Here is a 57,671-nt window from a genome sequence, read left to right on the forward strand (position 1 = left end):
AGATCGAGGCTGCTGCCCTGGCAGATCTGCGCTGGTTTGTCCAGGCGGCAGGCAGGGATGTGTACGAGGCGTTCCGCGCGATTGTTGGCCATGGCGGCTGAGCCGGAAAGCGAGCTTCTCTCTCTGCTTCTCACCTGTTCTAGACAAAAGTTTCATCGGCAATTGCTGTCTTTGGGTCAATGAGCTGGGAGAAAAAACAAAGGAGCAGGTGAAACTTTTTCGTGCTGTTCGGAGTACTAACCCTGATGCTGAGAACAATTCTGAGCATTCGTCATTCCACCTGATGGGGAAAGGAGCATCTACAGGTCTTCTGTCTTGCAACCCACTCATTGAACAAGTGCCTCGTTTCCTCAAACGGCTTGTTCCTCTGAGACCTGACTGCTTTCATTTTAGACCACAGAACCCATGCGGCAAGACAAAGCGGTCAGGAACAGAGTGTCCCTCGTTCGTGCGACCTCTTCATGCTTGTTCTACCACGCGGCACACCTTTTCCCCTCCCTGGTTCCTTGAGCATTGTTCTCGCAGCGGAATCAGAAAGGAAATGGCATGTCTCTTCTCTTCCACAGAGCTGTTTTGGTACAGAACCAGAAAGAGATTTCTTATGACCCAAATACCTCTCACTCCCACCGTAGAGCCAGTCAGGGAGACGACGACAGCCCAATTCTCCAGCAACGTAGCGGCTCGCTACCTGTGGGCGTTGACCCGACTGTGTCTGGGCTGGACCTTCCTGTGGCCTTTTCTGGATAAGACCTTCGGACTTGGCCACGAGACTACTCCCGCGCACGCGTGGATCAACGGTGGTTCTCCCAGTATGGGCTTCCTCAGCGGTGCCACCGGTCCCTTCGCGGGCCTGTATCAAGCTATCGCAGGTGCCGGCTGGGTAAACTGGACCTTCATGCTCGGTCTGCTTGGGATCGCCCTGGCACTGCTGCTCGGCATCGGGACGCGCATTGCCGCTGTCGCCGGAGCAATCCTGCTCGTCCTGATGTGGAGCGCATCGTTGCCGCCCCAGGATAACATTTTCATGGACAATCATATCATCTACGCCATCGTCCTCCTCGGACTCGCCGTGGTCGGCGCGGGCAATACCCTTGGGCTGGGCCGTTGGTGGACCCAGACCAGTCTTGTTCGTCGCTTCCCCTGGCTCGCCTGAGTGAGGCGGCACAGGCTCTTTGAAGCGTGGCTGACCTGGGCATTCCCCCCAGGCGGGAGAAGCGCCCAGGTCAGCCACTGAGGGGTTCACGAGCGTTTGTGAGAACGCTTCATCGTTCCCTGAAGAGAGCAGAAGGTATTTTCGCGAAGAGAAGAGAGGCTGGGACCTATGAACATACTCGTCTATGGAGTAGGAGTAATTGGCAGTGTCTATGCGGCTCTCCTTCAAGAGTCAGGCTGCAATGTCGTTCTTCTCGCACGAGGTCCGCGCGCAGATGCGCTTCGTCTGCATAGTCTTCTGCTTGAAGATGCCGCTTTCTCTGGATGCCCAGGTGGTTTGCCGTTCTGTATTGGCAATATGCTCTGCGGACGACGATAGGCACGCTCACCCTGGCTCCCCGCCAATGTAGCCCGCGAGGAGATGCACCTGGTCGCACTGGCAATGATGGAGCAGCTTCAGGCCGCCTCTGCTCCAACACCAACCTTGCGTCACCTGTTGACGTTTCTCGCATCTCCTGTGTCGAGTCCGTCTCTGGCTGACCGTGAAGATGAACAGGTGGGAATGAAACAGGTGGAATGATGAACATGTTCTGGGTAGCCTGCCTTTTTGGAAGGGAACAGCCACCCGCAGAATGAGACAAGTTTCGTCCATTGCATCCCCAAAATGGACGCGAGAAACAAGAAAAAGAAGGAGAACAACCGTGACACAAAGAGATCCAAACACACCAGTCGCAGGCCAGCGACAAGACGATCGCGAAGAATTCCAGGTGATGGGTGAGCAGTTAGTTGCCACCGTGAAAAGACTGTTCCACGAAGGCAATGTCCGTCGCATCATCATCAAGCACGAGGGGCAACCAACCATGGAGATCCCGCTCACCATCGGCGTTGTCGGCACACTGCTTGCTCCGTGGCTGGCTGCCATAGGAGCTATGGGGGCGCTGCTGACCCATTGTACCGTTGAGGTCGTACGCACAGAAAAACCCGGCGAACCTTCCTTAAAGTAAAACCAAGGCTCTTCGCGAAACACGTGGACTGATTTTGCCCTTTTCCGCTACGTGTGGGAGACAAAACCGTCAACGTCTTTCGGCGGAGAGCTTGAGGAGAGATACTTCATGGCTACTGATATCACGCCATCTGGCAAAGAAGAGGTCGTACCAGCGACTCCCACTCCGCTATCTGGCAAAGAGGAGGTCGTGCCAGCGACTCCCACTCCAACACCACCGCGCAAAAAATCAGTCGGAGGAAGGCGTTCGCTCTGGCAGGCAGCGGGGCACTCGTGCTGGTCGTCGGCGGGGGCGTCTGGCGCGCTGCCGATCAAGGGGTGTTCAGCACAGGCGAGGGACCCGCCTACGAGCCCTGGGATGATTGGCGCACGCCAACCAGCGGACCTCTCAACCTCGTGCGTGCGGCTATCCTGGCGGCCAATCCGCATAACAGCCAACCCTGGCTCTTTCATGTCACCCCGACGCAGATCGACCTCTTCTCGGATCTCCGTCGCAATCTCGGAACCGTTGATCCCTTTCTCATTGAGATGCATATCGGTCTGGGTTGCGCTCTGGAAAACCTGGTATTGGCGGCGGCAGCCAATGGGTATACCACCCGGGTCAGCCTGTCACCGGATGCGTCGGATGAGACCCTGGTCGCACGGATTGGCCTGACACCCGGCAGCGTTCCTGTCTCTACGCTCTACCACATGATCCCGCTCCGTCACACCAATCGCTATCCCTATGACACCGGACACCCGGTGTCACTCGTGACCCTGGATGCCCTCAGTGCGCTGGGCGACGATCCAGATGTGCGCGTCTTCTGGTTTGCCAGTGCTCTGGAACGAACGCCTGTCGGCAATATGCTTGTGGAAGCGGCGCACGCGTTTGTGGCGGATAAAGCGCAGGATGGGGTAGATACCGGCACCTGGTGGCGCGCGACCTGGCAAGACATCCAGCAGCACCGTGATGGCATCACCCTGGACGCGGCAGGGCTGCCAGATCTGACCCGAGTCCTGGGGAAGATGCTGCCCTCGGTCTCGGTAGAGCAGCAAGATTCCTCGTTCTTGCAGAACACCGCTGAGCAAGCCAAAACCGCTGGAGCGTTCGGCTTGCTCGCGATCCGCAACAGACAAGACCGCACACAACAAGTACGTGCGGGTCAGTTCTGGGAGCATATGCACCTGTGGGCCACCAAAGAAGGACTCGCCATGCAGCCGCTCAACCAGGCGACAGAGCGCGCATCCAGAGAAATCGTCCTGGGGATGTCCCCTCACTTTGGCGATGCCTTGCGCTTGTTGGTCCAGGATGCTGCCTGGCAGGCCATCCTGACCTTTCGCGTTGGGTACTCGACGCACGAAGGATTGCGTAGCCCACGCCGGGCGGTGAACGATGTGGTGAAACCATGAGTGCTGGAGCGCATCGCTCTGTTGAGACAGAAGAGGTGATGGTTATCTGCGGCACGCTCAGGTGCTCTCCAGACTCCTTTTCCATGAAAAGGGGTCCAGGGATTGAGGGGTTTTTGTAAGCAGAGAGGTCAGTTCCGCATCAACAAGCAAGCAGTGTTTCTCCTGAAGCATCACACGAGCAACAGACCCTGGATTGCACGAACACATGTTCTTCCATCCAGGGGAAAAGGAAGCAAGATCATGAAACAGAAACGGATCGGCATCGCGCTGGTCGTCTTAGAGGTCTTTGTCGCACTGGGTGCCGTCGCAGGAGGCATCGGTCTGCTGACAGGAGCGATTCCTGCCTCACTTGACAGTCTCCAAGGCTCGCCGTTCGTTGATTACACCATCCCCGCCTGGTTGTTGATGGTCATTGTGGGTGGCAGCATGCTCCTGGCCACAGCAACCCTCTTCACCGGACGCGAAAGGGGTGTGCTGGCATCGGTTTTCGCCGGGCTCACCATGATGATCTTCGAGATTGCGGAGGCAGCAATCGTTGACCGGAGCGGTGGAAGCTGGCTCGTGATGACCGTGGTCCTGCAGTCCTTCTACTTCGTGCTCGGCCTGGCGATCGTTATGCTCAGTTCTTCCCTCTGGATGACCAAGTATCGGAGTCACCACTTCCCTATCAAACATGCCTCATGAAGCATGAAAAAGGAACATATGAACATCTCGAAGAGTGCGCTTTGGTTATCCGTGATCGATGCCCTCCTGGTGCTTACCGCGAGTGCTTCAGGCATCTTTCTCAAGAGTATCTACGCCCGAGAAACGCCCTCCTGGGCGCTCCAGGGAATTGGCCAGGATATCGTCAATCTCGTCGCTGTCGTTGTGCTGTGCATTGCAACCTATTTTGTCAACAGAGGATCAGTCAAGGCGTTCCTGGTCTGGAGCGGGGTGCTCCTGTATCTGCTGTACGCGTACATTATATACGCGTTTGCTCTCCACTTTAATAGCCTGTTTCTGGTCTATGTCGCTATTCTGGGCTTGTCTTTTTATGCCCTTGTTGGCAGCGTGATACACCTCCATATGGACGATCTCCAAGCTGCTTTTTCTCCTACCCCGGCAAGACTGGTGAGTGTGTTTTTTCTCGTCCTCGGTAGCGCATTTTTCTTGCTATGGTTACGTGAGGATGTTTCAGCCCTGGTGACAGGGACGATTCCGCCAAGTGTCACTCAGGCCAATGTGCTGACCAATCCCGTGCATATCTTAGATTTAGGACTCTTCCTCCCCGCCATGCTTTTGACCGCGCGGTTGCTGTGGAAAAGAAAGCTCCTGGGCTACCTCCTTGCCGGTTCTTTGCTGGTGTTTAGCAGCCTCATGGGAACCGCGATCCTCGCCATCTTTCTTGTCATGAACTGGAATGGAATAGCGACAAGTGTTGGCGTCGAGGCATTCTTTGCGCTCATTATCGTCATGAGTCTTTTTCTCAGTGTCCTCTCCCTTCGAGAAGTGAAATAACAGAAGAAAGCAGTGACAAAGATGACGATACTTATCGCTTACGCAAGCAAGCACGGATCGACCCAGGAAATCGCAGAGCGCATCGCGGAGAAACTCCAGCAGATGGGGAAGAAAGCCGAGACCAGATCGGTGGATGCTCGCGAGAATCCTGAGAACTACGAGGCTCTAGTGGTTGGGAGTGCGATCTACTATGGGTCCTGGTTGAAGGAGGCCACAGAGTGGGTGCGCCAAAACCAGGCTGTCTTAGCTGCGCGCCCGGTGTGGCTGTTCAGCAGCGGTCCACTCGGCACCGAGGTCCAGGACGCCGAGCCGCAACCCAAGGAGATCGCGAAGTTCCGGGAGATACTTGGACCTCGCGATCAGCGGATCTTCTTCGGAGTCCTTGACCACAGCCGCTTGTCTTTTGCTGAACGTGACCATCACCAAGATTTGTGGAGACCCTGACGTCGAACTGGCCGAGATGCATTTCCAGTTTGTCATCGTGACGCTCGACGGCCATAGCAGTTTCACGGCGGAAGGAACAGCCTTGCTGCACAGCCTTGGCGACGCAGTCCGCACATCCGAGGCAATGGTCATCATGCTCTCTTGCGAAATACCTTGGAGAAATAATTAGCATCGTAAAATCCCACATTGGCCTCCTCAATTCTCACCTGTTTGAGATAATCTGTGAGCATCATCCCCAGCGCTTTTTTGCTGGTGCGAGTCTGAAAACCCTGGGTCTCTCACACCTGACGTTGCTGCTCACAAAAGTGCTCATACCGTTTCACCGAGACACGATCTGCGATCCCAAGCTGCTGCTGCAAGGCTGCCAACGTGCCCCCCGCCTGCAAAAAGCGGATGGCATAGGTATCACGCAGCATGGATGGGCAGATGGGCATCCTGGTGAACCCTGCACGTCGGCTCATCCGTTGAAACAGGCCCGTCAGACTACTCTTGATCAAAGGACGCCGCCGTTCCGTGAGCAAGAGCCGGTCCTGCGCCTCTGGCACCGCAGGCTCCCAGGCTGGCGTGAGACGGGCTTGATCCAGATAGGCACCCAAGGCACGCTTCCCGTCTGGCGATAAGGAAAAGGTACGAAGTGGCCCTCGTTTTCCCTGGACGGTCACGGTTCCGCCGGCTCGGTCCACATCCGCCAAGCGTAAGTGGCACAGTTCAGACACCTGCATTCCCGTCTCCCACAAGAGCCAGAGGATAGCACGGTTGCGTGCTGTCAGACCCGCGTGGTGCCCTCCAGGCGACCCTGGGAGCTGACAGACCCGTAGCAGGTGGACAAACATCTCTGGTTCCACCAGGTGGAGCGGGCCCTGGGGGACAGCAGGAATCACCTCATGCGGAAAAAGCGGTTCGGACACATATCCCTGCTGAACCAATCAGTTACAGAATGCCCGCGCCGAACGGGCGTAAGCCGACACCGTACTCACTGTTCGCGTCGCCCCGGTCCGAACTGACGGCACGAGGTGCAGGTCAGCCACCCAGGTCTGCAAGCAGTCCCTGGAAAGGTGGCGCACGTCCGTGAGATGGTACTGCCTCCACAGATAGCGCCGCAAGGCTCGAAGCGAGGTGTGATGCCACTCCAACGTTTTGGGGCTGCGAGAGGTACACATCTCCTGCATGTAGGCCGCCATAGCCTGCTCGACCGTCATTGAGAGACCATCACACCCTCGTGCTCCCCTACGGTCCTGCTTGATGTCCCAAAGGCAAGTGCGGGAAGAGGGGACGCCTGCACGGCACACTGGTCAGCATCTGAGATCACTTCTTCAGAGGAGGACGGCTCCTCTGGGAGTGGCTCCGCCTGCCCTCCCTGGAGGCGCTCCAGGAGCCAGGAGTCTTCCCAAGTGGAGCATCCGGGCGGACAGATGACAGAAATGTGCGTCTCCAGAGGGGCGAAGACAGCGCGATCAGGAACCTGATGCTCGATTCCCTGCACGATCTGGGTGCTAGTCCACTCCGGATGGGCCTGGAGCAGCGCCAGGATCTCCTCGCGGCCAGGCACCTCCAGGGAGCCTGTCTGTTCAGGTTCTCTTTCGGGCGCCGGCAGTGGCTCGGACATACAAGCCGCCAGACAGAAGCGGAGCGGTGGCCAGGCACGCCCAGAGGCTCCCACCGCAGGGGGCAAATGAGCCTCACACAGGAGGGCATACCGCAAGGCATCGAGATGCTCGCTCAGCGCGAGCGGATCGATCCGCTGGACCCACTTGCTCAGATCATGCTGCTGCTCTTCCGGCAGGACACCAGAAGCCAGCGCCCGTTGCAGTGGCGTCTGGGCCACGTCATACACACGGTGCACTCGGTCCCTCTGGAGCACTTTGGCCTGAAGCTTGAAGGAGGGCTGAAAACAATTAACCACTAGGCGCAGCACCCGGTAGACTTCTCCGAGTTGCCGATACGCCCGCACTCCCACCAGCCGGACACAGCCCACCACCTCGCGGACTACCGCTCTATTCTTCTGCTCGACATGGGCTTGATCATTTTTCACTCCTGGGCGCCCGCGCGTAAAGGTCAGGTGCTCCTGCTCGCAATACATCATCACCTGCTCATTGAGGAACTCCGAGCCGCTATCGGCGTCGATGCCCAGGAGAGGAAACGGAAAAAGCGTGCGCGCCTGCGAAAGCACAGCCTGCACGGCGTCAGCTCTTTTCTCCAACAAGGGAATGCATTCGGTCCAGCCAGTAGCAAGATCCGTCAGCGTCATGGTGTAGAGAAAACTGCCATCAAGGTGCTCCCCGCAATGAGCCACCAAATCCACCTCCACAAAGCCGGGGCGATCCTCCTCTCATGGAGCGAAGACACACACCGGGATCTGAGACTTGCGTAGGAGACCAGGAGTGGTCGTAGACAAACCATGTACACGAGGTTTGCGTTGGGTGCGTAGGTACCGCTCCGCCGTAGACACACTCATGGCGAGCAACTGGCGACGCTCTTCTTCTGTGAGGTGCAGATGCCCGTGCCGTTCCAGCAACGTCACCAGCGTGGGCAGGGATGGCAAAAGCCGCTTGGCACACACGTAGTGAGCCGCTTTCCAGGCCAGAAAGAGGGCCTGCTGCACTTCTTGACGGTACTGAGGCAGGCGATGACGCTGAATAGTTTGCTGGTCATACTCCCCATGGTTGAGGAGCCTGATGGCATGCTTGCGTGTGTAGCCCGTCCATTCCACAAATGCATCCAGCAGCAAGGTTTTCTGGGCCGGAGACGCCTGCTGGTAGCGCGGCACCAGAGACCGAAGCAGCACGCGCCGGGTCTGAAAGGTCTGTACGATTTGTTGCGGCATAACGATGTTTCCTCTCTCCAAACAACCCGATCTTCATCGGAGAAGGAGGGGAAGAGATTCGTCAGTGTGCCGAGAGGCTGCAGGACGTGCGCTCGTTTTGCGCTCCCGTTGCCCAGATCCTCCTCAGCACCTCAGACGCGCTGGTGGTCTCTTCTGTCACGAAGCAGACGATCGATGCCTAGAGACTCAGCTTTATGAGAAATCGTACCCGGCTCTCCACGAAAAAGAGCACCTCCCTCTTTGCGAGAAACGCACGCGAAAGCAATGGGGAATAGTTTTCGGGGCTTCTCTGCAAAGGGGGAAAAGGAGGAACAATCATACCCGTGGGTACGATCTCTCGTGAAGTAATGCGGCGCTGGAGAAAAAGGTTACGACAATTTTTGCTCTCTTGCGGCAAAAAATGTCCGAACATTTTTGCTGTTCTCGATCTCTTATTACTCACTGCTTTTTGCTCCACGACAAAAGAGGTCAGAAGATATATCATCTTTTTCCTCTCTTATGCATGAGTTTTAACAATGAGACAAAAGATATGCTCAACCCCTCTCATTATGAGAGCAGAAGACCACCCCTCATCTCGCTTCTTCTGAAAAAACAGCGCAGCAAGGAAGCGAAACCAGCGAAATCCTTTCTCAGCAGACATGCTCTTAAGATAACTATAAAGGACTTTCTGCTTACATTTCAAGTGGGAAAGCCTGCCTCCAGCAAACCACGCCTAAATCACAACAAATGATTTCTCGTGGCAATAAAGACGACATATCCAATGCAGGTTGTAAAGTTCTGTCACTCCAGGATCGCCAGCGCTGAATTAGCCTGCTAAACTGGGAAAAGCTCAGCATCGTACGGCGCACCGACCCACTGGCGCAGACGTTTATGCTCAGGATGCTTTGGATTCTGCAACACCTTCAGTAAAGCTGTGTATCCCCCTATTCCACCAGCATCCTCTGGGGGGCATGCCCGTTCACCCGCCAGGCAACGCGGTGTGATCCAGAGAGCATCCTCAGTCCAGTTTTCATCTGCGAGGTGCTCGATTTTTTCAATCGTAATCTGGTGCATCCAGCTATCTCCCAGGTCATATTCGTACGTCAACTTCAGCCACTCAGCTCAGACAGTCGCATCGAGCTTTGTGCTTCGGCTATCCCTGATGCGCATATATACACTGTCCCAATCAGGGTCAGGAAGGCCATACACGGTTGTCTTCTTATTGATCGTTAGACGAAACAAATAGAGATGAGCATTCTCCCACCCCATGACCACCTGAAGCATTTTATGGAGCGTATGAAGACTAATGGCACCAGGCACGACCATTCTGCGCCAGATCGGTGGCTCAATACCAACCAGTTGGACGTGCAGAGAATAGCGGCTCTCTGACTGATAACTTCCCAAGCGCATCTTCTCTTCTACATGATGTTACCTAATACAACTCCCCTTGCAGCTCATACTGGCCCCAAAAGTCGTGGTATCTCTTAAAATGTACGAAATAACCACAAGCAACTTGCAGGATCCTTGAATGGATCGATCTCTCTGCTACGGAATAAATCAGCTATTGCGAGAATGTTCCGACAAGTTTTTCGTCTAGGCTGCTTACTCACTAAAACTGGCAATTTTCGCATGTTTGACAGATTCTATTTTTTTCTATTCGTTCGTTTACCCCTACCCATACGCTCTAAACCTCGATGCAATAGTACCAGCAACATGGTTTCAAACAATACAATGAGCCAGAGTGCAATGCTACTGACAATCCAAATCACTTGTAGAAAGACCTCCTTGTCTGCAGGCAACCCACATTTTGCCTTTGAGCGTATGTCACGCAAAGAGACAATGGGATACCAGTTCATCAAGCCTATCGCGACATCACCCTATCCACCATTGACGCATTTCTCGTTGTAGCACGATGCAACATCCCGCACTACTCAGCCATCTCTCCCTTTCGCTATCGCGTGCTCAAACCAGGCGATCTCTGCCCCTAACATATGCAAATTATAGTCTACAAGCTGCTCTGCAAAAGGGCATTCATCCTCGCGTACCCGCGGGTTCAATCGTAAACTTGCCAGAGCATTGTGATAATACGAACGCGACGACTCCAAATAGCGACGATACCGCTCGAGCACATTCAGCCGCTCTTGAGGCAATAGCAGGTTAAATTTTGATAACTGCACGGTAAACAACTCAGGATGATAGGCATATCCCTGAGGCTGACACATCAACTCAAAAAAGAGCTCACGTCCCTTCTCAGTAATCGTGTACGCGCGTCGGGGCTGTCCTCGTCCCCGGCGCTCTTGTGGGGCAGTCTCATGCTGTGTATCAACGAAGATGGTGATCAACCCCTCCCGTTCCAGGCGACGAATGAGCGGATAGAGCGTTCCCCAGCTCAACTGGCGCTGTGGCCCCAAAATATGGTTGATAATCTCATTGAGCTTATATCCATGCTGTGGGCCTTGCATAAGCTCACCCAGGACAAATAATTCATACGCTGGATTGGACTTGCGAGCTTCAGAGGAACGGTAAGCATGAGCATTCTGCTCGTCTAATGGCGTTATCTGATCGTTCTCATACGACATCACGGCCTCTTCTTCTTCATGACAACTCAGCACCTATCAGGAAGAACTGCAATTTCATTTCCTTGCAAAAAGGAAACAATCTCGCTCTTTCAGCGTATGAGCATCGATTACCCCTGAATTACCACGATGAGCCAGTGTCACATGGATAGAGACAAAAACGCGAACTCCTTTACTTACAACACACTCCGTTCGCCATCGTGCTCCCCTTCTCAACACGCCCTCCACAAGGAACTTGCTCCTCTTGCGCTGACACCTCCCTTCTCATCCATACAGGCTCGCTTCCTTCCATTGCAACGAGCCATTCCTAAGAAAAAGAGTAAACAGTTTCTCCTGAGACAAGGCGAGGGAAGCATGGGCCAAGTCTCCCCGGCAGTATTTCAATATGTGTGGAAATTGGCTTTGCCCACGCTCAATTTTTGGGAATTTACACAACATTCGCCATACTGCCTCTCCCCTACCCTTACAGAAAGAGCATGCCTCTAATACGCCGTATTGAGGGAAAGTACACTACAAAGCAGCCTCTTCTCTCCTCAAGAGTACGTGCTGTTTCCTTTCCTTTGCAAGCAAGAAGCCTACCATGAGAAACCAGAGTGGGAGGAGGGCAAAGGTCGGCGAAAGGACCCACAAGGGGGCATGGGGAATGAGAGAATAGAGTACCAAGTCAAATACCAGGAAGAGACCTGCAATCCGTGTCATCCCTCCCGCTTGCCAGGATGAGACGGCGATCCACACTGCGGCAGAAATATATCCTCCTTGGCGGAACGGTAAAAAGATTTGAGGCGCGACCCCGTTGAGCGCCATATTATCAGCGTACAGGCTAATCACAAGCCAACCATAGCCTGCAGCCCTGGTCCACTGTGGACCTCGAAACCCTGCAATCACAAGAAAGGTAACAAGATGAGCACATACAGCGATGAGGTTGGGGAGGAGACGTTCTGGAGGAAGTAGGGACATTGAGAAATGCGCCAGGAAGAGCAGTGCTGCAGCATAGGAGGCATACATCGCAAGGGTTACTGAAGAGAGGTTTTTCACACCTTTCATACGAAAATGGTCCTTTCTCGCCTAAGAACAAAATAAGGAGCTATCAGCCTTAGAAATACCACCACTTGCATTTCTAAGCGCTTGCTTCACAATTCTACTCTTTATATAGAAAAAAATCAATATGCCTTTTTCCGTTTTCCACCGCATCTATTCAAATAGACATATTTTCTCTCCTTTTACACAATTTTAGCAAGGTTACAACCATCTGAGATGGGCAACCGTTTGAGAACACAAGTGACGAGCGTGGGATGGGTGCCCAGATGAGATCCATCTGGGCACCCATCCCACGCTCGTCACTTGTCAGGGCAACAACGCTATTACGACATTAAGAGGCCTTCATCGCGTTCTTAGACACGGCATCGAGCGTAATTTCTGAGATGTCCCCCAGGGCTTCGGCATTCAGTTCACCCTCTTCCAAAATCTTTTTGACTTCCTGGAGGATGATTGCAGCAGTATTGGCCTGCCAGAGCCGGTGATCTCCTGAGAAACCAAGCGTGGTCATAAGGCGTATAACGGGCTGTCCATTCCTCACAACGACGCGCTCCTCCACACGCGGGAACGTGAGTACGGCAGGTGTCGGATATTTAAATGGGATGCCGACACTCAGATGAGGAATACTCGTGACGTGGAATGCCCCGGTATGTTTCCTGACCATAGACATCTTTGACTTCATCAGGCGCAGTACGGCCCGACGCACCCACGGAATAGGCATCATCTTTGCCACTTTCCGTAATTTCGCGACCCGTTCCCGATTGCCTTCGCGAACCTGGCGTCCACGCTCGGCGATTTCCTGGGCGAGTTGTGCCAGCGTTTTCCGACCAGCATCTTGCAGAATCATCGAGGGCTGGGTCGCCTTAGAGTCGGAGCTACTCACCGAGATGCCAATATCGAGCGTCCCTGGATAGACCAGCTTATTGCCGAGAATGAGGCGATTGAGATCAGCATGGCGAGAGAGCGCAACTGCGGTTGCGCGTACAACAATGTGTGTATACGTCACTCGCACGCCCCGTTTTCGCATCTGTTGCATCAGTTCCTGGGCAGCAGTCATCTCCACATCCTCGAGAACAAAGAATCCAGGAGGTTCCCCCATGCTCAATACATCAAAAAACCACCGTTCAGCCGGGTCAATCTTCTCAAAACGATCAGTCATCGCGATCTCCTTTTTCTACTCTACGTGCTCGCCTGAAATTGTTGCCTCAGGCAATACAACAAGTCCTGAGATGTCATCGCCAAACACGTCATTCAGCAGGTAATTCGTAGTACACGGGGAGCGGCTTTAAAACGAGTACATACGGACACTTGCCCTGGCAGTCTCCGCTTCGAGATTACAATGTGACACATATTCCTGAAGGGCATCAGCGGCCCTTTGGTAACCTCCCGCTTTCTTTGCATCATCTTGCATCTGACGGGCACGAAGACGGTATGTAGGATTTTGCAAAATGTGCAACGCGGCATCTCGCAGGGACTCAGCAGTGACACTCTCTTTGTCCAGTAAAATCCCCAGCCCCAATTCGGAGACACGCCGTGCACTCGGTTCTTGTGATGTCGCTTGTGGCATCACAACCATGGGAACGCCGCTTGATATGGCTTCCATAATGGTTGTCATACTGCCATGGCCAACAAAAACATCGGTCTGTTGGAGGACTTCTGATTGTGGTACATACGAGCGAACAATGATGTTCTTTGGGCAAGGACCAAGATCAAGTTGCTCGACCGGCCGCCCTGTGGCAATAATGACCTGCACCGGGACATCGGCAAATGCAGCGAAGCACTTTCGGAAGAATTCTGGGCTATTGTTGTACACGGTTCCCAGCGTACAGTAAATGAGCGGCTGTTGATTCAATTGCTCGAAAGGAAATGCCGAGGACTCGCAGCGTGCGCCGATGCATGGCCCAACAAAGAGATATTCTGGCCCCATAGACGCTCCATCGATCTGAAAGGAGCGTGGGATGTAGACAAGGTTTAAATCTTCCTTATGGGAAAAGATGTCCATGATGTTGAAGGGAGGAAGGGAATAGTGCATACACAACTGCTTGATCGACTGCTGAAATGCCTGGGCCGCACCGTTATCAGCGCCCTTGGACGCGTAAAATCGTCGGCCCTGTTCATGGGCAACAAAGGTTGGGCGTGAAATGACTGCGGGCACATCTAATATCTGAGCAATGAAACGGCCACTCAGGCACATCGGGTCATACACAATACAATCAGGTTGCTCTGCCTGGATACTCGGCACAAGCTGCGGCATCACGAAGAGGCACTCGTCAACCATAAGCATCGCCATGTTCGCCACGGGATTCTGAGCGTATTGTTCCGTTTTCGATTGGTACGGATGAAAGGTGGCTCCAGTCGTCTCAATAGCTGAACGATACTTTTCTGTGAGGTAGTAGACGACCTGGTCACCTCGGGCGACTAACTCCTCAACAATAGGAAGCGTCGGATTAATATGGGCATGTAGAGGCAAATTGACAAAAGCATATTTCGTCATAACAGCTCCTTCCTGAACTTGACAACTCTCACCAAATAGCATGCTTCGGCAACTCGTACATCGTCAGTATCAGGAAAAGGAATTACGTCTTGATTACTCCCACCGTAAGAAGCGAGCGCTCGACATGAAGAGGGAGATCAGTGTCGGTTCTTGCTCGCAACGAAGAGGTGCAGTCAGCGAATGCGGTCGCCCTCTTACGCCAGATGTAAGAGGGCAGTAATACTCAAAGAGCATAAGTAGCAATGATAACGGAGACATACGCTACTGCTATGGCCATGCCTCTCTCTTCATAAGGAGGATTCATTCGATGGAGCGACATGTTATTGCGGTCACTGGAGCTGCCGGTATTGTTGGGACAAGGGTCGTTCAGCAACTGCTCAAAGCCGGGTATGCCGTCCATGCATTTGTGCGTCAGCCACCCCAACTGGGCATCCATTACGACAAGAACACGTCACACTGACCACCATGGATTTTGCCACCGCACCTGAAGAGGTTATTACGCATTGCCTTGATAGCGTTCGTCCTCTCGCAGTAATTCACTGTGCAGCATGGGTCGATGTCAATGGCTGTGAACAGGAGCCACAATTGGCGTATTCTATCAATACACACGTCACCCAATTACTCGCACAAACATGCGCACACGCCAATATCCATTTCGTCTTCATTTCTACCGAATACGTGTTCGACGGAATGCTTCCTCCCGGGCAAACCTATCGCGAACATGATCCCCGACATCCCTTAAACTATTACGGCATCAGTAAAGGGCTTGCAGAAATGGCGGTTGAGGCAGCATATAGCTCGTCATTCGCCCCCTGGACCATCTGCCGAACCGCGGTCCTCTATGGTTCCACATGGCAGAGCCGCCCCGATTTTCCACAATGGCTTTGCACAAAGCTCAAGCAAGGAGAAGTCGTACATATTGCCAAAGACCTCATCAGTTCGCCAACGCACGCAGTTAATTTAGCGAATATGCTGGTCTCTGTGGTGCAACGTCGGTTACGAGGCATATACCACACCGTAGGAAGGACGACGTTAGATCGCTATCAATTTGCGCTTCTCGTCGCCCACTTCTATGACCTTGATGCCCACCTTATCCATCCGATAGAAGCTGCCGAGCTGGGCGTCACACGCCCTCTCAATGTTGGTCTCTGCACCACTAAAATCAGCCACGATATCGGTAGGCAACCATGGTCTGTAGAAGAGGGATTAGCGTACTCGCGCCAAATGGAAGTCGAGGAACCACTCGAGAGTAATAGTTTTGCCTAGGAAGTGCAGCACACCAGTTGTATCCTTCTCTGCACTTACAAAGTCATCAAGGCTGATTCCAGCCCACCACAATACAGTGTGCTATGACAACAGCTCGTCAACAGGAACACGAGCATGCCCTGCAGGCCATTACTGCTCACTGCATATGAAGGGTCACAACAGCCACCCTCCCGGGCAAGGGGTCCACGAATGACTCACGACACAAAAACGAGACCAGAGGAGGGATATTCACCGACCGAGGACGGATCTCAAAACCCCTTACCACCAACTATACTAGCACCATAAGAACACGGACACGACGACAACGAGAAACATGTTCAATTCTCGAGTAGCGATACCGAAAGGAGCATTCATATGAAAAAGTCATGGACACGTAATTTGTACCTGATCGGTCTGGTAGCTGGCATATTACTGGGAGTTCCCCTCATTGTCTTTGGATTACTGGGGGTTCCTCTCATTGCCTTTCACATCATGGGTGGTACAATCAACGCAAATCCGGTACACGCGAGCAATTCCACCCTGTATGTGGCGGGAGTGAGCGCTGTCGTAGGAGCAAGCCTCTGCGTGTTAGTCGCCTGGATTGGAGCGCTTCTCAAAACCATTTCATTGCGACGCTGGGGCTGGTTTATTAGCCTACTTTTCTTTTCTGGGCTTGCCTTGTTCGCTTACAGTTTCGTCGGACCAGAAACTCCTTCTTTTTCAGAAGAGGCCTGGTAGAAAGCCCACATCCTTCCCTTGGGATGTGAGGAGAACGTCTCTGATAGCAGAACCTTTACGTAGGGTGGGACTCGGCATTCTGCCGAGTCCGCTTTAGTATGTTGTAAGGGAAAAGGAGGTTCCTAATAATGGAGCAACAAGAGAACAAAAGCACCCCTTTGCCTCCGCCACGCTTTGCACCTGCATCCAGACAGTGGTCGCGTTTGCAGATCCGTATGGCATTCTCCTATGTGCTGATGACCGCGGTCATCGTCCTCCTGTTCGAACTGGTCGTTGCGGCGATTCTCTTCATCGTGTTAACACAGACGCCCATTTTAAACCAAATGTTCCCCCACATGGGGAGAGAGATCGACAAGCTCAGAACGGACATCATCACATCGATAGCGATTGGCTGGCTGAGAAGCATACCAGGGCTCTTGCTTCTCATGGCTCCTGTAGGCATGCTCTTTGGCCTGATAACAACACGGAGCCTGGTACAACGATTGCAGCGACTGATTACAGCGACTGATCACTTTGCGAGCGGTGATTATACGCAACGCGTTTCCATTAGCCAAAGCGACGAAATTGGGCAATTGGAGCAGCACTTCAATCGCATGGCAGAACAACTCGAGGCAAGTATTGCTCAGCAACGGATATTGCATGAACAGAGCGCGCGATTGGAAGAGCGAGCACGGATAGCGCGAGATTTACACGATAGTGTGAAGCAACAGGTCTTCGCGCTCTCAATGCAACTGGGAGCAGCCATGTCCCTTCTAGATTCGAACCAGGAGAAGACCCGTCAACACCTGGAATCAGCTGATGCACTGACCCTCCAGGTACGGCAGGAGCTGACAACGCTTATCCAGGAATTGCGACCGGTCGCATTGCAAACGAAAAATTTGTCAACTGCACTCAAAGGCATCGTCAGCACGTGGAGCCAGCAGCAGGGGATTCAAGCCGATACGCAGATCCTCAGCCCCTGTACACTTGCCCCAGCAGTGGAAGAGGCACTGTTACGCATAACCCAAGAGGCCCTTTCAAATGTTGCTCGCCACAGCAGTGCGCGTAAAGTCGAAGTCACGCTTGGTTGTGAACACAAGTGTGTACAGCTCTCTATTAGAGATTTTGGGAGCGGGTTTGAGATTGCCAGGAGAGGATCGAGTGGTGTGGGCCTTTCCTCAATGCGAGAGCGCATCGAAGCATTGAGGGGATCATTGGTGCTACAAAGCGTGCCAGGCGAGGGAACGCAGATCACTGCCCGATGCCCCTGCTCATGAAGGCAGAGAACGATGCAGCCCCGTTCGTGCGAAAGGCCCTCAGCCATCGAGCGCGGTCACGCAGTTTCCGAACAGACCACCCATAGACACGAGATGATGCAAACAGTGATTCACAGGAGGTTTTTACCCATGGCAGAACCTATTACCGTGCTTATCGTAGACGACCACAACATGGTTCGAGAAGGCATTCAAGCCTTCCTTAGCGTGCAACCCGATCTGCGTGTTGTTGGAGAAGCGGCCTCTGGCGAAGAAGCGGTACGACTGGTTCAGGAACATGTCCCCGATGTCGTTTTGATGGATCTCCTCATGCCTGGTATGAATGGGATTGAAGCGACGCGCGCCATCAAAAAGGTCAGCCCGAAAACCCATGTTGTGATCCTGACCTCCTCTCACGAAGATGAACACATCTTGTCCGCCTTGCGCGCTGGCGCGCTCTCCTATACCTTAAAAGACATTCGCTCGGCCGACGTCATAGAGATTGTCAGAAAAGCCGCCCAGGGAGAGGCGATCCTCCATCCCCGCATCGCAGCGCGCGTCATTCAAGAGGTACGGGAAGCGAAGCGTGCCATCCCACCGGCCTTCGCAGAATTGACCCAACGAGAGCTAGACGTCCTGCGCCTGATAGCAGATGGGCGCACAAACACGGAAATTGCCGAAGCGCTTATCCTCAGCGAGAAAACGGTCAAGGGACATGTGAGCAACATTTTAAGTAAACTGCACATGGGAGATCGCACGCAGGCGGCTGTTTTCGCCTGGCAGCGAGGATTTATGGAACGAGAATAGCACACGCCCCTGCCTTCCCTGCCCATCCACGAGTGGGTCCTTCAAGCATGAGCGTGGGTCAGGCAAGCCATGGCTTGCCTGACCCACGCTCCAGTTAGACCGGTAACTACTGGAGTTGTTTTCGGAAACGAAGGACACCCAGAGTGAGCGTGAGAGCGATGGGAATGAGCAGGACCACGATACTGGTCAAAATCACCTGTACTTCGGCTTGACCGCCTGCCTTTTGCCATGCGTTTACGCCAACCACGATGACACGTATCGCATTGACAGCATAGGTGACAGGGTTATACCGCGCCACGAACTGTAACCACCCCGGCAGCAACCCGATGGGAAGCTGCGCCGAGCTGGTAAAGAGCAACGGCAAGGAGATCAGACTGAAGATAAGGTAGGTAGCCTGCGCGCTTCGCGTAGAGAGACCGATAAAGAGCCACAGGCCGCCCATGAATAACCCGAAGAGCGCCGCGACCACGAAGAGCAGCGGAAGCAGTTCTGGGTGAGCGATGCGGACTCCCGAGACCAGGCCAACCACGAGTACAATAACGACCTGGATCATCATGCGCGTTAAGTCCGCCAGGAGATTGCCCAGCATAATACTAAAGCGGTTGATAGGGGTCACGCGCAACTTGTTCAGGTATCCACTCTGCTCATCGGTAATCAAGCCAAGCGCAGAATTGACAGGGCCGAAGAGCAATACCTGCACGATAATCGCCGGTAGGAAAAAAGCGGTATAGCTCTCAGTTCCAAACTGCGTTGCCAGCGCGTTTCCCCCATCCGCACTCACCAGACCAAACCCTGTTGTGAGCCTGCTAAACAACTGGCCAAAGAAGAAAAACCAGACAAGAGGTTGCGCCAACGAGAAAATGAGTTGCCCTGGTTCACCAAACATGTGAAGGAGCACTCTCCGATAGAGTGTCCCCGTATCTCCAAACAGCGTAAAGATCGGCTGCTTGGACGTGGTGTGCACATCAAACGCTTGTGCCATCGTGTTGTATCCTTCCTTTCGAGTAAACCGCCCGTTCACCAGCTAGCGACGACGAGGAGCCCAGGGACCACGAGGTGGGGTATACGCGACAGGATCTTCCTGGCGGATACGCGTGCCCGTGTATTTCAAAAACACATCATCAAGAGAGGGGTTGGCAAGGCTGAGTCCTGCCACAGGAATGTGCGCTCCCTCAAGCACGCGTATGACATCGAGAACACTTTCCCGCCCATTTTTTACGATGACCACCAGATTCTTTTCTGCATTGATGGTCGCCTCTTGTACAAAGGGACAGCGCGCCAAAACTGCCTGCGCCTGTTGCGCCTGCTGCTCTGCTGAATGCTCTCCAGCGCGAAACGAAAGGGTGATCAGGTCTCCCCCCAGTTTGGCCTTCATCGCCGCTGGGGCATCCTCAGCGATGATCTGACCGTGGTCAATAATGGCGAGGCGGTCACAGAGGCGGTCGGCCTCTTCCATATAATGGGTCGTCAAAAAGATGGTCAGCTTTTCCTGTTTGTTCAGCTGCTCCAGGTATTTCCACAAGCTTGCCCTGTTTTGGGGGTCAAGACCCGTTGTGGGCTCGTCCAAAAAAAGAATGTGCGGGCGGTGAATCAGTGCCATGGCAAGATCAAGCCGTTTGCGCATTCCCCCGGAGAAGGTTCCCACGCGACGATGCGCGACATCTTGCAAATCCATCAGTTCAAGCAGTTCATCCGTTCTGCGTTTGACGGTCAATCGATCCAGATGGTAGAGTTTCCCAAGAATGGTCAGGTTTTGTTTTGCCGTCAACTCGTCGTCGGGACTGGCCTCTTGTGCAGCATAGCCAATAAGACCGCGAACCTTATTGCTCTCCTTCCCGACATCGTGTCCGAGAATCGTCGCAACTCCAGACGTTCGCGCCAGCAACGTAATCAGGATCTTGATCGTGGTGGATTTCCCCGCCCCATTCGGCCCTAAGAAACCGAAGAATTCACCAGATTGCACGCGAAAAGAAATCCCTTTCACAGCCTCGACACCGCCTTTATAGACCTTGGAGAGGTTGCGAACGTCAATCACCGTACGAGCCGTATCAGGGACAGGTAGTTCTTGCATTTGTTGGATGTTCGCTACGTGTTGTTCGGCAAGCATAGAAGCTCCTTTCAGCCTCGTTCCAGGCAGGCCATGATGTCGCCCCCTCCGGTACCCTCCCGGCTTTCACGACAACATCTTTCCAGCAAACTCCCCTGGCAGCTGCCATAAGCGAACCAGGGGGATAATGACACACCCTATTGCGGGGGCATGTGGCGGTTGTGAGCAAGTTGCGTGCATACCACGTCAACGAGTCGCAACCTTGGACGCAGCCAGCCACTCGCGAATATAGTGCACGCGTTCCGTACGGCCTCGTCGCTCATTGACCCGTAATTGGAGTTCTGGTGACGGGAGCAGAATCTGGTACCCGCGCCACTGAAAGGGCTCTACTGAGCGCGCCGCCTCAAGGAGCCCTGCCTGTTCGCCATGCTCCGGGTGAACACCTGCAACCCATCCCACCCTGGCCCCAAGGAAGGTGCGTGTGACCCGTTCGGCGATCCAACCGGGACGTGCGGGCTCGGTAATCACATCTTGAAAAATGCGATCAAGTTGAATACCATCCTCGACGGTCCGCGTGACGATATCAATGTCGCCCGGCTCAATCGGGACACCTCTCGCCGCTAACGATGCGCTTCCCGTCAGCCACCACTGAATAGGCAGTGAGGCCACACGGCTGAGAAATGCCTCTAATGCCGCTTCCCATGGCACAGCCACGCGGCCAGCTTTTTGGAGTATGAGCGTCTCGACTGAGCGAGCAAAATTGTGATAGCTCTCCTCAAGGTAGGGCGTATCCGATGGGAAGGGGCGCCCGAAACCTCCATGAGGAGTAGGCTTGTATCCCAATCGCTCTGCAGCTTGCTGGAGATCAGCCTCCAGATCCGTAACAAGAAACCACGTCTGCTCGCCATCTGGCAACAAGATCGTTTTCACAAACACCTCTTTTCATGCCTTGCTCATTCAGGCAGGGCTTATTCACTCAAACCATGCTCTTCTTGCGACAAGCAGCGTGGTTACTCAGTATCAACATGACCCATGTCAGGTCGAGGGGCAAGTGGGCCAAGGTGAAAGACGATGAAGGCTTCTTGCTCCGCGATGTTGACCAGGCGATGCCTCGTATTGATGGGGATATAGAGTCCATCTCCCGCAGACAACGGGCACGATTTCCCCTCTAGCTGGGCGTCAATCGTTCCGCTGACCACGTAAATGAATTCCTCTGAATACGGATGATAGTGCTCGCTAATTTTTTCGCCGACCCTGATCTTCGCGACCCCCATAAAACCGGACGTCGAGCCAACCGTCTTGGGCGATAACAGAGTACGGACTTCGCCGCCTCGTCTTCTATCCGCTGGAATGTCATCCAGCGACCTGGTGTGAAACTGATACCCTTGCACGCTTTTCTCCTCTCGTTTCGTTACGCGTCTAGGCGCCATCTAGTATGCTTCAAATTCACTCGATACCGGTTCTAATGTGGAGGAGTAGAAATTTACGGTCACATCATAGATCTTGCGCTCGACGCGCCCGGCCCAATAGGGGCGCATAGGCGTCGTGGTCTGGCGATGGATAGGGGCATCTTCCCAGGCGAGGAAGGCCTGTCTGCTTTCCCACTCGCTGAGGAGGATGTAACGATTGGGGTCGTCTGCCTGGTGCAGCAGTTCATCCCTGATATGGCCAGCAGTGCCTTTGACTTGACGGGTCACCTCTTCAAATGCCGCTTCAAAGGCTTCGTTGTGCCCAGGGATAATGTTGGCAAATACCATTACACGTGTGGTCATGATGCTATGTTCCTTTCTATCTGTGCGACGATATACTGAATGTCCATCCTTGCCGACTCGCGCAAGGCCCGCAAGGGGGCAGTGACACGATCCTGTTCAGGGCTACGTTCAAAATGATGGAAGGCGTCCTGGCTCTCCCAGTCGCTGGTGATGATGAACAGCGATGGATCGTGTACACTCTGTCCTAACGTCTGCCTGAGGTTGCCAGGGACCCCTCGGGTATATTCCGCAACGCTCTGCCACGCCTGCTCAAAATCGCCCTCTTGCCCCTCTTTTACTTTCATGGTTAGTATTGCTCGTATCATATGCTCACTCCTACTCGCCCGCTTTTCCCCTCTTCCGCCGGGCTAAATGCCGCCATCCACATTGATGGTGATACCGGAGACAAAGCGAGAAAGATCGCTGGCGAGGAAAAGTGCCACTTGCGCAATATCGGTTGACTGCCCCAGCCGTCCCAGGGCCGCCATAGCGGCGTATCGTGCGCGCTGTTCGGGTGTTAGGCCCGAGGCCTGATCGGTATCAATGATACCGGGGGCGATCGCGTTGACCCGTATCCCCTGGGGTCCCATCTCCTTACACAGTGAGCGTGTAAAACCTACAACACCCGCTTTTGAGGCCGTATAATGTGTCCGACCCGGCATGCCGACGGTTGCAACGGCAGACGCGATATTGATAATGGAGCTTCCTTCAGGCAGCATATCTTGCGTGGCCTGCGTCACCAGGTACATGCTTGTGAGATTGGTGTCCAACACGCGTCTCCATTCGGCCATGGTCATCGTATCGAGGGTTGCATGACTCACCACGCCCGCATTGTTGACTACCACATGGATGCGGTCGAAACAGCGGCGAACTTCGTTTGCCAGGTGCGCGACATCGGCTTCATTGCTGACATCCGCTTGTACCACAAAGCTCTCTGCGTTGAGATGCCGTAGTTCGTCAGCAAGACTGCGAATCGCGTCGCTTTCCTGTTGATAACACACGGCCACCGCCACGCCTTGCGCAGCCAGTGCCAGCGCTATTGCTCGACCAATGCCGCGCGAACCACCTGTAACAAGAGCGCGTTTCCCCTGTAAGTGCAGATCCATCGTACGCCTCCTACGTTGTTGCATTCTTGACCAACTGCCTTGCCACTACCGTGCGGCGACCAGCTGGAGTATAGAGACAATAAAGAAGAGAAATCCAAACAGGCCACAGGCAGCGCGTACATTGTGCACGCGGATCCACTGCGTCTTCATCCCGACCAGATGGGCTTCACCTGCTGCTGGAGTCCACGCCACGATTTTGCGGCTCAAAGGAACGCTTACTGAGCGCGAGATGGTGCTCAGAGCGAAAATCCCTGCGACCCCAAGGAGAATGCAGACGGTCTGCCAAAGCTGCTGGCTGAACCAGAGTTCAACAAGCCCAGAGAGAATCGCCAGGATCGCCAGTTTTGGCTGCCATCGGTCGATATATCGTCCGATTCCCCGGTGTACCGTAAGTGTTTCTTGCTGAGACAGATCCGCAAGCAAAGGATTATATGCAGCTGCCATTACCATGACCCCACCGGTCACGAGCCCTGCTGATGCAAGATTCAAGAATAAGAGGGCATAAAAGGTTATTGTGTACATTTCGACATCACCTCTTGTGTTTGTAACCTACTACGTCACTGCGGTATCTCCATAGGTATAGTGGCTAAGCCTCCTTACCCTGTAATTACCAGGCGGTAAATGAGTCAGTAGCATCCCCACAAAAGAGGTTCCCAGCGTTTCGCTGTGAAACGCTGGGAGCCTCTTTTGTGGGAACGAGAGAAACAGCTAGAGAGATGGAGAAGGTCAAACTTTGACGTGGGCCGGCCGGGGGCCAAACACAATCATATTGACAAGGAGATTACGCGTGAACGGAATGCCGAATAAAACGCGTATGATCGGTGGTACGGTAAAATCCTTGCTCGAGTTCAGCGTCGCCGAAAGCAGCCTCTTCTGTAAAAAGAACTGATATTTCAAGAGGAGTTTCGTCGGCAGCTCCCGCTGATGCTGGATCTCCGCCAGGTCCGCGATCGTGACGCTTTTGTTCTGCAATTTCTGGGTCAAAATGTTTGCGGCAACAACGGCATCCTGAATCGCACAGTTGATGCCTACCCCTCCAACCGGCGACATGACGTGCGCAGCATCACCGATGAGCAGAAGGCCTGGGCGGTACCAGCGCGGTAGACAATCCGACTCCACCGAAAGGACCGAGATCTGCTTCCATTCCCGCAGTTCGTCGACGCGATCGACAAACATGGGGCAAACCTCGACGATCGACTGGCGAAAGACTTCGAGGGAGGCGGCGCGAATCTCTTTATACTTGCCCTTGGGAATCACGTAACCGACCTGCCAGTGATCAGGGCGATCAATTAATGCCAGGACCCGCTGGCTCCCAAAGCGCAACAACCCCTCTCCTGAATCTCCCGGCTTGCGGGAGAGGCGGAACCAGAGGACATCAACAGATGAGGTAATCTTCTCAGGTTGCAGACCTGCAAGCTTGCGCAAACGAGAGAAACGACCGTCAGCGCCAACCACAAGGTCAGCTCTGACCTCACCCCATCCGTGAGGGGTACGATAACTAATGCCACGCGTCGTTCCGTTCTCCTCGATGATCTCCTCGGCCCGTGCCCCCATGATGAGACGGAACGTAGGATAGCGTTTCGCCTCAGTCGTGACGAGGTTGAGAAAGTCAGCCTGGTTAATCATGGCGATATAAGGATATTTGGTTTTCAGGAGCGAGAGATCAGCCATGACCATGGACATTTCTCCCATCTGATAGACCACTGAGGATCGTTTCATATGGCGGAGTTGCAGTACCTGCTCGACCAGGCCAAGTTCCTCCATAATAGTAATCGTCGATGGGTAGATGACATCACCCCGAAACTCTCGGTCAAAATCAGTGTGTGCTTCCAGCAAGACAACGGGGATATTGCGGCGCGCCAGCATAAAAGCCAGGATCACACCCGCCGGTCCCCCACCAACGATACAACAGGTCGCTGTTGTCTGCTCAATCTGCTTCTCCTGCGTAGGAACAGTCACTTGTTGCATAGATACTCCATCTCCTCGGAAATCTTTAAAGCTATATACAGCACCCTTGAACCTGACCACCGGCACGCGTCACATGCAAGTGGAAATCTGGAGGCTCTGGCCACACCGGAACAGTTCACCAGCGCTCTCAGCACTGATTGCAATCAGGCAGTGGTTGCAATCACGATGTGTCGCCCCAACGTCACCTGCATGCGCTCGCGCATCGTTACCAGCATGCGTTCTTTTCTGCTATTTCTCTGCCAGGAGAGTAATCACTGGAGCAAACGCATCCATTTGCTCCTCGTTGATCACGATATAAGAGAGGCCAAAATGTTCTCTGCGCTCCCATAAGACTTCAGCAATTTGTTGCGTTGTGCCGATCAAGAGTTGAACCGAACTCAACGCCTGCTCCCCTGTCAACCCAAAGCGAGCGCCTACCTGTTGTGCAACACCCTCACGCTGGTCAGTCACCACAACGCGGAATATCATCGCACTCAACTCCAGGTGCTCGAATCGCTCGCCAGCGGCTTCGCGTACCCACGCGATTTTCTGTGCCGTTGGTTCCGTCGTTGTATTCGCCAGATCCAGCCCATGAGCACTGCTTTTATGGGCAATGCCTACAATATCAGCCTCCCGCGCGGCAAAAGAGAGCACGCGCTTGCCGCCTCCACCAATATAGAAGGGGGGATGAGGCTTCTGCAGCGGCTGAGGAGTCCCTTGCAAATCAGCAATGGTGTAGTAGTCACCCTGAAAATGCGTCGCTTCTTCGGTAAATAGCTTCTTCATCACATGAATGGCTTCCTCAAAGCGGCTGACACGCGTCCCCGGAGCATCGAGCGACAAGCCAGATTTTCGGTAATCAGTAGGAAGGTATCCTGCCCCTAACCCAAATTCAAAGCGACCTTCAGAGAGGACATCGAGTGTGGCGATCTCCTTCGCCAGCACTGCAGGATGCCGAAAATCGTTACAGAGCACAAATGTCCCAACGCGAATCGTTTTCGTCGCCTCAGCAGCTACCGTCAAAGCGACCAGAGGACCAAGGCCTGCAGTCAGATGATCCACTACCAGGAGCGTATCATAGCCCAGGTCCTCCACTTTGCGTGCTTTCGCAATCCACGCAGCACGCGACTGGACGTGTGCTGCCACAACCCCAAAGCGGAATCGCCGTTGCTTTCCCATATATCCCTTACCGTTCTTTCTATGGACAGAGGCAACAAAGCATCTGACCACCTATTGTTTTGTTCTTGAGGCCCATACCAGCACATTCAGCTGATGTACACCTAAAAAAGAAATCGCATGTTGTGACTAGAGCGTAGGTGCCCTCAATTGCCAGAAGCTTACTTTGTGTGTGAGTCATTGGTAAGAGCTACAAACCTATACTTGCTTCAGTAAACTTATATGATGCCTCATGTAGCAGGGCATGCGTAGAGTTGTCTACTGTGGAATGTCATAGGTGTGATAGCAATGTGAAACAGCTGCAGGTTGCTCATGGCATGATGAGCCGGCATACACGCTCGGGAGACTCTTTTGGTGAGGGAATCGAGGGAATGTGCCTGGAGAGGTTCTGATCATCTGAATGGAAAGCGGGAGGCTATAGCTCCGTTGGCAAGCAAACGAGAAACATAGACAGAGCACCCTCTCCCCATATTCCTTCCCTTTCCCAAAAACGACATGCAAAGGCCTAGACATTCTGCGAGATGAGCACAGAAAAAGGAGTACGTTGTGATTCTTAATCTTCGTCCTCACATCACCGAAGAAGAGCGGGACCAGGTACTGGCTCAGGTCAGTCATGTCACCGGCCACCCATCGTTACTCCCAGTGGAGATTGAGGGCCGTCAGGTGCTCGCACTTGATGCATCACATTTCGATTGGGAGGCACGCTCAATGCTCGCAGGGTTGCCTGGCGTTGAGAGCATTATTCCCATTCCAACACCGTATAAACTGGTGAGCCGACATTTCAAGGCAGAGCGATCAGCCATCGTTGTAGGGAATGGGGCGTATTGTAATCCTGTCACCATAGGTGGAACAGAGCTTCCAACCATTATTGCGGGTCCTTGTGCGGTAGAGAGCCGAGGGCAGATTCTCCTGACGGCTTCAGCAGTGAAATCGGCCGGTGCCCACATCTTACGCGGAGGCGCATACAAACCCCGCACATCCCCATATCAGTTTCAGGGGCTCGGTATAGAAGGGCTTTGGTTGTTAGCTGAGGCCAGGGAGGCAACCGGGCTCCCCACTGTCACTGAAGTGATGGAACCAGAACTGGTAGAGACTGTTGCCCAATATGCTGACCTGTTACAAATCGGTGCACGCAATATGCAGAACTATCCGCTCCTACGAGCCTGTGGACAACAGAGGCAAAAACGCCCTGTACTCCTCAAGCGTGGACTTTCTGCAACGATTACTGAATTGCTGCTTGCTGCCGAATACATCGTGGCCTCGGGTAATCCCAATGTGATCCTATGCGAGCGCGGCATCCGTAGCTACGATACTGCCACACGCAATGTCCTTGATCTCACAGCAATTCCCTTATTGAACGAGTTAACGCACTTGCCAGTTATCGTTGATCCCAGCCACGCCACTGGAAAAAGTTCGCTTGTGCCGACGATGGCTCGCGCCAGCATCGTTGCTGGCAGCAATGGCATCATTGTTGAGGTCCATTGCGACCCGGATCAGGCGCTGTGCGATGCACAACAAGCGATCACACCTTACCAATTACGCTATATCGCACAAGACGCTATAAACCTGGCAAGGTTCTCTCCACATACACGCGAAAGCGAACGTTTGAAAACCGATCCTGAGCCCGTACAGGCTCATCTATTGAGTAAACGATAGTTTCTTGTTCGTGCCATTGTCTCCTGGATTGCCTCCAGAGACGCTGGCACGAATACACTCATGATGCATCTAGCGGACAAGACAAGCACCGTTTTAGCTGGTACGACACGCTCCGCCTGGTGCGAAGTTAACTGCTATTCCTTTGTGATCACTCTGGAGGTATGGCTTTGTATCATCCAACATATGAAGAAATCAAACAGCTACACAGCACAACCAGACCAAACAACTCCACGCGCCATCTCAAAGCCAGTAACGCACAATCGAAAGCAACTCCGATTGTTCCGCTGTATCTGGATGTAGAAGCTGATATTGAAACGCCAGTGTCGGCTTATTGTAAAGTTGCCCAAGGCCCATATTGTTTTCTTTTAGAAAGCGTCATCGGGGGTGAGCGTCTCTCGCGTTACTCAACCATTGGAGTCGATCCCCATATGGTCATCAGTCACTATGGCGAGCACGCAGTAGTGCATTGGCCAGGGCACCCAGGGGAAGAGGGATCTGGAGATGAAAGTATTTCCAGTCATGATCCCTTGACCCTACTACAAACCAAACTAGACCGATACCAGCTGATCATGCCGGAGGGATCCAAAGAGGATGAGCTCACGCGTTTTTATGGTGGAGCTGTTGGGTACCTGAGCTACGAGGCAGTAGCGTGCTTTGAGCAACTGCCTGTTCCGCCCGATGACGAACTACAGTTACCCCTGGCCATCTTTTGCTTTACAAAGACGATCCTGATTCTCGATCAGGTGACACATCGCATCAGAATTGTGACACATCTGCACCTCGATGCACCAGACATGGGTGCAGAGTATCAGCGTGGTATAGCAGTAATTGACGAGATACAGGAGCGCCTCCGTCAAGAGCTCCGTTTGCCGGAGGAACCGCCCGTGCATGCAATAAGTGAGCAAGGCCAGATCAGCGCGAATTGCACACGCGAACAATACGAAGAGAGAGTGCGACGAGCGCAGGAATACATCCAGGCAGGTGACATCTTTCAGGTCGTACCCTCTTTGCGCCTGAGCCGTTCCGTCAGTGCCTCGCCTTTCACTGTATATCGTGCTCTGCGTAGTATCAACCCATCGCCATACATGTTCTACCTGGATTTTGGCACATTTCAGCTTGTCGGGACCTCGCCTGAACTGTTGATCTCTGTCAAAAATGGCGAGGTAGCGACGCGCCCTATCGCTGGTACACGACCACGTGGGAAGACGCTTATGACAGACCTGAGATTGGAAGAAGAACTCCTGTCAGATACCAAAGAACGGGCTGAGCATGTCATGCTCGTAGACCTGGGACGCAACGATATCGGACGCGTCAGCACACAGGGGAGTGTATACGTCACCGATTACATGGGAATTGAGCGCTATTCTCATGTGATGCACCTGGCATCTAGCGTGAAGGGACAATTACGAGAAGGCCTTAGCGCTTGCGACGCTTTGCGCGCAAGTTTCCCAGCAGGCACAGTTTCGGGTGCCCCCAAAATTCGAGCGATGGAAATTATTAGTGAACTAGAAGGGACACAGCGTGGCGCCTATGCGGGAGCGATAGGCACGTTCAGCTATGGCGGGAACCTTAATACTGCCATCACGCTTCGCACGCTCGTCATGAAGAACGACCATGCCTATATCCAGGCAGGAGCCGGTATTGTCGCCGACTCCAATCCTGCTCAAGAGTACCAGGAATGTATCAACAAGGCTAGCGCAATGTTACACGCGCTAGAAAAAGCTGAATGTATGGCGGAAACACACAGGAAAGAAACGTACTCTGCACAAGGAGGTTTTCATGCTGCTACTCATTGATAACTATGATAGCTTTACCTACAATCTCTACCAGTACTTCGCAGAGTTAGGGGCCAACATAGAGGTACGACGCAACGATAAGATAACACTCGCCGAGATTGAACAGTTACAACCTACCCAAATTGTTATCTCACCAGGTCCTTGCACCCCCAATGAGGCAGGGCTTTCCTGTCAAATCATCGAAACATTTGGACCCCGTATACCCATCCTGGGCGTCTGCCTGGGACATCAAGCGATTGGGCAAGTCTACGGAGGACGAGTGGTACGAGCACCGGAGCTCAAGCACGGGAAAACATCGCTCATTTACCATCGAAGGCAGGGTATTTTGTATAACCTACCCAGTCCTTTTGAAGCCTGTCGCTATCACAGCCTGATTGTCGAACGAGCTTCATTACCCAATGCACTAGAAATAACTGCCGAGACGGAAGACGGGCTGATTATGGGATTGCGACATCGCAAGTACGCCATCGAAGGTGTGCAGTTCCATCCAGAATCAATTCTCACGCCAGTGGGGAAAGATCTTTTACGCAATTTCTTACTGAGAGCACAAAGGCGCTCTGGCATCGAATTGTATCAAAGAATGCCGGCGGCTTGAGAAAGGAAACGATATCATGGCGTATGCTGAGTATTGGAATCCTAAAAACGAGACATTACCCCGCGAAGACCTGCAGAAATTGCAGCTGCTCAAACTACGTCGCATGTGCGAGTGGGCATACTCATCTTCACCCTTTCACAAGCAGCACTTTGAGGCAGCGGGCTTTGAACCAGCTCAACTCAAATCACTCGATGATTTGCGGCGCATCCCTTTTATGACACGAGAAGAATGGATGGACTCCCAGGTAGAAAGCCCGATGTTTGGCGACTTGATAGCCACCGACAAGGCGAATGCAATCCGCTATCACCTGACATCTGGGACCAGTGGGCGCACCCCCCTTCGGGTTCTCGATGGGATGAAAGACTGGGAGTGGATTGGCGAAATGTGGTGCTACGGCCTCTGGGGCTTTGGTGTGCGGCCTGAAGACACCGTGTACCTTGCCTTTGGGTATGGCTCCTTCATCGGCTTCTGGGGGGCGCACTATGGCAGCGAGAAAATTGGCGCCCTGGTGATTCCCGGTGGAGCGCAGACGACCGAGGCACGCATCAAGCAGATAATCGAGATGGGAGCAACGACTGTCTGCTCCACCCCTACCTATGCCTTGCACCTCCAGCAGAAAGCCAGAGAGATGGGGATTAACCTGGCAAAAGAGAGCAAGGTCAACAAACTGATTCTTTCAGGTGAGCCAGCCGGCTCAATTCCAGCGGTCAAACAACAGTTGGAAGAGGCATGGGGAGCCAAGTGTGGCGATTCCGCAGGTATGACTGAACAGGGGACCATTATGATCTTTGAATGCTCCCATCAGCCTGGCGGGACCCATATCATCGAAGACCATTTTATTGAAGAGGTCATTGATCCGACCACAGAGCAACCAGTAGGATATGGGCAACTGGGTGAACGAGTCGTTACCTCGTTTGGACGCGGATTCATTCCCCTCATTCGTTACCGCACCAAGGATTTGGTCATGAAAGTCCCCGCGCATACCTGCACTTGTGGGCGCACCTCGGATATCTACGAGGGGGGCATCCGCGGACGCGTCGACGACATGAAGCTCATTCGTGGTACCAATGTCTACCCAAGAGCAGTCGAAGCCATTATCCGCGAATACTCTGCCATCGATGAATTCCAGATTTACATCTGGCGCAAGGAAAACATCCAGGACGAAATCTCCATCAAGCTAGAAATCCGGCCAGGACAGGAGTCAGAATGGACCACCCTTCAACCCTATCTGGCCAAGGAACTCTCCCAAGCACATGAGGGACTGCGCTTCAATATTGAACGCACCGAGCATGGTCAGTTACCACGTTTTGAGTTGAAAGCCAAACGCCTGATTGATGCTCGCCCAGTCGCACACTATTAGTTTCATATGAGGAAGAGGGAACAACGATGACGGCGATACCAACCGATCTCTTAGGGAGACTACTGACGGAGCATGAGCGCGATCTGCTTCACATCTATCAATCGCTCAAATCACTCGCTGCCTGCGATGATCTGCCCGCCTGTGGCAGACAGAATGTACGGAAAGCCCTGGCAGCCATGTGGCAAGTCACAAACGACCTCGATCTCCAGTTTGAGCAGCTCTATGATGTGGGGGTATAACAGGAAAGTAACACTCCTCCCATAGGAAGTGCCCATCATTCCCGTTCACGATAGGCTCGTTGAGAACACTTCTGGATGTACATCCAGAAGTGTTCTCAACGAGCCTATCGCGTTGTTGTCACTATGCAATCAAACAATCTAACTGGATGCTCTGTTTTCTTCTTTACCACCATTCAAGCAAGAGAAGTGCGAAGCTAATGCGAAGTATAGGCTAAGCGGATCAGGCTATAGTTCTCCTGTACGTGATATGCAGTTCAGATGTCCATGCGAGTCGATCACACCTCCAGTATATTCAGCGAAGACAGACACTGTCTGAAGCGAACGCGCAGTAGTTACTTACACGTGCCAACCAGTATTGAAAGGAAGAAGCATGAAAACACAAGAAAGAATACAAGAAGAGAGCTCCGCGAGTGTAGCCCCTCCCCCTCAAAAAAGGGGCATACGTCCACTGAGATTCCTGCGCAACGTTCTCCTGAGTATCATTTGTATCTGTTTGATAGGCGCTGCCACACTTGGTATCTTCTACTGGCAGTCGCTCTGGCCGTCCACGATCAACATGAGTAGTACATGCAATAATATGCAAGGGATGCACATGGTTCACATGGACGGCATGAACATGAGCGAATCTGACAACGTATGCAATGGATCAGTGTCAAAGAGCGGAGGGATACCTGTTACCAGCTTGCAAGCCCCTCAAACCGCAGAACACGTAGCAAACTTTACACTGACGGTGCAGCAAGCTCGTCTTCCCTTGGGAGATGGAGAAACGGTAAATTCCTTCACAATCAATGGGACGTCGCCTGGACCAACGCTTCGTGTCCATCAAAACGATCTCGTTGTGGTTCATATGATTAATAAATCACCAGTTTCCACCTCAATCCACTGGCATGGTATACGCGTTCCCAACTCGGCTGATGGTGTATCAGGGCTAACACAAGATGCCGTACCACCGGGACACGACTATACTTATCGCTTTGTCGCCAAAGATGCCGGGACGTACTGGTATCACTCACATCAACACAGCTACGATCAGACTGAGCAAGGCTTCTATGGCATGTTCATTGTTGATCCAATCAAAGAGGCCTCTCACGATGACGTAGATGCGACAGTGGACCTGCATGAATGGACCTTTGGTGATTTCCGTAACTTCCGCTATGTACAGATGGTCAATGGAACCGCCAAACAGCAACAGATCTCAGCTACGCCTGGTCAATGGGTCCGGATGCGCCTCGTCAATACCTCTAGCAATCCAAAACTTGTAACGCTCGCAGGAGCGCCCTATATGATCGCCTCGATCGATGGGCATGACGTGAACAAACCATCCCTGCTGACGAATACTGCCATACCACTGGGCACAGGACAGCGCTACGATATCCGTTTCCAGATGCCCAGTAGCGGTTCTGTCGCACTATTCAGAGCAACCAGTACAAACAAGTTCGTGTTTGAGAAAACTCCAGCTGTCGTCGTTGGTCAGCAGGGCGCTTCATTTGCATCCCCAGCAAAGGGATTACCGTGGTTTAATCTCAGCAGCTATGGAGAGCCAGCACCGACCACCATTACGCCACAGAGCAAATTTAATGCTTCATACACGCTGACACTCAATGGCCATATGGGTTTTGAGAATGGACGTTTCGGCCCCATGCATACCATTGATGGCGAGGCATTCCCCAATACACCCACCATTATGGTTCAGGAAGGGCAAGTAATTAAGCTGCGCTTCGTGAACGAAACGGACGAATACCATCCCATGCATCTTCATGGGCATACCTTCACGGTGCTCTCGTACAATGGGCACGCAATTAGTGGTAGTCCGATCGTCCTTGATACCGTCCTTGTTCTACCCCATCAGACTGTGGAGGTCGCATTTCTCGCCGACAATCCAGGTCTATGGATGATTCACTGCCACAACTTATTCCATGCCTACATGGGGATGGACATGATGATCGTGTACCCAAACATCTCCACGCCATTTAATGTTGGCAATTCATCGGGCAATTTCCCAGATTAACATCTTTTCCCATAGACGCCAGAAGAGCACGCGGAGAGCAAGGGAAGGCCGCTGATCAGCAGCCTTCCCTTGCTCTCCGCATGCTCCCAACAGAGTACTATAGACTTTTCTCTTTATGATAAAAAAGACGTAGGCAAAAAGCTAAAAAGCTAAAATTAAAACTAACTAAAATAAACAAAAATTTTGTGAATTTACTACTTTTTCTTGCGAAGAAAATAGCTTATAATAGTATGCAAGCAAATATACTTATTTCTTCCCAGGGAGGGACTTTACCGGCAATTAGGTCCGACTGTGACCGGCTCACGTGAACCAGGAGGAGATCATGAGCGTTGCTCATAGTATGAGAAAGGTTGTCCGTCCAACACTGCCCCCCACCATTCTCTGCCGTACTTCTCTGATGCTCCGACTCAAAGAAGCAATCGCGGGACCAATGGAAGGATTTCCGCACTATAGATTGGTGTTGCTCAATGCACCAGCGGGTTATGGCAAAACGACGTTGCTTGCAGACTTCGCACGCAATACGACGATCCCTTGTTGTTGGTACTTTCTGGACAATACAGACACAGACAAATACTTATTTCTTGGCACTCTTCTCGCTAGTATACGCCTTCAATTTCCAACATTTGGCACAAATCTCGATTCATTTTTGACAATAATGACGAATGCGCAGCATACAGATCATCACGTTGAGACGTTCTTAGACATGTTCGTTGCCTCCATTGCAACGGAAATTTCTGAACGCTTTGCGATCTTTCTCTGTAACTACCAGGAAACAAACAACAGCCCGGTTATCAATAGCCTGGTCAATGCCATCTTGCACAAACTCCCAGAAAATTGCGTATTCGTAATAGAAAGCCGGGTATTACCAAATTTAGCGTTTGCATCGTTGCTTGCGCAGCGAGCAATGACCAGTATAGGGAATAAGCTGCTACGTTTCACAGCTCAGGAAATACGTGACCTGGCCCGTCTTCAAGAAATGGAAACACTCAGTGAGGAGCAAGCAGAACAGATCTTCCGCTCATTTGATGGCTGGATTACAGGTATCCTGTTAGGCACATCCCTGGGGAACGTGGAAATCTTGCAGAAAGGTGAAGCACAACTCCATATCAACGGTTCTCCCCAAAGACAGATACTCAAGACCGATCGGCAACACCTGCTCTCCTATGTCGTCAATGAGGTATTCAAACATGACCTAGAAATGCTTACTTTTCTCAAAGAGGCCTCTATACTCCATGAAATGACGCCTGATTTATGTGCTGAACTACTCGCTATCCCTGATGCCTCCAAACACCTCCGTGCATTAGAACAACGGGGGTTATTTGTGACGCACCGCGACGAAGACACGCAGATGGTCTATACCTGCCATCCTGTCTTACGAGAACTCCTCTATGAAGAACTCCGCCATCAATCACAAGAACGCTTTTTGCACCTCCATCGTCACGCAACACAACTTTTACAGGCACGTAATGACCACGCGAAAGCGATCCACCATGCGTTTGAAGCTGGTATGGAGGATACCGTCGCCCACCTCATTCTTGCTTCATGTGACGACAAACTCGCCCAGGGACGCGTGGAGTTTCTGAGACACTGGATCGATATGCTCTCTTATACGACAAAAGTCCGTTACCCCAGGCTATTACTCATACAGGCCAGTATCTCTCTCATGTCTGGAGATCATGCAAGTGCTCTGAGCCTCCTCGATCAGACAGACCACATTTTGACAGAGGGACTCACAAAGATTGACCCAGATACCATTCCTTTGTTTGAGGCAGAAAGCACTGTTATTCGAAGCAAAGCATTATTTCAGCGTGGAGAGTACACGCAGGTACAAGCATTGTGTCAACAAGTGATAGAGCGCCTTCCTGTCGATGAGACAAAGTTACGTGCAGAGGCACGCATGCGCCTGGGTGTATGTGCTAACTTGCTTGGTGACCTCAAAAATGGCATTTCGCAATTGCAACAAGCGCTTCAACTTTGGGGGCGTCATACCATTGGCAGACAAACGGCTGAGGTTCATAGTGCATTGGCAAGTGCCTATAGTTTACTGGGAAACTTCGCGCTCGCAGAGCATCATATCACACGCGCTATCCTCTGTTGGGAACAACTGCATGATGAATGGGGCAAAATCAATAACATGATCCGATTAGGATTAATTAAACAGCGCCAGGGCCTGTTCATTGAAGCAGAGGAGACGTTTACTCAGGCATTGCATCTCTCTCGCGGCACTGTTCCTTTCCTCCTGGGACAGGCCTATGCCCTGGTCAATCTGGGAGAACTCTACCAGGATCAAGGCCTCTACGAACGCTCGCTGGCCGTCACCGAGGATGGGTTAGCGCTTGCGCGTCAGATGAAAGATAAATACCTGATCAACAGTGCTCTCTGCATCTTGGCGATGTCTTATTTGTATATGGGAGATGCCAATACAGCGCTCGTCCTTATATCTGAGACAGATATTCAAAACGATGCGAGTGCAGCACCCAGTTACGAGCAGGCCATTCACGAGCTTGCGTATAATACGATTCTGTTATACCAACGCCGCTATGACGATGTCTACACTCATCTCAGCAGGATGGAACAGACCTTTCAGAAGATAGGGCTCAAACGTGAACAGATCTATGTGATACTTCGCATGTCTGCATGCCAGTTCGCTCAGGGGCGAACTGACGAGTGGATGCAACGCATGAGAGAGCTTACAAGGCTGCTCGATACACAAAACGGCTACGAGCATATCGTGCTTACAGAATTACGCCGCCTTCCCAAGCTCTATCACGCAGTAGAGACACTGCCCACCATGGCTCAACTACGAAAACTCTTGCGGCTGGAAAGTGAGGTACCGGAAGCCGTCATGCCGCTCAATGAAGGAGAGAGCGATCCGCCACTCCCCCCACATGAAACCGCGATAGCATCACTACAGACACAACCCGAGCAGCCACTGGTAGAAATACGAGCTCTGGGAGAACCGGTGGTTTGCTTTCACGGGGAGCCGATTACTCGCTGGAGGATGGCACGCTCAATGGAGCTCTTCTTCTTCTTACTCGATAGTAACCACCCCATGCGTAAAGAACAGATCATCACAGCCCTCTGGCCAGAGGTGGATGAGCAAATCAACCAGACCTTTCACTCAACGGTGTATTATCTACGCAAAGCCCTCGGGGGATTCCGCCTCACTTCTCAAGGGGGAGCCTATTCACTCGATTTAGCCTCTTATGGGGGGAACGTATGGTATGACGTAGAAGCATTCCAGCGTTACCAGGATCAAGCGAAACAAGCGTTGAGCCAGGAGAATGATAGAGCAGCAAGGGAAGCTTTGCATGCGATGATAGACCTCTATAGAGGCGATTATGTGCAATCCTTTTATAGTGATTGGTGCGTTTTCCGCCGCGATGAGCTACGAAGAGCCTATCTGGATGCACGCTCTCAACTCGCTCAAATTGCCTGGCGCCATGAACAATTCGATGAAAGTGCTATCCACTGGCAACATGCGTTAGTGATAGATAATTGTCTGGAACAAGCTCATTATGGACTGATGCGCTGTTACCTACGACAAGGGAAAAGGGGGCTGGCGCTACGTCAGTATCAACGGTGTCAAGATATATTGCAAAGCGAACTCGGCGTTGAACCGGGAAACACACTCAGGCAACTCTATCAGCGGTTGACCCACTCATCTTCGTAGCAGAGGATGTCAGATCGCTTCCACAGCCCCTCCTTTATGACTCAATGCAATAAGCACTTCACGAGTAGTGAGGTACATCAAGAGGGAGGGGCTTCTTCCACATCATCACTTTCTAGCAGGCCAGTCCTGTTGAAATCTCTTTTACCGGGGCTATTCTTCTTCTCATTGTTTCCCACATTCATCATTGATCAACGTTTTTACGCAGGTGGGGCACATCTCATGAATCACGCACCAGCTCAAAAGCCTATTGCCAACAGCACACTTTAGTCGCTACACAATCACCATTCGCTGATGTAGCGACTAAGCCCCCTATGAAACACTGCTCGCATATTGCGACACTTCTGCCTCTCCCCAATAGATAAGCGCAACAACCAAATCGCCATCCACAGAAACGTGATGCGCCGATTGGCGCATCACTCCGTATGAGGTTATACATGGCCTCAGAATATACTGTTGGGCGGCGCACTCAATACTCCATATCTGCGTGTGCGAAAACAATGCGAAGAGGACCATACATCGTGCGAAGCAGGCGCGAAGCATGAGTTGAGAAGTACACAGTATTATTGCATCAACGAAATATTCTCAAAAATTGCGATTTGCCACTCATATCCCAATTGGAGGAGAGATGCGCTATGAAGACACTACCCGTATCCTTTCAACAGACTCCCATCGCAGGTTTACATGAGTCAACGGCTCACTACAAAGCCTACTTCTTCGGCCCCTTTCGAGTCACCCACGGCGCTCAAGTCTTAGGTGGGGCAGTATGGCGCAGAAATAAAGCGAAAACATTGCTCAAGTGGTTCCTCCTCAACCACGGTCAGAAATATTCTGCCAACCAGCTCATCAATCTTTTCTGGCCTGACACGACGAAGTCCGCTGCGGCACGTAACTTGCATGTCACGATCAACTATCTGCGCCATTTACTTGAACCTGAGCTCTTACCTCGGCAGGAGTCCACGTTTATTCGGCGCAACAAACATAATTTTTACTGGTTTGAGCTTCATGGGGTGTGGTGGGCAGATATATTCGATCTGCAGACGCATCATCTGGCCGCAAGAGAAGCGCAACAACGCAACTGCCCAGATGAAGCGATGACGCATTTCCGCGCGATTGTGCAGCATTGTAGCCCGGGCTTTCTTCCTGAAGATGCCTATGAAGACATATTTTCGATATACCGCAGGCATTATGACCTGATCTATATACAAGCACTCGAAGGCCTGGTCGAACTCTGTTCCGAGGCGGCACTGTTTGATGAGGTCCATTCACATGCAAACCAGGCGCTACTGGTCGATCCTTACTGCGAGTTTGCACTCAAAGCCATCATTAACGCTTTCTTTCGCCAAGGAAACGTCACAGGTGCCATTCGCCGATTAAACGATTTTCAGAAGTTGCTCAGGGAGGATTTGGGCATGGAGCTGGGAGAAGATATGCTCTCCCTGCGCACAAAAATGATTGGCATGAAATAACGCTGCGAAGTGAGTGCGCAGTCTCTGGTAAGGGGAACCGTTTACACTCTGATTACAGGCAATGTACAACAGAACCTGGTGCACGACTACAGCCAGGGAGGAAGGGGATAGCAATGTCATATCATCAGACCATGGTCGTCTTGGCAAACAGCCACGAGCAGCGTCAAGAAGATGCGAAAGGTACAGGTGTCTATTCTGGGGCGCCTTCATCCATTCCAGAGCACGCTCCAACCACTCTTGAAGAACCCTATGATCACATGAGACTTGCTATCGAATTATGGCTGCTCGAAAAGTATTCCCTTACGCAAAGCAAATGTACGGAAGCCACGTACCGTGACATTCTGATCTCCTTGCATACTCACCTGCAGGACAAAGGATTGAGCCTGAATCACCCTGCCGAGGAGATTGTCTCGGCAATACTCTGCTGGGCCAGCGCACGTACTCCCGGTAGCAAGCGCCAGGGTGATGTAGCTCCGTCAACATATAATCAACGGGTTGCCGCTGTTTCCAGCTTTTACCGCTGGGCTATCCAAAATAGCCTCTACACGGGCAACAATCCTGTTGAACAGCTTCCACGCGCGACCATTCAAAAGTATGCCAAAGCAAGCTCGTTGAATCCACAGCTTGTGAGCATCAAGCTCAACGCGATAGATCGCTCCACCCCCCGTGGGTCACGCGACTATGTCCTCTTACAGGTCGCCCTCAATACAGGACGAAGTTCACAAGAGCTGGCATCGCTCACCTGGCAATGTATCCGTATAGAGGGCGATGGGGTAGTACTCACATTCAAACGTTGCAGAGGTGGGAAAATCATGCAAGATCTGCTTGATGCCCGGCTCTCGCACGTGTTTCTCGCCTATATACGCACTATCTATGGAGAGCAACTAGAAGCGCTGGCGCCCACTGCCCCCATCTGGGTCTCCTTCAGTGATCGCTCCTATGGTCAAAGCATCAGCTCTCAAACCATTGCTGACATTTGCGAATCCCACCTGGGCATCTCTACAGTCCGTACATTACGCCACACCTTCGCCCTCACGATGGATGGGCTGGGTGCGCACATCAGTACGATCCAGGAACGACTCGGACACGAAAGCGCTGCTATCACCACTAGCTATATTCACAAACTCAAGAAATCCTATAACCCTCATGCAACTGTGTTGGCAGATGTCTTTGGACTAGAGGAGCCCTATACAGCTACTCGCCAGGCATAACCGGATGCGTGAGGAGAACGTGCGTTCTCTTTTCACCTCTTTCTCAAATGTGCAAGCAAAGACGCTAGGTAGCGTGGAAAGGATAAATCATAAAGGGTTGTTTCTTGACATGATCTGTCAGGCCATCAATGTACGTCCTTAACTCTTCGTAGCGCTGATTACTTATCAAATCATGATGTCTTGCATGGTAAAAAAGCGTTTGCAGCAAGATATAGAACAAAAGATGGGAGACCATCTCTCTCATATGCACATTCTCGATATGAGTGGTCACCCCAGCAACGGTGGCACCAGGCTGTTGCAAACGCATCCAACACTGTATGGTTTCATCTGCAATCTCTTTATGAGCTTTCAGATTCAGTTCATCCAGAGTTTGCATGAAGGATTTATCATTCATCGGTTTTCACTCCATAGACCCGCTTATCAATGGTAGCACACAAAGATTGCGCAATATGTACCCTCATGGAGGCGGCGTTCCTTCTGCTTGCATGTGCTCAACGAACCATATTGCGCTTGGCGATTCTTGTTTCTCTGCTTACCATTCTTTCTCGCATACGCTAGGTATGTAAAGCGAGAACCTTACCTGGCAATTACTCGAAAAAGAACAGGGGAGGCAGGGTAGATACAGCGGGACACTGATGAAAGGCACGCAACAGATGAACCTTGCGTCGATCTACAATTTGTATAAGGAGGCAATAGGATATGTCTTACCCCCAGAAGTCGAGCCCACAATCACAGTTTCATCCGCGTGAACGAGAACAGCAAGCGATCTTTCGCGCATACTCTTTCGGACAATTCCGCCTGTTTTGCCAGGACACATTCATACGAGAAACAATGTGGCGCCGCAATAAAGCAAAGACACTTCTCAAATGGTTTCTCCTCAATCCTGGCAAGCTCTGTTCAGCCGATCAGTTCATTGATCTCTTCTGGCCTGACTTGACGCTGGAAGCCGCATCCATCAATCTCTATGTCACCATTCATTGTTTGCGAAGGCTCCTTGAACCTGCGCTTTCTCCTCGGCAGGAGTCAAAATTTATCCGCCGTCAATCGAACAATTTTTACTGGTTAGAGATAGATGATACCTGGTGGACCGACACCATGGAGGTGCAGCACCTTTTCGATATCGCAAAAGGCTTTGATTTGCGCGGCGATGATATCAAGGCCTCATACTACTACAGAAAAATCACGAGCTACTGCAGCTTAGGGTTCTTGCCAGAAGATAAAGATGAGGAGTGGCTCCAACCCCATCGCCGTCATTTCGACTACATTTACTCGCAAGTCCTTGTACGTTTAATCCAGATTTACCAGCATCGAAATGAGCCAGAAGAAGTGCTCGAGTATGCCTACCAAGCGCTCACACTCGATCCTTATTGCGAGCCAGCAGTGCGAGCTATTGTAGATGCCTATCTACAACAGGGGGATCTCACGATGGCAACCAATCGGTTAGAGATTTTCCGTAGCTTCATTCAAAGCGAGCTGGGAGTGGCACCGAGCAAAGATATAGACGCCTTGGAACAAAAAATTGCGCAAGCCGGCATCTAGGATTTCATTCCCAGGAACGCAACAACACAGAGCAACGACTGCCCTCTCACTCCTGACTTCATCGTACTTACTGATGAAGTAACCTTCTTGTAATTTCCCCTGCTTACACTCTCCTCAGGCGACACAAGAGAACGTTTTTCGCCAGAGATAAGCATGCTTATCTCTGGCTAGTGCTTCACAACTGCTGAGAAAAACAGATGTATGGAGTGTAGAGCACATGAAAGCATTGATTCTAAGCGGAGGCAAAGGTACCCGCCTGCAACCTATTACGAATACCAATGCCAAGCAATTAGTTCCGATTGCAAACAAACCCGTCCTTTTTTACGTCTTAGAGACCATTGTCGCCGCCGGTATCACCGATATTGGCATTATTGTTGGTGATACACACGCCGAAATCAAAGCGGCAGCCAAAGACGGCAAACAATTTGGTCCCGATGTCTCAATCACATATATTCACCAGGAACAGCCCCTTGGGCTTGCGCACGCTGTAAAAATTGCCCAACCATTTTTACAGGAGGAGAAATTCGCGATGTTCCTGGGGGATAACTTTATTGAAGAAGATATCAGCGGGCTTATACACAACTTTTCTGCTCCTGACTGCCCCTGTAACGCACAAATCTTGCTCAAACAGGTACCCCACCCTCAGCAGTTTGGCGTTGCACAACTTCGTACACGAGAAGGGGACCCGGTCTCATCGGCGACCTATCCAGGCGATGAACGGGTCTATGTTTCCCGTCTGGTGGAAAAACCGCAGGAACCGATTAGTGATCTGGCCATCATCGGAATCTACCTCTTTGATAGTCATATCTTTGAAGCAGTCAATGCTATTGAGCCTTCTCGTCGGGGGGAATTAGAGATTACCGACGCCATCCAATACCTGATCGATCACCACTTCAATGTACGTCCGCATTTGCTAACGGGCTATTGGATTGATACGGGAAAAATGCAAGATATGCTTGAAGCAAATAGAGCGGCATTGAGCCACATCCAGACAAATTTCGCCACGGGCGTTCAGGTTGATGAGGATTCTCAGGTACTTGGAGAGGTGGTCCTGGAAAATGGTGCGCGCTTAACCAATAGCATTGTGCGCGGCCCCTCCATTATTGGCCGCAATGTCAGGCTCATCAACACCTATGTTGGCCCTTTTACCTCCATTGCACAAGATAGTCTGGTGGAAAACAGCGAAATTGAGCATAGTATTGTGCTCGAGGGGTGCCATATTCGTGATATCGAAGGGCGTATAGAGGATAGTCTCATCGGTCGTCACGCGCAAGTCTACCCCTCATCGAATAAACCACGTGCCTACAAGCTGCTATTGGGAGACCATAGCCGTATTGGCGTATTGTAACAGAAAGGATAGAGAAACCATGCGAATACTTGTCACCGGTGGTGCGGGTTTTATCGGCAGCAATTTTGTGCGAGTGTTGCTTATGGACTACCCCACCTATGAAGTGGTGATCCTGGACAAGCTCACCTATGCCGGCAATTTGAATAACCTCTCCTCCCTGCTCTCGTCAGGACGGTGCACATTTATCCGGGGGGATATCTGTGATCCTCGTATTGTGAGACGAGCAATGGAAGGCTGCGATGCAGTCATCAATTTTGCCGCAGAAACCCATGTGGACCGCTCGATTATTGGGCCAGATGCCTTCATTAAAACAAATATTGAGGGTACCTATACGTTGCTCGAAGTAGCACGCACGTTACCTATCAAACGCTTTATTCATATCTCGACCGACGAAGTATATGGTAACGCACTCTCACCCACAGGAGAAAGCCGCCCTTCTCTGGAAACGGATCCGCAAAGGCCCATGTCACCGTACGCTGCCAGTAAAGCTGCTGCCGACAATCTCGCCTACTCCTACTGGGCAACCTACGGTCTGCCCGTTGTCATTACCCGTTGTGGGAATAACTACGGCCCCTACCAATATCCAGAAAAACAACTACCACTGTTTATCCTGAATGCACTTGAAGAGCGGCCATTACCTGTCTATGGAGATGGGCAGAATGTGCGCGATTGGATTCATGTATACGATCACGCAAACGCTATCATCTCGCTCTTGCACCAGGACGGCTCACATGTTCACGGAGAAATCTTTAATATTGGCGCAAGTGAAGAGCGCTCTATCCTCCATAATGCTGGGGCGGTGCTTGACCACCTGGAAAAGCCACGCACACTCATCCGCTTTGTCGCGGATCGACAAGGACACGTTATGCGTCATGCCGTGAATGCATCAAAAATCAAACGCGTTTGTGGATGGCAACCTCGTATCCCTTTTGCCGAAGGAATCGCTTATACCATAGAGTGGTACGAGAAAAATCCCATCTGGATTGCCCATATCCGAGCACGCAGTAACGAATTCTTACAGACAGCGCTTAATCTCGCAGCCTGATACAGGGTCGGCTCAGGAGTATTCAACTCGCTGATCAACCGGCCTCGCGTAGTTCGCCACCCAGCAACAAGTGATCACCACTCGGCTCCAGGCTCCATCAGGCGCCTGAGCCACACCCTCCATCGCACAACATATAGAAGAAGAAGTGGCCAGCCAGTCATCCCTGGCCTCTAGGCACAAGCAAGGAGCGTACCATGAAGAGAACATTTGCTTTTCTTTTAAGAGGGGGGCCCTTCGATCCTCATTCTTTTCCTCTGTTCGGTGGTTCAATCTTTCTGATGGTATTTGTAGGCATTCTCTTAACCGTCTTCTGGCTCTCGATGATAACAATTTGCATACTCGATCGCACAATGAGCCGACAGCAGAAATACCCCTGGATCATCTTCATGCTTATGGTACCAATCCTGAGTACAGTGCTCTACCTGAGCTACGCGTATCCCTGGCAAACACACACGCCATCTCCGAAAGAGTAGCCACTACAACATCGAGACATCTCATTATGCCTCCCATCAGACAATGGCGACGTGCGGGACCCCTTACTTGAGCAAGAGGGAGAAGCACGGCGCCCTCATGTTTGAGGCCAACGATGCGACTGATGGACAATTAGCAGGGAGACGTTTCCCTTCGACCAGGCAGGCCAAACTGTTTTGCACGCTACCACCCATGTGAAGATGAGCTTTCCCTTCACGGTTCCTTCTTCCAGTGAGTACTCTCGAGCATGCACGATGATCACCACTAACCTGCTCTCGGTCAATGTCGATATCTTCACTATTGCCTTAAAGCACTTCGCGCAAGCTATTAGCGCTGGTCTAGATCGGCGCATCATACTGCTGTTGTATCGTGCCAGGTGGCATGAGAGCGGTGAACTCGCTCTTCCAGAAGACGCCCATCTGGTGTTTCAACCACCATACTCACCAGAGGTGCAGCCCTGCGAGCGTCTCTGGCCGCTCTCCAACGAGGCGATGAGCAATCGCCGCTGTGAGACGCTGGATGATCAGCAAGAGGTGCAAGCTGCGCGCTGTGTCACTCTACAAAACGATCCAACATGCCTACGTCGCGTTGCGCTTTTCCACTGGTGACCTACCACATTCGCGAGATGCCTGTAACGCAACACGTGCTCAGCCGGTATGTATATGCAAGAAGGGCAAAATCGAAGAATTTTTCATCTTTCCAAGGCGGTAGAATAGATACGTGGCATCTTGTAAGCATGCTTGTCATTCCACAAGGATCGAATGAACAGCCACGTGCAACTGCCCTCCAGCCTGGAGGGCAGTTGCACGTGGCTGTTCATTAGCGTTGGGGTTCTGGCCCCACGAAACTATAGATCAACAACCCCAGGCCGCGTACTAATAGGATAATGAGTAACCACTTCCACTCACGAAGGCGGACCGTGTTGAGGATCGACCCGATCCACGCGATCCCCATGAGAATGCTTGCCACCACGGCGACGCATATACCACTCACAAACAGAGGAGGGTTGGCCAGATGCGTCATGACATGGGTTGCCTGGTTGAAGGTACTGCCCATAATTCCCAATGCAATCAGCGCTCCACCAATGGCTCCGATAATAAGGCTTGCGAAAATCAGTGTACGGATACGTGCTTTGGTCATGATCTGTTTTTCCTTTCTTTCTCCGTCTTTCTCTCGTAAAGAGAGGTGACGCTTCTTCTCTATGCTCGTGTTTCTTAGTTACCGTTCATGTTGTAAGTATAGCCGCTCTTCCACCGAAAGAGATCCGACTGCAGGAGCAATCTCCCCCGCCTAGAGTCCTGAATTTCTCTTCCTCCCGCTTGACACCAAAAGGATGCAGGCGGGAGATATCTCCCGCCTGCATCCTTTTGGTGCTACTCATGTCGTCCACAGCTTCTCCAAGCTGCATATGACCATGTCGCTATTTCTTTAAGACAAGAGCAGCATTAAAGCCACCAAAGCCACGCGCTCCTACCAGGACACGTTGTACGCTCGCGGAACGAGGTGTGTTAGGAACGCAATCGAGCAAGCATTGGGCATCGGGTTGTGAGAATCCAACAGTGGGCAGAATGGTCTCTGCTTGCATGCCAAGTAGAGCCATCGCAACATCGACGGTTGATGCACCGTTAAACAAACGCCCTAGCATCGATTTAGGCGCAGAGGCAGGAATTGCCGCCAGGTCAGAGCCAAAAACCTGCTGCAAGGCTTTCACCTCTGAGATATCGCCTTCTTGAGTACCCAATCCATCACATACCACCCAATCAATGTCGTCTAGTGAGATCTGTGCCATTGTCATTGCTTTCGTCATCGCTCTTGCATATTCCTTGCCATCACTGGCCGGTTCACGTGACACTATAGCATCAAATGACTGACCACTTCCAGCAATCTCCGCATATACGTGCGCGTTCCGTCGCTGCGCATGCTCCTTGCTCTCGATGCAAAACACAGCGCCACCCTCACCAATAATGGGACCGGAACGCGTGGCATCGAAGGGACGATAAGGGAACGGGCCCTGTTCTGAAGAGACAAGCCCCGACGCCTGGTGGCATGTAAATGCATAGGGCGCAATAGACGCCTCTGAACCACCAACGATGACAACGTCACACAGGCCCTGTTGGATAATCTTTGCGGCATGAGCCAGAGCAATCAGTCCGCCAGCTGCTTCTGCACAGATATTGCGGCCATATCCACGAACACCATTCGTAATGGACACCTGACCAATGCTCGCAGCATAGAACCAGGCGATGGACTGATACGCACTCACATAGCGTGGTCCTTTTTCCCAACATAAATGCAACTGACGCTGACCGAACTCATTTCCCCCTGTGCCTGCCGCGAAGACAGCCCCAATGCGTGTCGCATCCTCCTGTGCTATATCCAACTGCGCGTCGGCAATCGCTTCGCGAGCGCAGACCAGATCAAAATGCGTCCAACGGTCCGTTTGCGCAATAATACGTGGATCAATGGAGCGGGTAGGGTCAAAATCGGCAACAACTCCGGCGACCTTGCTAGTGAACTTTGTTGTATCGAAACGTGTCACTGGTGTGATAAACGATTGCGCACTAGACACTCCCTCCCAGAACTGCTTCGTACCAATTCCTGCGGGGGCAACAACTCCAATTCCTGTGATGACGGCTTCTCTAGGCATCGAGTTCCTCCTTTGCCCTCGAGAGAATGAGAGCAGATTGAAATCCGCCGAAACCACTTCCCGTGGAGACGATCACATCAACCGTCTGTTGCCTGGCCGTATTAGGAACGTAATCGAGATCACAATCTGGATCGGGAGTGCGATAGTTAATCGTTGGCGGAATAATTCCTCGCTGGATGATGAGCGCACATGCAGCTATTTCGACAGCGCCAATAGCCCCTAATGAGTGCCCAACCATTGATTTAATCGAGCTAATAGGAATGCGATACGCTTGAGGTCCCCATGCGGCTTTAAACGCGTTGGTCTCGTGAACATCATTTTGCGGCGTCGAGGAGCCATGCGCATTAATGTATTGCACTGAGTCCGGCGCGATGCCACCACTCTCGAAGGCAGCATGAATCGCCTGCGCCATATCCAGACCATGGCGCTGTAGCCCCGTCATGTGATGGGCATTCAAGGCACTGCCATAGCCAGTAATTTCTGCATAGATGTGCGCGCCCCGTTGAGAGGCATGAGCCAGATCCTCGAGGATAAGAAACGCGCCCCCTTCCCCAAGAACAAACCCGTTCCGTGTTTTATCAAATGGGCGCGAAGCTGTTTTTGGCTCATCATTGCGTGGCGTCGTCCCTTTGATCGCATCAAAGGAAGCCATATTGATCGGACAGATACCGGCTTCCGATGCCCCGGCAATGCACACATTGACATCACCATCGCGAATCCACTCAAACGCCTGTGCAATAGCATCGATACCGGCGGTACAGCCGGATGAAACAGTGATGACAGTTCCTCTGGCATTGTAACGAGTGGCAAGTTCCGCACTCAGGCTTGATGGAGTAACCGCATGGTACAGGTAGGGACTTGCCAATGTGGGATCAACATTAAATTCTGTTGCGTTCTGGCTGACAGCCAGGTACTCCTGCTCAAGCCGTGTTGTGGAGCCAATAGCGGTACCCGCTGAAACACCCAGGAGGGTTGGGTCAAGCGTAGAAAGGTTCAGGCAACTGTCCTGCAACGCCTCTGCGGTAGCAACCAGGGCAAATTGAATATGCCTATCCAGCCTGCCCACTTCCTCTTCGGTCAACCCATAGGCGAGGGGGGTCCAGTCTGTGACAGCGCCTACAACCCGCGATCGAAAGTTTTCCAGGTGGTCCATGTCCGCTATATCGCACGCGGAGGTTCCCGTCTTTAGCGTTTCCCAGAAGGCCTCTCTCCCGGTGCCCCCTGGAGCGACAACGCCTATGCCCGTAATAACGACGCGCCTCATGAGTAAGTAATCCTCCCTTTCAGGGAATATACGATTTCCCAGAACTTGCCATACACGTCTTTCGTTGCTAGCAATGTACGCGGCGGTATGTACCGCGGGCTTACTGGAAAAAGAAGTCTTCGGTAATTGAGGAGCCCTACGATACAGTCCAAATGAATGATATGTATGCTTCAGTGCAACGTGAAAGGAGCAATAACGAATGCCTTTAGCATGTACAACTGCAATGGTAATCGATATTCTGGCCACAAAAGTAGGCGTTCCTGCAAATACGCCTGGTATCGATACAGCCGACTGGGAAGCGATAGGAGTAGAGTCGCTCGGCCTCGCCGAAACGATTTCCACCTTGTCTCTTACGCTTGGTGTCGATCTCCCCCACGAGGAAATCCTCACGGCAACCAATGTTCAGGAATTAGTGATGCTCGTCAATAACCAGTTTTAGGAGAGTACCACCATGGGATATATTCGCAATGCGGTGCAGATCGAAGCACCTGTAGACGAGGTATTCAGCCTAACCAACAATGTACGTACATGGCCTTCTCTGTTTACCGAGTATGAGAGTAGTGAAGTCATCGAAGAAACGGACAACAGTGTCACCTTTCGGTTAACCACCCGCGTCGATGAGGATGGCAACCAGTGGAGCTGGATTGCGCAGAGGCGCACAAACCACCAGAGGCGTTCAACGTATTCGGAACGCATGCCCTCATCTGGCCCATTTGAGCGCATGGAGATTCGCTGGTGGTATGATCCCATTGGGGAAAAGAGCACAATCATGACATGGGAACAAGAGTTTACCTTGAAGGGAAACGCACCCGTCACCGAAGAACAGGCAACCAACTACTTAAACAAGCAGACCAAGATTCAGCAGGCCGTTATCAAAGAACGCGTCGAGCAGATGTGTGGAACGGCACCTGACGCAGAGACGTACTACCGCGGTGTCATTATTGGCCGCTACCAAAGTGGCAGCGAGGCTGCCATTGCCGATGCATTTAGGCGCTCAGATGAAAGCGAGCTCCCCCACCTTCTGGGTGTCAAATCGCGCCATGTCTGGGTATTGGGTGACATCTATCTCCATCTCGTGGAGGCGAAGTCTTCCTTACCAACCATCATTAGGCAATATATCAATCATCCGTTGTTTAAAGAGATCAAGGCAGAAGTAGATACCTATGTTCAGCCTCTCTCTCCCGAACTCAATCCCGGCGTTGGGCGGGAGATTTACCGCTGGACCAACACGTCCGTCTCTGCTATCCCTCAGACAGCCCAGAGTGCATAGCCTCCTACGATCATTGATGGTCCGGTTCGAGAGGAAGCAAATACGTTGAACTAGCGCGTCGAAAGACGACCTCAACAGGTGCGCAACAACAAGCAGAAGCATGAGCGCATCCGAAGGTCGTCTTTTCTTTTTCCCAATGACAACACAAACAAACGGAAAGCCTGTTCGGCTTCCGACTCTTCCCTGAAAGGTAGCACGGAGAGGGCTCTTCCCCGTTTTGCCCGGGGAAGAGCCCTCTCCGTGCTACCTTTCAGGGAAGACAGCTCACCATTCCCCCTGAGCGCTCCTCGCCACTATCCCGACGACGAAAAAAACGTCTCGGGAGGAGCAATACCCCAGATATTTGCCGCCTGCAGGCTTCTGCTCCATACCTTGGGTCGCTGGGGACAATCGGTGTGCCAGGGACGTGGCTCAAAATACCCCAAATCTTCATTGAGCACAAGATCCATATCGGAAAAGAGTTCGATCAGGTTCCCATCAGGGTCACGGTGGAACATGAAAAGACTATGCCCTGGCCCATGTCGTCCAGGCCCCCAGGAGAGCGCGATATTCTTTTTCGCAAGATGATCGCACGCTCGCTGAATATGCGTCCAATCATGCAACTGAAAAGCAATGTGATGCATACCTCGTGTTCCAGGCATGTCTGCATCTTGCTGGATTAATTGAATGGTATGATGATCCGGGCCACAACGCAAAAATACGCTTCTCTGCTCAATCCAATCGGATACAGCAAAACCAAGGATACGCTGATAGAAATCAACCATAGGTTGGATATTACGCACATGGAAAGCGACATGGCCTAATTTCTCAGGAGCGATTCCTCTGTCGAGCAAACCACGCCTGCTTTGTTCGATAGAGCTATACAGGTGAATACTATTTCCTTCTGGATCTGCAAACTGGAGTAACTCAGGCACACCGGGTTGCACATCGGCCCGCATTTCCACCTGTACGCCCTGAGCAAAGAGCTGGCTCGCCACCTCTTTGAGGGTCTGCCCCTGACCAATTTGAAATCCTATATGACGAAGACTAGCCTCTGCCGCCGGATAAATTGCGATGGTATGATGATCTGTAGTATGTCGCAAATACGAAGTACCATCATCCTCTCGTTCAGCCAGTGAAAACCCGATTACCTCTGTATAATAGGTCCACATATCTTCCACGTGTGGCGTCGTCAATGCAACATATCCAAGTTTCGCTATATGCAGCATATCCTCTTCTCCTCTACACGAGCTGTTCGCTCTTGCTTCCAACCAATGTCGTAACAAGGGGAAAAGGAGGAAGTTCCCCCTTTGTGTGTTCCTGATACCAACGACCAGGAAAGCACGCACTGTGTGCCTTCGATGCAGGCAATCAGCATAGAACCCACTCCCCAGAAGTTATCCCCTCTCCAAGGGATGTTCGCCGTTTGGGACTCATTGTGATTGCACACTGACATGCTTTCCACAATCTACCCTCACTGTTCATCGCCGATGAAGAGCAAACCATAGATACAACCTATTCTAAGGCAGTTGAGTTACCGGAGAGTTACCACATCACGCGGCAGAGGTAAGCGATCAGTAAACTCCCTGTTAAGCCGCAATAGCCGATAAGCGTGCAAGCAGCAAAGCATCGCGAAGGTGCGCCTCCTCTCCTTCCATTTTGTTTTTTGGGCCCGGAACCGCTTGAGGCGCATTCCCACGTGAGGAAGCAGGCACACATTTGGGATTCACCTGAACATGACTTTGGGCCATGCCATGGACATTGTTTGTCAAAGCAGAACGTATCTCGCGGACAAGCGTCCCCAATACCATCTACGAGAAAGAGGGGCAGAACGCTTGTGCCTCAAGGCTCCTCTTCTCCAGAGAGTATTGGGAAGCCTCCCTCTGGCTGCCTGTTCGAGAACAGGCGTTGTTATACTGCGCGCTAGCAGGCAATCGCGTTCTCGTTGAGATGAACAAATGGGCCGATACGACGGTACTTGCGATAGCGCAATTCCAGCAGTTCGCCAGGAGTATAGCGCTCAAGTTCGGTAAGATGGCTGAGCAGCGTATCTTTCAGATAACCGGCGGCGCGACAATGGTTGCGATGCGCCCCCCCTACAGGTTCAGGCACCAATCCATCGATCAATTCAGTAGAGAGGAGCTCACGGGCGCTAATACGCATGGCTTCCGCCGCCTGGGGAGCAAAGGACTTATCACGCCAGAGAATAGATGCAGCGGCCTCGGGCGCGGCCACCGTATACACGCTATGCTCCAACATCAACAAACGGTCAGCAATACTGATCGCAAGAGCACCGCCACTCCCACCTTCTCCAATCACGACAGAGATGATCGGCGTACGTAAACGCGACATAAGTGCTAAATTCGCAGCAATCGCCCCGGATTGGCCATGTTCCTCATCTTCCAAGCCGGGGAAGGCGCCAGGAGTATCAATCAGGCAAATCAACGGCATCTGAAATTTCTCCGCCTGGCACATCAGGCGATACGCTTTACGATACCCTTCAGGGTGAGGCATGCCGAAGTTGTGATACTTCTTGGCGGCCATATCGCGGCCTTTTTGTTGGCAGATAAACATCATGGTTCTCCCACCCATTTGCCCGAGGCCTGCCAGGATCGCGTGATCATCCCCATAGGCGCGATCACCATGGAGTTCCATAAAGTCCTCACACATCAGTTTCAGGTAATCCGCAGCATAAGGGCGGTCTTTGTGGCGGGCAACCTGCACTGTTTGCCAGGAGGTGAGACGAGCATACACATCTTTCGTCCGTGCTTGCAAATGATCGATGGCTTCCTGCAGTTGGGCGTCATCCGGGTTTTGTTGCTGTAGCGCGCGAATCGTTTCGGCTTCAATAGCCAGTTCTTGTTCAAAATCTAAATTGTAACTCATTCTCTCGCTCCTCATTGTTCTCGTATACTCGTGTCTTTGCATCCTTTGGGGAATAGGGAGAAAGGAAGGGAATAGCGCTGGCACCCTTCCTTTTCGGGTAGTGTGTGATCCAGCCCTAACTGTGATGGGTCAGATCGATGATATTGCTGTCCGCCCGTCGGCCAGAAGTGCAAGCATAAAAACGCAACAGGCGCGCCAACGTTTGCCGTAGCTCATGTCTCGGGACGACAGCATCGATCAATCCATGCTCATACGCGAATTCAGCGGTGACGGCCCCTTTTGGCAGCTGTATATGCATAAACTGTTCGATAACGCGAGGGCCTGCGAAGCAGACCAGGCATCCAGGTTCGGCGAGGATCACATCTCCAAGCGTCGCAAAACTTGCCGTGACACCACCAGTGGTAGGATCGGTAAGCAGGCTAATATAAGGAAGCCTGGCTTCGGCCAGTCGTGAAAGGGCTGCAGAGGTTTTCGCCATTTGCATCAGAGAGTAAATTCCCTCTTGCATCCTGGCCCCGCCTGATGCGGAAACGATAAACACAGGAATGTGCCGCTGTATTGCCAGTTCCACCGCTCGCGTAATCTTCTCTCCCACTGCCGCCCCCATACTGCCACCAATAAAGCGAAAATCCATGACCGCCAGTGCCAGGGGCAAGTTCTCAATGGTCGCATGACCAATAACGACCCCCTCGTTTAAACCAACTTTTTGTTGCTCTTTTGCAAGTTTCTCCGCATACAACTGTGATTGGCTGACAAAGTGCAATGGATCAGCAGAGGCAATATCAGCGTCGAGTTCAACAAAACTGCTGGGATCCACCAAAAGATCGATACGATCGTGGGCACTCAACCTGAAATGGTAGCTGCACCTGGAACACACGTGTGCGTTTCTTTGGTGATCTCGCTGATAGAGAATCTCTTTGCATTGAGGGCATTTCACTGCAATATTTTGGAGAAGCGTGAGCCTCTCCAAGGGATTCTCCGCGTGTCTCGCGTCCGCTGCATTCAATGGTCTGACCATTTCCAACATACGCTCTCTCCTTCTTTACGCGCAGGCCGACATATACGCAGGCTCTTGCAATGTCGCGACTAACGCATCAATCTTCTCTGGTGTATCGGCGGAAAACACCTGTGTACCCGGGGCAATTGCACGTACCAGCCTGGTTAGTACCTGAGAGGAACCGAGTTCGACAAAGATATCACATCCTGCATCAAGCAGCGTTTCGACACACGCTGTCCAGCAGACCGGGTTGGTCACCTGGTCGATCAGCTCGTTGCGAACCTGCTCTTTATAGCCAAGAGGTCTTCCAGAAACATTGGCAACTACCGGCATGCGCGCATCGTGCCAGGTGAGATGATGCATCACCGTTTGGAGTGCCGACTGGACCGGAAGCATCAGCCTCGAATGAAATGCCCCCTTCACAGGGAGACGCATGGCACGCACAGTCTTGCGTGATCGCAAGGCTTCTATCATCTCCTGAACGCCCTGCTCAACCCCCGAAACGACGAACTGGGAATGCGTATTCAAGTTTGCGACAGTAACATAATGGTGTTTCGAGATCTCCGTGCAAAGACAGCGTAACTCCTCTAGAGGGACGCCCACAATCGCCGCCATAGCGCCCGGGGCATCTTTCTGCACCCCATACATCAAATTACCCCTTTGACTCACTAACTGTAAGCCATCCTCGAAAGACAGCACGCCCGCCGCCACAGCTGCCGTATACTCTCCCAGACTATGACCTGCCACCATATCCGCATACAAACCACATTGATGTGCATACGTTGTCAGGGCCAGGGAGTAAGCGAAAAGGGCAGGCTGAGCAATATGCGTTTGACTCAAAGCATCAAGGGGCCCTTCTAAGCAATAGCGCGTGAGAGGCAGCCCTATGACCTCCTCACTACATGCTAAATACTTTTCAAACAACCAGGGAGCGCTCTTCAAGAGTTCACCACCCATGCCCACTTTTTGTGAGCCTTGTCCAGGGTAAAGAAACGCGATCTTCGCCATAATACCTGCATCCTTTCTCAAGCTATCGCTTTCCCTGCCGTTGTCATAAAGGGGAACGGTCAGCCCCACGGCAGAACAACGCGCTAACCCACCGCTACGTAGCGGTGGCCAATCATTATTTGTAATACAATCATTATTTGTAATACAATCATTACCTCTGTATTACTGGGGGCGTAAGCCCCTCTACAGGCGGAGTATCTTCTGGAAAAAAGAGGCAACGGTTGAGCGGCCAGAGGTTGTTCGCAGGGGGAAAAGACGCAAAGATGCAGCAGCGTATTACGAACGCTGCTGCATCTTCAAAAAGCAGTATCTATGCTGCAACCACCTGCAATAAATGAGTTGTTGCAGGCCGGCGAGATGGAGAAGGGAGAGGTGTACCTAGATGCGAAGGCAGTAGGTGATTGAGAAAAAGATGCTTATACACGGCAAGGGACCGATGCTGTGGATCAGACCAGAAAAGCCTGGTAGGCTGCATGGTAAAGCCTCTGCTCTTTGACTCGCTCATAAGTGCCTTGATGTATAAGGGGATCGATTCACCAGGTTGAAGCGTAAGCTGCCAGTTGACTCGGCCCGACTCTAGCTCATCAAATGCAGGCTCGAACTGCATACGCGTGACACATTCAATCTCGTCACGACCTGAAGGATAGAGCACAAGCTCTCTCTTACTATATGCCTCCTCTCTCTCCCCGTCACATTGTGCGTAGGGCACATCACAAGCAAAAAAGAGGTCAGGGCAGGAGGTACTGACCTCCAGACTTATGGTCAGGGAAAGCGTCTCAGCGTGAGTATTGGCGATGATCAGTGTTTGCACGAGCGCGTCTTGTTCTAGATGGAGAGCACGGGTGACCACAATGCTCCCTTGCTTGAGCACGTTCCCAGTTTCATGTGTGATTGAAGCATTCGTCAGCTGAATAGTACAGGCATCAAGGGTAGTTGCAATCTGGTGCGAAAGCGCCATCAGGGGAAAATCATCAAGGTAAAGATTGCAGGTATGCAAAAAACAATTTCCCCGGCGGTAGAGGCCACTTTGCCGGTGTGCCAGGGGAAGGTCGCCGTGCTCATCGGCGACGAGGAAGGCATCTGCAAATTTGAGCACAATATGCGTCGTCCCTTCCCGCATCATCTCCCGCTGCGCTTCCACCTCCCGGCGTGTTTCCGTCGCATCTCTACCCTCTTCGGTCCTATGACTTATCACGAGTTTCTCCCTCATTGAATACTGCTATGCCAACGCACAACCTCCATGCGGAAAATCTGAGACTTTCTCGAGAGGGAGCGGGCATCCGTCGTATGTATCGAACCCTAACCATACTGTGCAGTATCCAGATTACCAAATTCTTACCAAAGAAATAAGCCAGGTTCTCGTAGCGCAATCGCTGAACGTTCAGCGATTGCGCTACGAGAACCTGGCTTATTTCTTTCTTTGAAAATACTGTGCTGAGCACTCCCTATACCAGTAGTGAGCCGTAAACGAAGAAACGATAGGTATTCATATATGCGCTGAAGAACTTCTCGGCACTCTCTGTAAAGAGAATCTATAGAAGTGTCATACTTCTTTTTGCTATCACGGCATATTCTCGTGGGTGGACCTGCTCTCGATCTTGGTCCACCATACCACGCTCTCCCATGTGTCGCTTCCTTTTCTTTAGGCCTCAAGGCGAAGCTTAGGGCCATGGATCAGGCGTACCTGGGCCACCTTGCGGCAACACACATATCACAAAAAGAACCAGACCGAACACCAGACATTTTCTGACAGTGGCATTCGCAAGTGTCATAGCCAGCCAATACTGAAGGCCTGTTAGAAAGCGAATGATACGATGCGGAGTATGCATTTCTTTTCTCTCCTTCCCCAATAGCTGCAGGATACCAAGAACAATTTCATATGTGATCTTGATGAGAGAATACACAACATGACTCAGCAAAACATTCGCGCTCACTTCGCATGCGTGAGCAACACTTCACATTTCTTTCGCTATTCTATGGCAGAATACTATTTTATCAGCACTACCACTTCGCACCGACGAACAGCGATCATGGAATGCACACGCCATCAAGGATGAGGTTGCAAGAGGGCCCTTCCCACAAGCGGAGAGAAGGACCCTCACCCTCATCCACCCGATATCGCGTACACCTACTGCTGTCCGGCTGATACGACCTGCTTACGCAGCCTCCTCAACGAGCAGAATAGTCCCTGCAGACCCATCAACAGTGATTTGCTGACCGGTACGAATGTTGCGAGTTGCTCCTGGGACGCCAACAACAGCAGGGATACCATATTCGCGGGCCACAACAGCCCCATGTGACATCGGCCCTCCCATTTCCATGACCATGCCCGCCGCCGTAAGAAACAGTGGCGTCCAGCCAGGATCGGTTGAAGGCGCAATCAGAATTTCACCGGGCTCTAAATGCGCATCCGCAGGGTCGAGCACAACTCTGGCCTTCGCGGTTATTTTCCCCGCTGATGCGGGTATCCCTTTGAGCGTCTGTCCATCCTCACCTCCGGCACGAGCATTGAGAAGCGCCGCCTCAGGCTCTGTTCCGTCGGAGAGCAGAATTCGCGGTATATGCCGACGCCGTAACTCGTATGCATAACTACTCCGGCGCTCCTGCACAACAGAGCGAAGAGATGTACCAGTGAGTGCCAGACGTACTTCGGCAATATCGAGAAAAAAGATATCTTCGGGCGCCTCCAAACAGCCAGTGCTGACCAGTTCATCAGCGACAGACAAGAGCAAACGCCGCGCCCCTGCAAGTAAGAGCACCAGGTAAAACTT

Annotated in this window: 56 protein-coding genes and 3 pseudogenes (2 of these 59 running past the window's edge); 30 read left to right on the forward strand and 29 right to left on the reverse strand. The window is 52.1% G+C overall.

The features are described from left to right. The 9 genes from JMJ16_RS20510 to JMJ16_RS20550 all read left to right on the forward strand — a co-directional run. On the forward strand, positions 1-101 hold the 3' end of the coding sequence (locus JMJ16_RS20510) for an RNA polymerase sigma factor RpoD/SigA (protein ID WP_201384528.1). 937 nt of this gene lie to the left of the window's left edge; only the last 101 of its 1,038 coding nucleotides appear in the window; the start codon falls outside the window, past its left edge; it ends in the stop codon at positions 99-101. A gap of 500 nt (positions 102-601) precedes the next feature. Next, positions 602-1,153: a DoxX family membrane protein gene (locus JMJ16_RS20515; protein ID WP_201384530.1), complete on the forward strand. Its 552-nt coding sequence runs from the start codon at positions 602-604 to the stop codon at positions 1,151-1,153. A 168-nt stretch (positions 1,154-1,321) separates the two neighbouring features. Further along, positions 1,322-1,531 carry a ketopantoate reductase family protein gene (locus tag JMJ16_RS20520; RefSeq protein WP_201384532.1) on the forward strand — a complete coding sequence of 70 codons (210 nt, stop codon included), beginning with the start codon at positions 1,322-1,324 and terminating at the stop codon, positions 1,529-1,531. A gap of 42 nt (positions 1,532-1,573) precedes the next feature. Beyond that, positions 1,574-1,732, forward strand: a complete 159-nt coding sequence (locus JMJ16_RS20525; RefSeq protein ID WP_201384534.1) for a hypothetical protein — start codon at positions 1,574-1,576, stop codon at positions 1,730-1,732. Positions 1,733-1,853: 121 nt separating this feature from the next. Then, positions 1,854-2,156 (forward strand): DUF4342 domain-containing protein, encoded by a 303-nt coding sequence (locus tag JMJ16_RS20530; protein ID WP_201384536.1) that lies wholly within the window; start codon positions 1,854-1,856, stop codon positions 2,154-2,156. A 272-nt stretch (positions 2,157-2,428) separates the two neighbouring features. Beyond that, positions 2,429-3,544: a hypothetical protein gene (locus JMJ16_RS20535; protein ID WP_201384538.1), complete on the forward strand. Its 1,116-nt coding sequence runs from the start codon at positions 2,429-2,431 to the stop codon at positions 3,542-3,544. A gap of 240 nt (positions 3,545-3,784) precedes the next feature. Beyond that, entirely contained in the window at positions 3,785-4,228 is a 444-nt protein-coding gene (locus tag JMJ16_RS20540; RefSeq protein WP_201384540.1) for a hypothetical protein, read from the forward strand. Positions 4,229-4,246: 18 nt separating this feature from the next. Then, positions 4,247-5,041 carry a hypothetical protein gene (locus tag JMJ16_RS20545; RefSeq protein ID WP_201384542.1) on the forward strand — a complete coding sequence of 265 codons (795 nt, stop codon included), beginning with the start codon at positions 4,247-4,249 and terminating at the stop codon, positions 5,039-5,041. A gap of 21 nt (positions 5,042-5,062) precedes the next feature. Further along, positions 5,063-5,485 (forward strand): flavodoxin domain-containing protein, encoded by a 423-nt coding sequence (locus tag JMJ16_RS20550; RefSeq protein ID WP_201384544.1) that lies wholly within the window; start codon positions 5,063-5,065, stop codon positions 5,483-5,485. A gap of 278 nt (positions 5,486-5,763) precedes the next feature. Here JMJ16_RS20550 and JMJ16_RS20555 read toward each other — a convergent pair whose 3' ends face one another. The 9 genes and pseudogenes from JMJ16_RS20555 to JMJ16_RS20595 all read right to left on the reverse strand — a co-directional run bounded on the left by JMJ16_RS20555 (position 5,764) and on the right by JMJ16_RS20595 (position 14,393). Beyond that, positions 5,764-6,393: a site-specific integrase gene (locus JMJ16_RS20555; RefSeq protein WP_201384546.1), complete on the reverse strand. Its 630-nt coding sequence runs from the start codon at positions 6,391-6,393 to the stop codon at positions 5,764-5,766. A gap of 18 nt (positions 6,394-6,411) precedes the next feature. Then, on the reverse strand, positions 6,412-6,684 hold the full coding sequence (locus JMJ16_RS20560; RefSeq protein WP_201384548.1) for a hypothetical protein: 273 nt from the start codon (positions 6,682-6,684) through the stop codon (positions 6,412-6,414). Beyond that, on the reverse strand, positions 6,681-7,793 hold the full coding sequence (locus tag JMJ16_RS20565) for a DDE-type integrase/transposase/recombinase (RefSeq protein WP_201384550.1): 1,113 nt from the start codon (positions 7,791-7,793) through the stop codon (positions 6,681-6,683). The genes JMJ16_RS20560 and JMJ16_RS20565 overlap by 4 nt, the downstream gene beginning before the upstream one ends. Positions 7,794-7,814: 21 nt before the next feature. Next, positions 7,815-8,309 carry a hypothetical protein gene (locus JMJ16_RS20570; protein ID WP_201384552.1) on the reverse strand — a complete coding sequence of 165 codons (495 nt, stop codon included), beginning with the start codon at positions 8,307-8,309 and terminating at the stop codon, positions 7,815-7,817. A gap of 813 nt (positions 8,310-9,122) precedes the next feature. After that, positions 9,123-9,698, reverse strand: a pseudogene (locus JMJ16_RS20575) (plasmid pRiA4b ORF-3 family protein). 521 nt (positions 9,699-10,219) lie between these two features. After that, positions 10,220-10,867, reverse strand: a complete 648-nt coding sequence (locus JMJ16_RS20580) for a PadR family transcriptional regulator (protein ID WP_201384554.1) — start codon at positions 10,865-10,867, stop codon at positions 10,220-10,222. Between the two features lie 507 nt (positions 10,868-11,374). Continuing rightward, positions 11,375-11,908, reverse strand: a complete 534-nt coding sequence (locus tag JMJ16_RS20585; RefSeq protein WP_201384556.1) for a hypothetical protein — start codon at positions 11,906-11,908, stop codon at positions 11,375-11,377. A 325-nt stretch (positions 11,909-12,233) separates the two neighbouring features. Beyond that, a complete protein-coding gene (locus JMJ16_RS20590; RefSeq protein WP_201384558.1) occupies positions 12,234-13,058 on the reverse strand; it encodes a 2-oxo acid dehydrogenase subunit E2 in 825 nt (274 codons plus the stop codon). Positions 13,059-13,184: 126 nt separating this feature from the next. Continuing rightward, on the reverse strand, positions 13,185-14,393 hold the full coding sequence (locus tag JMJ16_RS20595) for a macrolide family glycosyltransferase (protein WP_201384560.1): 1,209 nt from the start codon (positions 14,391-14,393) through the stop codon (positions 13,185-13,187). Positions 14,394-14,700: 307 nt separating this feature from the next. Here JMJ16_RS20595 and JMJ16_RS56060 point away from each other — a divergent pair. The 5 genes and pseudogenes from JMJ16_RS56060 to JMJ16_RS20620 form a co-directional block, all read left to right on the forward strand. Then, positions 14,701-14,802: pseudogene (locus tag JMJ16_RS56060) on the forward strand (NAD-dependent epimerase/dehydratase family protein); the annotation flags it as partial. Then, a pseudogene (locus JMJ16_RS20605) lies at positions 14,763-15,659 on the forward strand (NAD(P)-dependent oxidoreductase); the annotation flags it as partial. The pseudogenes JMJ16_RS56060 and JMJ16_RS20605, both read left to right, overlap by 40 nt. Positions 15,660-16,013: 354 nt before the next feature. Further along, positions 16,014-16,376: a hypothetical protein gene (locus JMJ16_RS20610; protein WP_201384565.1), complete on the forward strand. Its 363-nt coding sequence runs from the start codon at positions 16,014-16,016 to the stop codon at positions 16,374-16,376. Between the two features lie 128 nt (positions 16,377-16,504). Then, complete coding sequence (locus JMJ16_RS20615) at positions 16,505-17,632, forward strand: sensor histidine kinase (protein WP_201384567.1); 1,128 nt, start codon at positions 16,505-16,507, stop codon at positions 17,630-17,632. A 129-nt stretch (positions 17,633-17,761) separates the two neighbouring features. Next, entirely contained in the window at positions 17,762-18,415 is a 654-nt protein-coding gene (locus tag JMJ16_RS20620) for a response regulator transcription factor (RefSeq protein WP_201384569.1), read from the forward strand. A gap of 106 nt (positions 18,416-18,521) precedes the next feature. On the opposite strand, the gene JMJ16_RS20625 is transcribed toward JMJ16_RS20620, so the two are convergent. The 10 genes from JMJ16_RS20625 to JMJ16_RS20670 all read right to left on the reverse strand — a co-directional run bounded on the left by JMJ16_RS20625 (position 18,522) and on the right by JMJ16_RS20670 (position 26,445). Next, the gene (locus JMJ16_RS20625) at positions 18,522-19,397 is read right to left on the reverse strand and encodes an ABC transporter permease (protein WP_201384571.1); all 876 of its coding nucleotides are present in this window, start codon (positions 19,395-19,397) and stop codon (positions 18,522-18,524) included. A 42-nt stretch (positions 19,398-19,439) separates the two neighbouring features. Then, positions 19,440-20,522: an ATP-binding cassette domain-containing protein gene (locus tag JMJ16_RS20630; RefSeq protein ID WP_201384573.1), complete on the reverse strand. Its 1,083-nt coding sequence runs from the start codon at positions 20,520-20,522 to the stop codon at positions 19,440-19,442. A 186-nt stretch (positions 20,523-20,708) separates the two neighbouring features. Next, positions 20,709-21,392 carry a hypothetical protein gene (locus tag JMJ16_RS20635; protein ID WP_201384575.1) on the reverse strand — a complete coding sequence of 228 codons (684 nt, stop codon included), beginning with the start codon at positions 21,390-21,392 and terminating at the stop codon, positions 20,709-20,711. Between the two features lie 80 nt (positions 21,393-21,472). Continuing rightward, positions 21,473-21,853, reverse strand: coding sequence for a cupin domain-containing protein (locus JMJ16_RS20640; protein ID WP_201384577.1), 381 nt, complete (start codon positions 21,851-21,853; stop codon positions 21,473-21,475). 39 nt (positions 21,854-21,892) lie between these two features. Then, a complete protein-coding gene (locus JMJ16_RS20645) occupies positions 21,893-22,234 on the reverse strand; it encodes an antibiotic biosynthesis monooxygenase (protein WP_201384579.1) in 342 nt (113 codons plus the stop codon). Continuing rightward, the gene (locus JMJ16_RS20650; RefSeq protein WP_201384581.1) at positions 22,231-22,539 is read right to left on the reverse strand and encodes an antibiotic biosynthesis monooxygenase; all 309 of its coding nucleotides are present in this window, start codon (positions 22,537-22,539) and stop codon (positions 22,231-22,233) included. The genes JMJ16_RS20645 and JMJ16_RS20650 overlap by 4 nt, the downstream gene beginning before the upstream one ends. A 42-nt stretch (positions 22,540-22,581) precedes the next feature. Continuing rightward, positions 22,582-23,319, reverse strand: coding sequence for an SDR family NAD(P)-dependent oxidoreductase (locus tag JMJ16_RS20655; RefSeq protein WP_201384583.1), 738 nt, complete (start codon positions 23,317-23,319; stop codon positions 22,582-22,584). 45 nt (positions 23,320-23,364) lie between these two features. After that, complete coding sequence (locus tag JMJ16_RS20660; protein ID WP_201384585.1) at positions 23,365-23,841, reverse strand: DUF1772 domain-containing protein; 477 nt, start codon at positions 23,839-23,841, stop codon at positions 23,365-23,367. Positions 23,842-24,045: 204 nt separating this feature from the next. Beyond that, entirely contained in the window at positions 24,046-25,287 is a 1,242-nt protein-coding gene (locus JMJ16_RS20665) for an FAD-dependent oxidoreductase (RefSeq protein ID WP_201384587.1), read from the reverse strand. 228 nt (positions 25,288-25,515) lie between these two features. Then, positions 25,516-26,445 carry a TIGR03621 family F420-dependent LLM class oxidoreductase gene (locus JMJ16_RS20670; protein ID WP_201384589.1) on the reverse strand — a complete coding sequence of 310 codons (930 nt, stop codon included), beginning with the start codon at positions 26,443-26,445 and terminating at the stop codon, positions 25,516-25,518. A gap of 543 nt (positions 26,446-26,988) precedes the next feature. Between JMJ16_RS20670 and aroF the strand changes: the two genes are divergently transcribed. The 9 genes from aroF (at position 26,989) to JMJ16_RS20715 (ending at position 40,446) form a co-directional block, all read left to right on the forward strand. Next, positions 26,989-28,098, forward strand: coding sequence for a 3-deoxy-7-phosphoheptulonate synthase (gene aroF, locus JMJ16_RS20675; RefSeq protein ID WP_201384591.1), 1,110 nt, complete (start codon positions 26,989-26,991; stop codon positions 28,096-28,098). Positions 28,099-28,265: 167 nt separating this feature from the next. Next, positions 28,266-29,894, forward strand: coding sequence for an anthranilate synthase component I (gene trpE / locus JMJ16_RS20680; protein WP_201384593.1), 1,629 nt, complete (start codon positions 28,266-28,268; stop codon positions 29,892-29,894). Continuing rightward, complete coding sequence (locus tag JMJ16_RS20685; protein WP_201384595.1) at positions 29,878-30,489, forward strand: aminodeoxychorismate/anthranilate synthase component II; 612 nt, start codon at positions 29,878-29,880, stop codon at positions 30,487-30,489. The genes trpE and JMJ16_RS20685 overlap by 17 nt, the downstream gene beginning before the upstream one ends. A 16-nt stretch (positions 30,490-30,505) precedes the next feature. After that, a complete protein-coding gene (locus JMJ16_RS20690) occupies positions 30,506-31,849 on the forward strand; it encodes a phenylacetate--CoA ligase family protein (RefSeq protein ID WP_201384597.1) in 1,344 nt (447 codons plus the stop codon). A gap of 26 nt (positions 31,850-31,875) precedes the next feature. After that, positions 31,876-32,088, forward strand: coding sequence for a hypothetical protein (locus tag JMJ16_RS20695; RefSeq protein ID WP_201384599.1), 213 nt, complete (start codon positions 31,876-31,878; stop codon positions 32,086-32,088). A gap of 682 nt (positions 32,089-32,770) precedes the next feature. After that, on the forward strand, positions 32,771-34,096 hold the full coding sequence (locus JMJ16_RS20700) for a multicopper oxidase family protein (protein ID WP_201384601.1): 1,326 nt from the start codon (positions 32,771-32,773) through the stop codon (positions 34,094-34,096). 322 nt (positions 34,097-34,418) lie between these two features. Next, positions 34,419-37,769: a BTAD domain-containing putative transcriptional regulator gene (locus JMJ16_RS20705; RefSeq protein WP_201384603.1), complete on the forward strand. Its 3,351-nt coding sequence runs from the start codon at positions 34,419-34,421 to the stop codon at positions 37,767-37,769. Between the two features lie 632 nt (positions 37,770-38,401). Further along, positions 38,402-39,235 carry a BTAD domain-containing putative transcriptional regulator gene (locus tag JMJ16_RS20710; RefSeq protein ID WP_201384605.1) on the forward strand — a complete coding sequence of 278 codons (834 nt, stop codon included), beginning with the start codon at positions 38,402-38,404 and terminating at the stop codon, positions 39,233-39,235. Between the two features lie 113 nt (positions 39,236-39,348). Beyond that, complete coding sequence (locus tag JMJ16_RS20715) at positions 39,349-40,446, forward strand: tyrosine-type recombinase/integrase (protein WP_201384607.1); 1,098 nt, start codon at positions 39,349-39,351, stop codon at positions 40,444-40,446. 64 nt (positions 40,447-40,510) lie between these two features. Here the strand turns inward: JMJ16_RS20715 and JMJ16_RS20720 are convergent, their stop codons facing one another. Next, on the reverse strand, positions 40,511-40,840 hold the full coding sequence (locus tag JMJ16_RS20720; protein WP_201384609.1) for a hypothetical protein: 330 nt from the start codon (positions 40,838-40,840) through the stop codon (positions 40,511-40,513). Between the two features lie 305 nt (positions 40,841-41,145). Between JMJ16_RS20720 and JMJ16_RS20725 the strand changes: the two genes are divergently transcribed. The 5 genes from JMJ16_RS20725 (at position 41,146) to JMJ16_RS20745 (ending at position 45,457) form a co-directional block, all read left to right on the forward strand. Next, on the forward strand, positions 41,146-41,985 hold the full coding sequence (locus JMJ16_RS20725) for a BTAD domain-containing putative transcriptional regulator (protein WP_201384611.1): 840 nt from the start codon (positions 41,146-41,148) through the stop codon (positions 41,983-41,985). Between the two features lie 217 nt (positions 41,986-42,202). Beyond that, complete coding sequence (locus JMJ16_RS20730; RefSeq protein WP_201384613.1) at positions 42,203-43,333, forward strand: glucose-1-phosphate thymidylyltransferase; 1,131 nt, start codon at positions 42,203-42,205, stop codon at positions 43,331-43,333. Positions 43,334-43,352: 19 nt separating this feature from the next. Beyond that, positions 43,353-44,378, forward strand: a complete 1,026-nt coding sequence (rfbB, locus tag JMJ16_RS20735) for a dTDP-glucose 4,6-dehydratase (protein ID WP_201384615.1) — start codon at positions 43,353-43,355, stop codon at positions 44,376-44,378. Positions 44,379-44,572: 194 nt separating this feature from the next. Beyond that, positions 44,573-44,851 (forward strand): PLDc N-terminal domain-containing protein, encoded by a 279-nt coding sequence (locus JMJ16_RS20740; RefSeq protein ID WP_201384616.1) that lies wholly within the window; start codon positions 44,573-44,575, stop codon positions 44,849-44,851. 252 nt (positions 44,852-45,103) lie between these two features. Further along, a complete protein-coding gene (locus JMJ16_RS20745) occupies positions 45,104-45,457 on the forward strand; it encodes a hypothetical protein (protein ID WP_201384618.1) in 354 nt (117 codons plus the stop codon). A gap of 211 nt (positions 45,458-45,668) precedes the next feature. On the opposite strand, the gene JMJ16_RS20750 is transcribed toward JMJ16_RS20745, so the two are convergent. From JMJ16_RS20750 to JMJ16_RS20760, 3 genes are all read right to left on the reverse strand, one after another. Further along, on the reverse strand, positions 45,669-45,989 hold the full coding sequence (locus JMJ16_RS20750; protein ID WP_201384620.1) for a hypothetical protein: 321 nt from the start codon (positions 45,987-45,989) through the stop codon (positions 45,669-45,671). A gap of 280 nt (positions 45,990-46,269) precedes the next feature. Further along, on the reverse strand, positions 46,270-47,496 hold the full coding sequence (locus tag JMJ16_RS20755) for a beta-ketoacyl synthase (RefSeq protein WP_201384621.1): 1,227 nt from the start codon (positions 47,494-47,496) through the stop codon (positions 46,270-46,272). Beyond that, positions 47,489-48,760, reverse strand: a complete 1,272-nt coding sequence (locus tag JMJ16_RS20760; protein ID WP_201384623.1) for a beta-ketoacyl synthase — start codon at positions 48,758-48,760, stop codon at positions 47,489-47,491. The genes JMJ16_RS20755 and JMJ16_RS20760 overlap by 8 nt, the downstream gene beginning before the upstream one ends. A gap of 199 nt (positions 48,761-48,959) precedes the next feature. Between JMJ16_RS20760 and JMJ16_RS20765 the strand changes: the two genes are divergently transcribed. Then, a complete protein-coding gene (locus JMJ16_RS20765; RefSeq protein ID WP_201384625.1) occupies positions 48,960-49,199 on the forward strand; it encodes an acyl carrier protein in 240 nt (79 codons plus the stop codon). A gap of 12 nt (positions 49,200-49,211) precedes the next feature. Then, entirely contained in the window at positions 49,212-50,030 is an 819-nt protein-coding gene (locus JMJ16_RS20770) for a TcmI family type II polyketide cyclase (protein WP_201384627.1), read from the forward strand. 293 nt (positions 50,031-50,323) lie between these two features. Here JMJ16_RS20770 and JMJ16_RS20775 read toward each other — a convergent pair whose 3' ends face one another. From JMJ16_RS20775 to JMJ16_RS20800, 6 genes are all read right to left on the reverse strand, one after another. Beyond that, positions 50,324-51,238 (reverse strand): VOC family protein, encoded by a 915-nt coding sequence (locus tag JMJ16_RS20775; RefSeq protein ID WP_201384629.1) that lies wholly within the window; start codon positions 51,236-51,238, stop codon positions 50,324-50,326. 694 nt (positions 51,239-51,932) lie between these two features. Next, entirely contained in the window at positions 51,933-52,895 is a 963-nt protein-coding gene (locus tag JMJ16_RS20780) for an acetyl-CoA carboxylase carboxyltransferase subunit alpha (RefSeq protein WP_201384631.1), read from the reverse strand. A 115-nt stretch (positions 52,896-53,010) separates the two neighbouring features. Further along, positions 53,011-53,922, reverse strand: a complete 912-nt coding sequence (accD, locus tag JMJ16_RS20785) for an acetyl-CoA carboxylase, carboxyltransferase subunit beta (protein WP_201384633.1) — start codon at positions 53,920-53,922, stop codon at positions 53,011-53,013. A gap of 15 nt (positions 53,923-53,937) precedes the next feature. Continuing rightward, positions 53,938-54,900, reverse strand: a complete 963-nt coding sequence (fabD, locus tag JMJ16_RS20790; RefSeq protein ID WP_201384635.1) for an ACP S-malonyltransferase — start codon at positions 54,898-54,900, stop codon at positions 53,938-53,940. A gap of 310 nt (positions 54,901-55,210) precedes the next feature. Further along, a complete protein-coding gene (locus JMJ16_RS20795) occupies positions 55,211-56,095 on the reverse strand; it encodes a glycogen debranching N-terminal domain-containing protein (RefSeq protein ID WP_201384637.1) in 885 nt (294 codons plus the stop codon). 961 nt (positions 56,096-57,056) lie between these two features. Continuing rightward, a protein-coding gene (locus JMJ16_RS20800; RefSeq protein WP_201384639.1) for a PEP-utilizing enzyme crosses the window boundary here: on the reverse strand, positions 57,057-57,671 show its 3' portion. It continues 969 nt past the right edge of the window; 615 of the gene's 1,584 nt are visible here — the last part of the coding sequence; its start codon lies off the right edge, out of view; its stop codon occupies positions 57,057-57,059.

This window comes from Ktedonobacter sp. SOSP1-52 (genome assembly GCF_016587395.1).

Coding starts and splice junctions, on each gene's coding strand:
- JMJ16_RS20665 (WP_201384587.1), bottom strand. CDS start 25,287: ATGCAACAAGTGACTGTTCCTACGCAGGAGAAGCAGATTGAGCAGACA.
- JMJ16_RS20655 (WP_201384583.1), bottom strand. CDS start 23,319: ATGGATCTGCACTTACAGGGGAAACGCGCTCTTGTTACAGGTGGTTCG.
- JMJ16_RS20580 (WP_201384554.1), bottom strand. CDS start 10,867: ATGTCGTATGAGAACGATCAGATAACGCCATTAGACGAGCAGAATGCT.
- JMJ16_RS20545 (WP_201384542.1), top strand. CDS start 4,247: ATGAACATCTCGAAGAGTGCGCTTTGGTTATCCGTGATCGATGCCCTC.
- JMJ16_RS20520 (WP_201384532.1), top strand. CDS start 1,322: ATGAACATACTCGTCTATGGAGTAGGAGTAATTGGCAGTGTCTATGCG.
- JMJ16_RS20730 (WP_201384613.1), top strand. CDS start 42,203: ATGAAAGCATTGATTCTAAGCGGAGGCAAAGGTACCCGCCTGCAACCT.
- JMJ16_RS20775 (WP_201384629.1), bottom strand. CDS start 51,238: ATGCTGCATATAGCGAAACTTGGATATGTTGCATTGACGACGCCACAC.
- JMJ16_RS20590 (WP_201384558.1), bottom strand. CDS start 13,058: ATGACTGATCGTTTTGAGAAGATTGACCCGGCTGAACGGTGGTTTTTT.
- JMJ16_RS20515 (WP_201384530.1), top strand. CDS start 602: ATGACCCAAATACCTCTCACTCCCACCGTAGAGCCAGTCAGGGAGACG.
- JMJ16_RS20625 (WP_201384571.1), bottom strand. CDS start 19,397: ATGGCACAAGCGTTTGATGTGCACACCACGTCCAAGCAGCCGATCTTT.
- JMJ16_RS20760 (WP_201384623.1), bottom strand. CDS start 48,760: ATGAGGCGCGTCGTTATTACGGGCATAGGCGTTGTCGCTCCAGGGGGC.
- JMJ16_RS20610 (WP_201384565.1), top strand. CDS start 16,014: ATGAAAAAGTCATGGACACGTAATTTGTACCTGATCGGTCTGGTAGCT.
- JMJ16_RS20630 (WP_201384573.1), bottom strand. CDS start 20,522: ATGCTTGCCGAACAACACGTAGCGAACATCCAACAAATGCAAGAACTA.
- accD (WP_201384633.1), bottom strand. CDS start 53,922: ATGTTGGAAATGGTCAGACCATTGAATGCAGCGGACGCGAGACACGCG.
- JMJ16_RS20650 (WP_201384581.1), bottom strand. CDS start 22,539: ATGATACGAGCAATACTAACCATGAAAGTAAAAGAGGGGCAAGAGGGC.
- JMJ16_RS20660 (WP_201384585.1), bottom strand. CDS start 23,841: ATGTACACAATAACCTTTTATGCCCTCTTATTCTTGAATCTTGCATCA.
- JMJ16_RS20570 (WP_201384552.1), bottom strand. CDS start 8,309: ATGCCGCAACAAATCGTACAGACCTTTCAGACCCGGCGCGTGCTGCTT.
- JMJ16_RS20670 (WP_201384589.1), bottom strand. CDS start 26,445: ATGGGAAAGCAACGGCGATTCCGCTTTGGGGTTGTGGCAGCACACGTC.
- JMJ16_RS20685 (WP_201384595.1), top strand. CDS start 29,878: ATGCTGCTACTCATTGATAACTATGATAGCTTTACCTACAATCTCTAC.
- JMJ16_RS20720 (WP_201384609.1), bottom strand. CDS start 40,840: ATGAATGATAAATCCTTCATGCAAACTCTGGATGAACTGAATCTGAAA.
- JMJ16_RS20620 (WP_201384569.1), top strand. CDS start 17,762: ATGGCAGAACCTATTACCGTGCTTATCGTAGACGACCACAACATGGTT.
- fabD (WP_201384635.1), bottom strand. CDS start 54,900: ATGGCGAAGATCGCGTTTCTTTACCCTGGACAAGGCTCACAAAAAGTG.
- JMJ16_RS20550 (WP_201384544.1), top strand. CDS start 5,063: ATGACGATACTTATCGCTTACGCAAGCAAGCACGGATCGACCCAGGAA.
- JMJ16_RS20525 (WP_201384534.1), top strand. CDS start 1,574: ATGCACCTGGTCGCACTGGCAATGATGGAGCAGCTTCAGGCCGCCTCT.
- JMJ16_RS20715 (WP_201384607.1), top strand. CDS start 39,349: ATGTCATATCATCAGACCATGGTCGTCTTGGCAAACAGCCACGAGCAG.
- JMJ16_RS20750 (WP_201384620.1), bottom strand. CDS start 45,989: ATGACCAAAGCACGTATCCGTACACTGATTTTCGCAAGCCTTATTATC.
- JMJ16_RS20540 (WP_201384540.1), top strand. CDS start 3,785: ATGAAACAGAAACGGATCGGCATCGCGCTGGTCGTCTTAGAGGTCTTT.
- JMJ16_RS20710 (WP_201384605.1), top strand. CDS start 38,402: ATGAAGACACTACCCGTATCCTTTCAACAGACTCCCATCGCAGGTTTA.
- rfbB (WP_201384615.1), top strand. CDS start 43,353: ATGCGAATACTTGTCACCGGTGGTGCGGGTTTTATCGGCAGCAATTTT.
- JMJ16_RS20740 (WP_201384616.1), top strand. CDS start 44,573: ATGAAGAGAACATTTGCTTTTCTTTTAAGAGGGGGGCCCTTCGATCCT.
- JMJ16_RS20745 (WP_201384618.1), top strand. CDS start 45,104: ATGATCACCACTAACCTGCTCTCGGTCAATGTCGATATCTTCACTATT.
- JMJ16_RS20595 (WP_201384560.1), bottom strand. CDS start 14,393: ATGACGAAATATGCTTTTGTCAATTTGCCTCTACATGCCCATATTAAT.
- JMJ16_RS20770 (WP_201384627.1), top strand. CDS start 49,212: ATGGGATATATTCGCAATGCGGTGCAGATCGAAGCACCTGTAGACGAG.
- JMJ16_RS20585 (WP_201384556.1), bottom strand. CDS start 11,908: ATGAAAGGTGTGAAAAACCTCTCTTCAGTAACCCTTGCGATGTATGCC.
- JMJ16_RS20560 (WP_201384548.1), bottom strand. CDS start 6,684: ATGACGGTCGAGCAGGCTATGGCGGCCTACATGCAGGAGATGTGTACC.
- JMJ16_RS20690 (WP_201384597.1), top strand. CDS start 30,506: ATGGCGTATGCTGAGTATTGGAATCCTAAAAACGAGACATTACCCCGC.
- JMJ16_RS20725 (WP_201384611.1), top strand. CDS start 41,146: ATGTCTTACCCCCAGAAGTCGAGCCCACAATCACAGTTTCATCCGCGT.
- JMJ16_RS20780 (WP_201384631.1), bottom strand. CDS start 52,895: ATGAGTTACAATTTAGATTTTGAACAAGAACTGGCTATTGAAGCCGAA.
- JMJ16_RS20645 (WP_201384579.1), bottom strand. CDS start 22,234: ATGACCACACGTGTAATGGTATTTGCCAACATTATCCCTGGGCACAAC.
- JMJ16_RS20765 (WP_201384625.1), top strand. CDS start 48,960: ATGCCTTTAGCATGTACAACTGCAATGGTAATCGATATTCTGGCCACA.
- JMJ16_RS20695 (WP_201384599.1), top strand. CDS start 31,876: ATGACGGCGATACCAACCGATCTCTTAGGGAGACTACTGACGGAGCAT.
- JMJ16_RS20755 (WP_201384621.1), bottom strand. CDS start 47,496: ATGCCTAGAGAAGCCGTCATCACAGGAATTGGAGTTGTTGCCCCCGCA.
- JMJ16_RS20615 (WP_201384567.1), top strand. CDS start 16,505: ATGGAGCAACAAGAGAACAAAAGCACCCCTTTGCCTCCGCCACGCTTT.
- JMJ16_RS20705 (WP_201384603.1), top strand. CDS start 34,419: ATGAGCGTTGCTCATAGTATGAGAAAGGTTGTCCGTCCAACACTGCCC.